The sequence below is a fragment of the Campylobacter sp. RM12642 genome, assembly GCF_020137635.1.
Classification (GTDB): domain Bacteria; phylum Campylobacterota; class Campylobacteria; order Campylobacterales; family Campylobacteraceae; genus Campylobacter_E.
On record NZ_JACGAT010000009.1, the window covers coordinates 1 to 57,671 of the forward strand.

The 57,671-nt window shown below is 27.5% G+C and carries 58 protein-coding genes (1 of these 58 running past the window's edge); 17 read left to right on the forward strand and 41 right to left on the reverse strand.

Going from position 1 to position 57,671, the window contains the following annotated elements; all coding sequences use genetic code 11:
* The first annotated feature begins 257 nt into the window (after window positions 1-257).
* The 4 genes from AVBRAN12642_RS04820 to AVBRAN12642_RS04835 are packed head-to-tail and all read left to right on the forward strand — an operon-like array spanning window position 258 to window position 3,626.
* A complete protein-coding gene (locus AVBRAN12642_RS04820) occupies window positions 258-635 on the forward strand; it encodes a winged helix-turn-helix transcriptional regulator (RefSeq protein WP_239803535.1) in 378 nt (125 codons plus the stop codon).
* Window positions 636-689: 54 nt separating this feature from the next.
* Window positions 690-1,472, forward strand: a complete 783-nt coding sequence (locus AVBRAN12642_RS04825; protein WP_336608029.1) for an MBL fold metallo-hydrolase — start codon at window positions 690-692, stop codon at window positions 1,470-1,472.
* A gap of 10 nt (window positions 1,473-1,482) precedes the next feature.
* Window positions 1,483-1,671, forward strand: coding sequence for a heavy metal transport/detoxification protein (locus AVBRAN12642_RS04830; RefSeq protein WP_214120494.1), 189 nt, complete (start codon window positions 1,483-1,485; stop codon window positions 1,669-1,671).
* Window positions 1,668-3,626 carry a heavy metal translocating P-type ATPase gene (locus AVBRAN12642_RS04835; RefSeq protein ID WP_336608030.1) on the forward strand — a complete coding sequence of 653 codons (1,959 nt, stop codon included), beginning with the start codon at window positions 1,668-1,670 and terminating at the stop codon, window positions 3,624-3,626. Before AVBRAN12642_RS04830 ends, AVBRAN12642_RS04835 begins: the two co-directional genes overlap by 4 nt.
* A 17-nt stretch (window positions 3,627-3,643) precedes the next feature.
* Here the strand turns inward: AVBRAN12642_RS04835 and AVBRAN12642_RS04840 are convergent, their stop codons facing one another.
* The 22 genes from AVBRAN12642_RS04840 to AVBRAN12642_RS04945 form a co-directional block, all read right to left on the reverse strand.
* Entirely contained in the window at window positions 3,644-4,111 is a 468-nt protein-coding gene (locus AVBRAN12642_RS04840; protein ID WP_214120496.1) for a tRNA (cytidine(34)-2'-O)-methyltransferase, read from the reverse strand.
* On the reverse strand, window positions 4,104-5,165 hold the full coding sequence (locus tag AVBRAN12642_RS04845; protein WP_336608031.1) for a CCA tRNA nucleotidyltransferase: 1,062 nt from the start codon (window positions 5,163-5,165) through the stop codon (window positions 4,104-4,106). Before AVBRAN12642_RS04845 ends, AVBRAN12642_RS04840 begins: the two co-directional genes overlap by 8 nt.
* Window positions 5,165-5,533: a CiaD-like domain-containing protein gene (locus AVBRAN12642_RS04850; RefSeq protein WP_336608032.1), complete on the reverse strand. Its 369-nt coding sequence runs from the start codon at window positions 5,531-5,533 to the stop codon at window positions 5,165-5,167. Before AVBRAN12642_RS04850 ends, AVBRAN12642_RS04845 begins: the two co-directional genes overlap by 1 nt.
* Complete coding sequence (locus AVBRAN12642_RS04855; RefSeq protein ID WP_336608033.1) at window positions 5,530-5,772, reverse strand: hypothetical protein; 243 nt, start codon at window positions 5,770-5,772, stop codon at window positions 5,530-5,532. The genes AVBRAN12642_RS04850 and AVBRAN12642_RS04855 overlap by 4 nt, the downstream gene beginning before the upstream one ends.
* Window positions 5,772-6,809, reverse strand: coding sequence for a 3-isopropylmalate dehydrogenase (gene leuB / locus AVBRAN12642_RS04860; protein ID WP_336607318.1), 1,038 nt, complete (start codon window positions 6,807-6,809; stop codon window positions 5,772-5,774). The genes AVBRAN12642_RS04855 and leuB overlap by 1 nt, the downstream gene beginning before the upstream one ends.
* Window positions 6,806-7,282, reverse strand: coding sequence for a 3-isopropylmalate dehydratase small subunit (locus tag AVBRAN12642_RS04865; RefSeq protein WP_214117845.1), 477 nt, complete (start codon window positions 7,280-7,282; stop codon window positions 6,806-6,808). Before AVBRAN12642_RS04865 ends, leuB begins: the two co-directional genes overlap by 4 nt.
* A 10-nt stretch (window positions 7,283-7,292) precedes the next feature.
* Entirely contained in the window at window positions 7,293-10,253 is a 2,961-nt protein-coding gene (locus AVBRAN12642_RS04870; protein WP_336608034.1) for a S8 family serine peptidase, read from the reverse strand.
* Window positions 10,243-12,999 (reverse strand): S8 family serine peptidase, encoded by a 2,757-nt coding sequence (locus tag AVBRAN12642_RS04875; protein WP_336608035.1) that lies wholly within the window; start codon window positions 12,997-12,999, stop codon window positions 10,243-10,245. The genes AVBRAN12642_RS04870 and AVBRAN12642_RS04875 overlap by 11 nt, the downstream gene beginning before the upstream one ends.
* A 9-nt stretch (window positions 13,000-13,008) precedes the next feature.
* The gene (locus tag AVBRAN12642_RS04880; protein WP_214117848.1) at window positions 13,009-13,326 is read right to left on the reverse strand and encodes an AzlD domain-containing protein; all 318 of its coding nucleotides are present in this window, start codon (window positions 13,324-13,326) and stop codon (window positions 13,009-13,011) included.
* Window positions 13,311-13,967 (reverse strand): AzlC family ABC transporter permease, encoded by a 657-nt coding sequence (locus AVBRAN12642_RS04885; RefSeq protein ID WP_214120295.1) that lies wholly within the window; start codon window positions 13,965-13,967, stop codon window positions 13,311-13,313. The genes AVBRAN12642_RS04880 and AVBRAN12642_RS04885 overlap by 16 nt, the downstream gene beginning before the upstream one ends.
* Window positions 13,964-14,122: a hypothetical protein gene (locus AVBRAN12642_RS04890; protein ID WP_214117850.1), complete on the reverse strand. Its 159-nt coding sequence runs from the start codon at window positions 14,120-14,122 to the stop codon at window positions 13,964-13,966. Before AVBRAN12642_RS04890 ends, AVBRAN12642_RS04885 begins: the two co-directional genes overlap by 4 nt.
* 154 nt (window positions 14,123-14,276) lie before the next feature.
* Complete coding sequence (gene rmuC / locus AVBRAN12642_RS04895; RefSeq protein ID WP_214117851.1) at window positions 14,277-15,836, reverse strand: DNA recombination protein RmuC; 1,560 nt, start codon at window positions 15,834-15,836, stop codon at window positions 14,277-14,279.
* Window positions 15,826-16,536, reverse strand: coding sequence for a 3-deoxy-manno-octulosonate cytidylyltransferase (kdsB, locus tag AVBRAN12642_RS04900; RefSeq protein ID WP_214120293.1), 711 nt, complete (start codon window positions 16,534-16,536; stop codon window positions 15,826-15,828). The genes rmuC and kdsB overlap by 11 nt, the downstream gene beginning before the upstream one ends.
* The gene (gene thrC / locus AVBRAN12642_RS04905; RefSeq protein WP_214117853.1) at window positions 16,533-17,909 is read right to left on the reverse strand and encodes a threonine synthase; all 1,377 of its coding nucleotides are present in this window, start codon (window positions 17,907-17,909) and stop codon (window positions 16,533-16,535) included. The genes kdsB and thrC overlap by 4 nt, the downstream gene beginning before the upstream one ends.
* Window positions 17,909-18,199 (reverse strand): divalent cation tolerance protein CutA, encoded by a 291-nt coding sequence (gene cutA, locus AVBRAN12642_RS04910; RefSeq protein ID WP_214120292.1) that lies wholly within the window; start codon window positions 18,197-18,199, stop codon window positions 17,909-17,911. The genes thrC and cutA overlap by 1 nt, the downstream gene beginning before the upstream one ends.
* Complete coding sequence (locus tag AVBRAN12642_RS04915) at window positions 18,177-19,112, reverse strand: tetraacyldisaccharide 4'-kinase (RefSeq protein WP_336608036.1); 936 nt, start codon at window positions 19,110-19,112, stop codon at window positions 18,177-18,179. Before AVBRAN12642_RS04915 ends, cutA begins: the two co-directional genes overlap by 23 nt.
* A complete protein-coding gene (locus tag AVBRAN12642_RS04920) occupies window positions 19,112-20,239 on the reverse strand; it encodes a DegT/DnrJ/EryC1/StrS family aminotransferase (protein WP_214117856.1) in 1,128 nt (375 codons plus the stop codon). The genes AVBRAN12642_RS04915 and AVBRAN12642_RS04920 overlap by 1 nt, the downstream gene beginning before the upstream one ends.
* Window positions 20,240-20,241: 2 nt before the next feature.
* Complete coding sequence (gene nadE / locus AVBRAN12642_RS04925) at window positions 20,242-20,949, reverse strand: NAD(+) synthase (protein ID WP_214117857.1); 708 nt, start codon at window positions 20,947-20,949, stop codon at window positions 20,242-20,244.
* 38 nt (window positions 20,950-20,987) lie between these two features.
* On the reverse strand, window positions 20,988-22,778 hold the full coding sequence (locus tag AVBRAN12642_RS04930; RefSeq protein WP_336608037.1) for a penicillin-binding transpeptidase domain-containing protein: 1,791 nt from the start codon (window positions 22,776-22,778) through the stop codon (window positions 20,988-20,990).
* Between the two features lie 3 nt (window positions 22,779-22,781).
* Complete coding sequence (fliE, locus tag AVBRAN12642_RS04935; RefSeq protein ID WP_214117859.1) at window positions 22,782-23,081, reverse strand: flagellar hook-basal body complex protein FliE; 300 nt, start codon at window positions 23,079-23,081, stop codon at window positions 22,782-22,784.
* A gap of 11 nt (window positions 23,082-23,092) precedes the next feature.
* Complete coding sequence (gene flgC / locus AVBRAN12642_RS04940) at window positions 23,093-23,584, reverse strand: flagellar basal body rod protein FlgC (RefSeq protein WP_214117860.1); 492 nt, start codon at window positions 23,582-23,584, stop codon at window positions 23,093-23,095.
* A 10-nt stretch (window positions 23,585-23,594) separates the two neighbouring features.
* Window positions 23,595-24,065 (reverse strand): flagellar basal body rod protein FlgB, encoded by a 471-nt coding sequence (locus tag AVBRAN12642_RS04945; RefSeq protein ID WP_214117861.1) that lies wholly within the window; start codon window positions 24,063-24,065, stop codon window positions 23,595-23,597.
* A 138-nt stretch (window positions 24,066-24,203) separates the two neighbouring features.
* Here AVBRAN12642_RS04945 and AVBRAN12642_RS04950 point away from each other — a divergent pair, with 138 nt between their 5' ends.
* From AVBRAN12642_RS04950 to AVBRAN12642_RS04975, 6 genes are all read left to right on the forward strand, one after another.
* Window positions 24,204-24,704 (forward strand): Rieske 2Fe-2S domain-containing protein, encoded by a 501-nt coding sequence (locus AVBRAN12642_RS04950; protein WP_214117862.1) that lies wholly within the window; start codon window positions 24,204-24,206, stop codon window positions 24,702-24,704.
* Window positions 24,705-24,706: 2 nt separating this feature from the next.
* Window positions 24,707-25,927, forward strand: a complete 1,221-nt coding sequence (locus tag AVBRAN12642_RS04955) for a cytochrome b (RefSeq protein WP_214142682.1) — start codon at window positions 24,707-24,709, stop codon at window positions 25,925-25,927.
* Complete coding sequence (locus tag AVBRAN12642_RS04960) at window positions 25,927-26,997, forward strand: c-type cytochrome (RefSeq protein ID WP_336608038.1); 1,071 nt, start codon at window positions 25,927-25,929, stop codon at window positions 26,995-26,997. The genes AVBRAN12642_RS04955 and AVBRAN12642_RS04960 overlap by 1 nt, the downstream gene beginning before the upstream one ends.
* A 196-nt stretch (window positions 26,998-27,193) precedes the next feature.
* Complete coding sequence (locus AVBRAN12642_RS04965) at window positions 27,194-28,204, forward strand: hypothetical protein (RefSeq protein ID WP_336608039.1); 1,011 nt, start codon at window positions 27,194-27,196, stop codon at window positions 28,202-28,204.
* 199 nt (window positions 28,205-28,403) lie between these two features.
* Window positions 28,404-28,979 (forward strand): hypothetical protein, encoded by a 576-nt coding sequence (locus AVBRAN12642_RS04970; protein ID WP_336608040.1) that lies wholly within the window; start codon window positions 28,404-28,406, stop codon window positions 28,977-28,979.
* Window positions 28,980-28,991: 12 nt separating this feature from the next.
* Window positions 28,992-29,654, forward strand: a complete 663-nt coding sequence (locus AVBRAN12642_RS04975; RefSeq protein WP_336607312.1) for a hypothetical protein — start codon at window positions 28,992-28,994, stop codon at window positions 29,652-29,654.
* A 31-nt stretch (window positions 29,655-29,685) separates the two neighbouring features.
* On the opposite strand, the gene AVBRAN12642_RS04980 is transcribed toward AVBRAN12642_RS04975, so the two are convergent.
* From AVBRAN12642_RS04980 to AVBRAN12642_RS04995, 4 genes are all read right to left on the reverse strand, one after another.
* The gene (locus AVBRAN12642_RS04980; RefSeq protein WP_214149766.1) at window positions 29,686-30,576 is read right to left on the reverse strand and encodes a radical SAM protein; all 891 of its coding nucleotides are present in this window, start codon (window positions 30,574-30,576) and stop codon (window positions 29,686-29,688) included.
* Between the two features lie 84 nt (window positions 30,577-30,660).
* Window positions 30,661-31,287 carry a helix-turn-helix transcriptional regulator gene (locus AVBRAN12642_RS04985; protein ID WP_214117868.1) on the reverse strand — a complete coding sequence of 209 codons (627 nt, stop codon included), beginning with the start codon at window positions 31,285-31,287 and terminating at the stop codon, window positions 30,661-30,663.
* Between the two features lie 71 nt (window positions 31,288-31,358).
* Window positions 31,359-32,630 (reverse strand): D-serine ammonia-lyase, encoded by a 1,272-nt coding sequence (locus tag AVBRAN12642_RS04990; protein ID WP_336608041.1) that lies wholly within the window; start codon window positions 32,628-32,630, stop codon window positions 31,359-31,361.
* Between the two features lie 9 nt (window positions 32,631-32,639).
* A complete protein-coding gene (locus tag AVBRAN12642_RS04995) occupies window positions 32,640-33,938 on the reverse strand; it encodes a GntT/GntP/DsdX family permease (RefSeq protein WP_336608042.1) in 1,299 nt (432 codons plus the stop codon).
* Window positions 33,939-34,171: 233 nt separating this feature from the next.
* Here AVBRAN12642_RS04995 and AVBRAN12642_RS05000 point away from each other — a divergent pair, with 233 nt between their 5' ends.
* From AVBRAN12642_RS05000 to AVBRAN12642_RS05010, 3 genes are read left to right on the forward strand one after another with little or no spacing between them, the layout of a single operon-like run.
* Window positions 34,172-35,410, forward strand: a complete 1,239-nt coding sequence (locus AVBRAN12642_RS05000) for an MFS transporter (protein WP_336608043.1) — start codon at window positions 34,172-34,174, stop codon at window positions 35,408-35,410.
* Between the two features lie 20 nt (window positions 35,411-35,430).
* The gene (locus tag AVBRAN12642_RS05005) at window positions 35,431-36,090 is read left to right on the forward strand and encodes an RraA family protein (protein WP_336608044.1); all 660 of its coding nucleotides are present in this window, start codon (window positions 35,431-35,433) and stop codon (window positions 36,088-36,090) included.
* On the forward strand, window positions 36,090-36,884 hold the full coding sequence (locus AVBRAN12642_RS05010; protein WP_336608045.1) for a nitrilase-related carbon-nitrogen hydrolase: 795 nt from the start codon (window positions 36,090-36,092) through the stop codon (window positions 36,882-36,884). The genes AVBRAN12642_RS05005 and AVBRAN12642_RS05010 overlap by 1 nt, the downstream gene beginning before the upstream one ends.
* 32 nt (window positions 36,885-36,916) lie before the next feature.
* Here AVBRAN12642_RS05010 and AVBRAN12642_RS05015 read toward each other — a convergent pair whose 3' ends face one another.
* From AVBRAN12642_RS05015 to dcuC, 5 genes are read right to left on the reverse strand one after another with little or no spacing between them, the layout of a single operon-like run.
* Complete coding sequence (locus AVBRAN12642_RS05015; RefSeq protein WP_336608046.1) at window positions 36,917-38,263, reverse strand: ATP-binding protein; 1,347 nt, start codon at window positions 38,261-38,263, stop codon at window positions 36,917-36,919.
* A gap of 54 nt (window positions 38,264-38,317) precedes the next feature.
* Window positions 38,318-39,640 (reverse strand): MmgE/PrpD family protein, encoded by a 1,323-nt coding sequence (locus AVBRAN12642_RS05020; RefSeq protein ID WP_336608047.1) that lies wholly within the window; start codon window positions 39,638-39,640, stop codon window positions 38,318-38,320.
* A gap of 2 nt (window positions 39,641-39,642) precedes the next feature.
* Window positions 39,643-41,013, reverse strand: coding sequence for an adenylosuccinate lyase (gene purB, locus AVBRAN12642_RS05025; RefSeq protein ID WP_214149773.1), 1,371 nt, complete (start codon window positions 41,011-41,013; stop codon window positions 39,643-39,645).
* 11 nt (window positions 41,014-41,024) lie between these two features.
* Window positions 41,025-42,182: a trans-sulfuration enzyme family protein gene (locus tag AVBRAN12642_RS05030; protein WP_336608048.1), complete on the reverse strand. Its 1,158-nt coding sequence runs from the start codon at window positions 42,180-42,182 to the stop codon at window positions 41,025-41,027.
* A gap of 14 nt (window positions 42,183-42,196) precedes the next feature.
* Entirely contained in the window at window positions 42,197-43,588 is a 1,392-nt protein-coding gene (gene dcuC, locus AVBRAN12642_RS05035) for a C4-dicarboxylate transporter DcuC (protein ID WP_336608049.1), read from the reverse strand.
* 175 nt (window positions 43,589-43,763) lie between these two features.
* Between dcuC and AVBRAN12642_RS05040 the strand changes: the two genes are divergently transcribed.
* The 4 genes from AVBRAN12642_RS05040 (at window position 43,764) to AVBRAN12642_RS05055 (ending at window position 48,725) form a co-directional block, all read left to right on the forward strand.
* Entirely contained in the window at window positions 43,764-44,120 is a 357-nt protein-coding gene (locus tag AVBRAN12642_RS05040; protein ID WP_336607309.1) for a RidA family protein, read from the forward strand.
* 109 nt (window positions 44,121-44,229) lie between these two features.
* Window positions 44,230-45,219 carry a GMP reductase gene (locus tag AVBRAN12642_RS05045; RefSeq protein WP_214117880.1) on the forward strand — a complete coding sequence of 330 codons (990 nt, stop codon included), beginning with the start codon at window positions 44,230-44,232 and terminating at the stop codon, window positions 45,217-45,219.
* Between the two features lie 346 nt (window positions 45,220-45,565).
* Window positions 45,566-46,156, forward strand: a complete 591-nt coding sequence (locus AVBRAN12642_RS05050; RefSeq protein ID WP_336608050.1) for a hypothetical protein — start codon at window positions 45,566-45,568, stop codon at window positions 46,154-46,156.
* A gap of 925 nt (window positions 46,157-47,081) precedes the next feature.
* The gene (locus tag AVBRAN12642_RS05055; RefSeq protein WP_214149777.1) at window positions 47,082-48,725 is read left to right on the forward strand and encodes a methyl-accepting chemotaxis protein; all 1,644 of its coding nucleotides are present in this window, start codon (window positions 47,082-47,084) and stop codon (window positions 48,723-48,725) included.
* A 42-nt stretch (window positions 48,726-48,767) separates the two neighbouring features.
* Here AVBRAN12642_RS05055 and AVBRAN12642_RS05060 read toward each other — a convergent pair whose 3' ends face one another.
* The 10 genes in view from AVBRAN12642_RS05060 to ilvN are tightly spaced (at most 2 nt apart) and all read right to left on the reverse strand, a layout consistent with a single transcriptional unit that may run on beyond the window.
* Window positions 48,768-49,526 (reverse strand): 5'-methylthioadenosine/S-adenosylhomocysteine nucleosidase, encoded by a 759-nt coding sequence (locus tag AVBRAN12642_RS05060; RefSeq protein ID WP_336607306.1) that lies wholly within the window; start codon window positions 49,524-49,526, stop codon window positions 48,768-48,770.
* Complete coding sequence (locus AVBRAN12642_RS05065; RefSeq protein ID WP_336608051.1) at window positions 49,523-50,887, reverse strand: uracil-xanthine permease family protein; 1,365 nt, start codon at window positions 50,885-50,887, stop codon at window positions 49,523-49,525. Before AVBRAN12642_RS05065 ends, AVBRAN12642_RS05060 begins: the two co-directional genes overlap by 4 nt.
* Window position 50,888: 1 nt before the next feature.
* On the reverse strand, window positions 50,889-52,007 hold the full coding sequence (locus AVBRAN12642_RS05070; RefSeq protein ID WP_336608052.1) for a GDSL-type esterase/lipase family protein: 1,119 nt from the start codon (window positions 52,005-52,007) through the stop codon (window positions 50,889-50,891).
* Window positions 52,004-52,924 (reverse strand): DUF459 domain-containing protein, encoded by a 921-nt coding sequence (locus AVBRAN12642_RS05075; protein ID WP_336608053.1) that lies wholly within the window; start codon window positions 52,922-52,924, stop codon window positions 52,004-52,006. Before AVBRAN12642_RS05075 ends, AVBRAN12642_RS05070 begins: the two co-directional genes overlap by 4 nt.
* Window positions 52,924-54,261 (reverse strand): MBOAT family O-acyltransferase, encoded by a 1,338-nt coding sequence (locus AVBRAN12642_RS05080; RefSeq protein ID WP_336607304.1) that lies wholly within the window; start codon window positions 54,259-54,261, stop codon window positions 52,924-52,926. The genes AVBRAN12642_RS05075 and AVBRAN12642_RS05080 overlap by 1 nt, the downstream gene beginning before the upstream one ends.
* 1 nt (window position 54,262) lies before the next feature.
* Window positions 54,263-55,243 (reverse strand): UDP-N-acetylglucosamine--N-acetylmuramyl-(pentapeptide) pyrophosphoryl-undecaprenol N-acetylglucosamine transferase, encoded by a 981-nt coding sequence (locus AVBRAN12642_RS05085; RefSeq protein WP_336608054.1) that lies wholly within the window; start codon window positions 55,241-55,243, stop codon window positions 54,263-54,265.
* Complete coding sequence (locus tag AVBRAN12642_RS05090) at window positions 55,240-56,421, reverse strand: FtsW/RodA/SpoVE family cell cycle protein (protein ID WP_214120001.1); 1,182 nt, start codon at window positions 56,419-56,421, stop codon at window positions 55,240-55,242. Before AVBRAN12642_RS05090 ends, AVBRAN12642_RS05085 begins: the two co-directional genes overlap by 4 nt.
* 2 nt (window positions 56,422-56,423) lie before the next feature.
* Window positions 56,424-56,645, reverse strand: a complete 222-nt coding sequence (locus AVBRAN12642_RS05095; RefSeq protein WP_214117890.1) for a hypothetical protein — start codon at window positions 56,643-56,645, stop codon at window positions 56,424-56,426.
* Window positions 56,642-57,577 (reverse strand): UDP-3-O-(3-hydroxymyristoyl)glucosamine N-acyltransferase, encoded by a 936-nt coding sequence (lpxD, locus tag AVBRAN12642_RS05100; protein WP_267524846.1) that lies wholly within the window; start codon window positions 57,575-57,577, stop codon window positions 56,642-56,644. The genes AVBRAN12642_RS05095 and lpxD overlap by 4 nt, the downstream gene beginning before the upstream one ends.
* Before the next feature lies 1 nt (window position 57,578).
* Window positions 57,579-57,671, reverse strand: partial view of an acetolactate synthase small subunit gene (gene ilvN, locus AVBRAN12642_RS05105; RefSeq protein WP_214117892.1) — the final stretch only. Its footprint extends 369 nt past the window's final position; 93 of the gene's 462 nt are visible here — the last part of the coding sequence; its start codon lies off the right edge, out of view; the stop codon is at window positions 57,579-57,581.

Below are 57,671 nucleotides of genomic sequence, written 5' to 3' on the forward strand. Positions count from 1 at the left end.
AAGAATGAGAATGGTTGTGGTCTTCGTGGGAATGATTAGAATTATGGTGTGAATGATTATGGTGTGAGTGATTGCAAGAATGATTGTTTGAATGTTGTTTTATTGGTTTATGAATTAAGTTTTGATAGGTGCAAGTCATTGTTTTTCCTTTAAATTGAGTTTTAGGATAACTTTAATCCTTTTTAATTTTTATGATTATAATTCATATTTAAATAAATGTAAATTACTTACGAATTTGTAAGTATAAAGGAGTTTTTATGCAAATAAATATGAATAATGTAACCTGTCCTTTGCAAATAGCTGCAAATATGATAAATGGAAAATGGAAAAGCATAATCATTTTTCAATTAAGTTTAGGTAATTCTTCTTTATCAAAATTACAAAAAGATATAATTGGAATTAGTCAAAAAATGCTTCTTGAACACCTAAATCAATTAAGAGAAAATGGCTTAGTAGATAAAATAACTTATGATGGCTATCCACTAAAAGTAGAATATTTTTTAACAAATCGTGGAAAGCAAATGTTAAAAGCTATTATTATTTTTCAAGAAATAGGCATTGAAGTTTTAAAAGAAAAGAAATTATTTAATGCTTTAAATGAAAAAAGCTTATCATACATACGAAAAAGTAAGTAATTTACAATTATTTTTAAAAAAGATAATATCTATCCTTTAATTTAAGGAGATTTTATGAATACAAAAGTTCAATTAATTAGAAGTGCTTGTGTAAAAATCACTATAAATAATGTGTGTTTTTTAATAGACCCTATGTTGGCACCAAAAGGCACTTATGAAGGTTTTGCAAATACTTATAATTCACATTTAAGAAATCCTTTAGTGGATTTGCCATTTAGTTTTGAAGAAATTATAAATGATGTAAATGCTGTAATAATTACTCATAATCATTTAGACCATATAGATGAATATACCTGTAAAAAATTAGATAAAAATATTAAAGTTTTCGTTCAAGATAATCAAGATTATAATTATTTTAAAGATTTAGGATTTAAAAATCTTGAGATTTTAAGCGATACTTTAGAATTTCAAGGAGTAAAACTAACAAAAACTAAAGCAAAACACGGAAGCGAAGAAATATATAAAAACGAAGAATTAGCAAGGCTTTTAGGTGATACTATGGGAGTTATTTTTAGTGCAAAAGATTGCAAAAGTGTTTATTTAATAGGAGATAGTGTTTTAACAAAAGATGTTGAAAATACTTTAAAACAAAATTATGATATTGTTATTGTAAATGCTGGAAATGCTATGGTTTTAGGATTTGATGATAGTATTATTATGAATGAAAACGATATTAAAAATATTGCTAAAATATCAACTAGCAAGATAATAGCCGTTCATTTAGAAGCTATTAATCATTGTATTTTAACTAGAAAAGCTTTAAAAGAATTTGTAAATAAGAATAATTTAAGCGATAGAGTTTTAATCCCAGATGATGGGGAAAGCTACATTTTTTAAAGGAGATAAAATGAAAAAATATGAGATTTTTAATGTAAATTGCAATCATTGTGTAAATAAGATAAAAAATGCTTTAGAAGAAGATTTTGGAACAATTAATTTTAGTGATGATTTAAAATATATTTTTATAAATGCGAATAAAGAAGAATTTGAAGATGAGCTTTTAGAATTAGGATTTAGATTAGGTAAATTAGTATGAAAAATATAAGGCTTTTTATTAATGGAATGCATTGTGTAAATTGTGCTAATTCAATCAAACAAGAAGCCTTAAAATTAGGCGTAATAGATGCAAGGGTTGATTTTATCAATAAATTTGGAGAATTTAGTGTAAATGATGATTTTGATAGTGAAAAGCTAATTTTTGCTATCAAAAAACTAGGCTTTGAAGTAAGCTTAGAAAAAATAAATGCAAAAAAAACTTACGAAGGCATTAGGCTAATTTTTTTAGCGATTTTTAGTGTTTTAACTTTTATTGATTTTAGCTTTTTATTCTCTTGTGTTTTTGCAAGTTTGGCTATTTTACTTTCGCTTGATTTTTATAAAAGAGTAATATTTCATAAAAGCTATGGAATGGATTTACTTGTAGTGCTTGGAATTAGCATTAATTATTTTTATTCATTTTTTAGTATTCATCATCATTTCTTTTTTGAAAGCACTTTTGTCTGCTTTGTGATTAGGCTTGGAAAATTTATTGAAAATAAAGCAAAAGCTAAAGCAAATTCTTTAATCACACCAAGTAAAATCCCTACAATAACCCTAGCAAACAATAAAATAATAAAAGCAAATCAAATAAATAAAGATGATGAGCTACTTATTAAAAACGGCGAAGAAATCTTAGTAGATGGAATATGTCTAAATGAAGCCTTAATTGATGAGAGCGTTATTAGTGGAGAAAGTTTTAGTCTAAGCAAAAAAATAGGAGAATTAGTCTATGCAGGTAGCATTAATAAGGGCGAATTATTAAAGATAAAAGCAACTAGCACTTATTATGAAAGCTCACTTGAAAAGCTTAAAGATGAAGCAATGAAAGCTAATAATAAGGATTTAAAAGCCTTTAAATTAGTTGATAAGATTAGCAAATATTTTGTATTAATAATTTGTATAATCGCTAGTATTACAGGACTTGCTTGGTATTTTATAGATTCTTCTAAAGTGTTTTTTTATGTTAGTAGTGTGTTGTTAATCTCGTGTCCATGTGCCTTAGGACTTGCAATTCCTATGGTAATAGTAATTTGCATTAATTTATGCTTTAAAGAAGGAATAATTTTAAAAAATCCAGAGCTAATTAACTCAATAAAAGATATAGAATGCTTTGTTTTTGATAAAACAGGCACACTTACAAATTCAGTGCAAAAAATATCGCACGATTTAAGTGAAGCTGATTTTAGGCTAATTGCAAGTATTGAAAATACTCAAAATCACCCAATAGCTAAGAGTATTACGAATAATTTTACTGATTTTTTAGATTTAAATGGAACTTGTGCTTTAAAGGATAATTCTTTAATTTATACTGATGAGAATTTAAAAGTAGAAATAAAACCTTGCGAAAATGAGTTTTTATGTTATAAAAATGATTTATATCTAGGCAAAATTACTCTAGAAAACGAAATTAATGAAAATGCAAAAGAATTAATTAGCTTTTTAAAATCACTCAATAAAAGAATAATAATAATTAGCGGAGATAGTAAAGAAAGAGTAGAAAATCTAGCAAACAAACTAGAAATTAGCGAATATTATTTTAGAGTTACACCTGAAAATAAAGCTGCGATAATAAAGAATTTAAACGCAAAAAGCGTATTTATTGGGGACGGGGCTAATGATATTAAGGCATTAAGAACGGCTAATTTTGGTATATCATTTAGCAATGCAAATGCAATTGCTAAAAATAAAGCCGATGCGATATTGCTAAAAAATGATTTGATTAAAATCATAAAACTTTTTGAGATTTTTGATAAAGCTTATAGTAAGATTAAGCAAAATTTATTCATATCGTTTTTTTATAATTTCATAGGAATTGCTCTAGCTTGTGGGGTTTTTAGCGAGATTAATTTGCATTTAAATCCTGCACTTTGTGCTATGCTTATGAGTATTTCATCGCTTGTTGTGGTATTTAATTCTTTGCTTTTGTTTAGAAAAAATAATTTATCTAGTTAGTAGTAACTAGATAAATACTAAATACTAAAATTTTTAAAATTCTGCCTTAAGGCTTCCGAGCTTAAAAACGCAACGCTTTGAGCTAGATTAAGCGACCTGCCATAACTTTTCATAGGTATTAAAAAGGTATTTTCATTACTTAAAATCTCTTTAATTTCAGGCTGTGGCAAACCAAAACTCTCGCTTCCAAACACTATGAAATCTCCTTCGCTAAAATTAGCGTTAAAATAAGGATTTTTTGATTTTGTGCTAGCGAATTTCATTTTAGTAATATCATTATTAGCTAAAAAATCCTTTGCATTATCCCAAAAAATCGGCTCAAGTTTATCCCAATAATCAAGACCTGCGTGCATAATCTTTTTACTTGAAAAGTCCAAAAAATGAGGTCCAACAAGATGCAATTTAAAACCTAAGTTATAGCACATTCTACCTATTGTCCCTACATTTCCTGCAATTCTTGGCTCAACTAAAACTATATTAAACATTTTTCATATACTCCTTAATGGCTTTTTCTTCACATATTAGCGCTTCTTCTTTTGAGCTAATATTCTCATATATGACTTTTATTTTGTCATTATAAATTCCTAATTCTTTAGCTCGTTTTACAATATCCTTATTTAGCCCAAGCCACTCTCTAAGCGGCATTTTAATAGCAATTTTGCATAAATTATAGTCATTTAAATCATTAAAATTTGGCTCTTTTGTTAAAAAGAAAAGCATTTTTTTATAAGGCATAAATTGATAATATATATTAAAATAATCAATAAAATAAAAAAACATTAAAGCAAATCTTTTTTCCTTACAAACCAAATTCTTATTATCTTTAATCTTTTTTAAAACAGCAAAAAATTCATATTTGCTAACACTAAAACCAAAACATTTTTCAAATAAATTTAGCTTATACAAATAATAAAGCCCAATTTCAGGGTATTTTGCTTCAAATAATTTTATTAATTCATTATAAATTCTATCCTTGCTAAGGTTTGAAATATCAATTTTTTTTAGATACCTTAAATCCTTTTTCTTAGTCTTTAGCTTAAATCTAGCAATAAATTGAATAAATCTTAAAAGCCTTAGCGAATCTTCTTTGAATGTAGAATAATTCACTATTCTAATTAGCTTTTTTTTACAATCTTGAATGCCTTTATGTAAGTCTATTATTTCTTGTGTAAAAATATTAATCATTATTGTATTCATACGAAAATCTCTTCTAAGCGAGCCTTTGTATATGCTTTTTTCAACTTTTACACGAAAATCCGTATGTAAATCGCCTGTTTTTTTCTCTATTCTTGCAAGTGCTAAATCGTAATTTGCTTTTTTATAGACAAAAAAACTTTTACCTACACCTAAAGCGTTTAATTCTTTAGCAATCTGCTCCATTTTACTAGGACTTACATCATAAATCTCTATATCATAATCATTTGTATTATTACTTAGATAAATATCTCTAACACAACCACCCACAAAATAAGCTCTTTTTGTGTATTTTGATAAAATTGATTGTATTGTTAAAAAAGTCTCATCATCCCAAGGAAGCATTAATTTTTTAAACGCTCTTCAATACTTGCTAGTAAAAATTCAATAAAAGATATTGTTATTTCTAATCTTTTTTGTAAATCTTCTTCATTTTGCTTGGTATTTAAAGCTTCAAAAAGAACCAAAATTCTTTCTTTAATTTTCAATAAATATTGCTTTTCATAAGTTGATAGCATAGCTGTGCTAGTAGTTTCTTTAGCTCTTTGAATATCTTCAATCTTAGCTATTATCTCTTCTTCGCTACTGATTTCATTTACTGCTTTTACTTCATTTATTTGCTCTTCTTCAGTTTTTTCATATTCTTTTTTAATCTCATCTGCTGCTACTTGAGATAATCTATCAATCATTTGTGATAATTCTTCATTATTCATATATTTATTAGCCACCTTTTAAACTCATTATATTCTTGTTCGCTTTTAGCATTCATAAAAAAATCATACATTAATAAATTAAGCTCAAGTTTATGAACCTTAGCACCACTTAATCTATAAATGCCTTCTTTAGCTGCTTGATTGTTTTTATCACGCTTTAAAATATTTTTATATATTTCAAGGGCTTCTTCTCTTAGCCCTTGTTCTTCATAAATCTTTGCTTCTGTTATAGTATGCATTAGCAATACTTCGCTACTAATTCGCCCATTTCTTGGGTATTAAGTTTAATTTTTGCATTAGCTAAATCAGCACATCCATAGCCTTCGCTTATTACTCTTTTTACTGCGTTTTCTATTTTTGATGCTGATACTTCATCGTTTAATGCAAATCTTAACATCATAGCAGCACTCAAAATTGTAGCAATTGGATTTGCTATGCCTTGACCAGCAATATCAGGAGCGCTTCCATGAATTGGCTCATAAAGTCCAACTTTTCCACCTATACTAGCACTTGCAAGTAGTCCGATTGAGCCAACTACCATACTAGCTTCATCGCTTAAAATATCTCCGAATAAATTCTCCGTTAAAATCACATCAAATTGCTTTGGATTTTTAATAAGTTGCATAGCAGCATTATCTACATACATATAGCTTAATTCAACTTCAGGATAATTTACAGCTAATTCATCACAAACTTCTCTCCATAAAGCTGAAGTTTCAAGCACATTAGCCTTATCTACCATACATAATTTTTTGCGGCGTTTCATTGCACTTTCAAAACCAATTTTTGCAATTCTAATTATCTCATCACGAGTATAAACCATTGTATTATAAGCTCTATCTTCTAATTTTTCTCTAGGTTGTCCAAAATAAATTCCACCCGTTAATTCTCTTACTACAAGTAAATCAACGCCTTTTACAACACTAGCTTTAATAGTGCTAAGCTCTTCAAGTCCATCATATACAAAAGCAGGACGAAGATTTGCAAATACTCCTAAAGCTTTTCTAAGTGCTAATAATCCACTCTCAGGCCTTAAATGGCGTTCTAGCTTATCCCATTTTTCTCCACCAATTGCACCAAATAAAACTGCATTAGAATTTAATGCTACATCAATAGTTTCTTGTGGTAAAGGAACTCCAACCTCATCAATCGCAGCCCCACCCATTAAACATTCAGTATATTCTAAATCAGGGCGAACTACTTTTAAAACTCTTATAGCTTCATTAATTATTTCAGGGCCTATTCCATCGCCTTTAATTACACAAATTTTATTCATTTTGCAACCTTACTAGCGTATTCAATCAAACCACCCGCATTTAATAATTCTTGCATAAATACAGGGATTGGATTTATTTTATAGCTTTCGTTTTTTGTGATATTTTTAATAATTCCGTTTGTAATATCTATATCTAATTCATCATTTTCTGCAATTTTATCAGTATCGTTGCACTCTAATATTAAAAGTCCAGTATTGTATGCGTTTCTATAAAAAATTCTCGCATAAGTTTTTGCGATTACACATTTAATATTTGCAGCTTTAATAGCAATTGGTGCGTGCTCACGACTAGAACCACAGCCAAAATTCTCTCCTGCAACTATGCAATCATTTTCTTTAATTTCTTTAAAAAATCCAGGCCTAGCATCTTCCATAACATAACTAGCCAATACTTTTTCATCACTTGTATTTAAATATCTTGCGGCTATGATTAAATCTGTATCTATATTATCGCCAAACTTAAAAACTCTCATTAAAGCTCCTTTAAAAATTATAATTAATACCCAACATAAACTTATTAGCAAAATAATCTTTAGCATAATTTAACTTATAATTTATCCCAAGATTAAGCCTATCGTTAAAAGAATAACCTAAACCTAAATTAATATTAGTTAATAGTTTTTTTGAAAAACCATTACTAATATCAATGCTATTTTGATAGCTTATATTTTTTGCCTTTAATAAATAATGTTTGTAAAAATTATATTCTAAATCAACACTAGCTAACAAGTTTAAATAATTTAAATTTTTCTTATACTCAAGTCCTATATTTGAATAAGTAAAAAACTTTTTAAAGTTATTAACACTTACGCTAAAATCATTGCCTAATTCATTAAAAGAATTTTGTTTATAAAAAATACCATTTAAAGCGACAAAAGGATAAAAATCATTCAATTTATAAGCAAATTTTAAAGTATATGCTAAAGAATTATCATAAAATTTCGCATAATTGCCAAATCTTTCTGTCTTATTTAAAGTATTAATATAACTTAATTTATTATTGATATAAAAATCATCTAAATTAAAATTCGCATTAGCAATTAAGCCAAGAGTTCTTGCATTGTTTTTAAAATCATCATTATAAATATTTGAATTATTATAAACAAAACCTAAAGCGAATTTAAAATCATCTTTTATTAAAGCATTGCTAATTAAAGTCTCATTCGAGCTTTCTTTTAAAGAATTAATTTTATTATATTTATAGCTTTGTTCTATATTAAAATCATCTTTTAAATCATTTGCTTGAATACTTTTAACCTTTGCAATATTCATTAAACTATTATCGTATAAATCATTAGCAAAAAGCTTATTTGTATTTTTTGCTAATTCGTCTTGAGTGGTATTTAAAATACTAGCATAAAACAAATCAGCTCTTCTTAAATTGTATTCAGCTTCACTTAAATACCCATCTAAATTAATATTATTATAAGCTAAATCATCGCTTGTTTTATCTCTTTTACCAACTTCGTATTCTAAATAATTATCAAGTTGATTAAACAATAATTGATAATTTTTGCTTGCAAAATCATTTAAATTATTAATTTTATTCAAATCAATTCTTTTAACCATAACGCTTACTTTATTATTAGTATAAGTTGGCTCATTAATTTCTAAAAAAGTTACTAATGATTGCACCGATTTAAATCTATTTTCAATGCTTCTTGCCGTTAGAATATCTACATTTTGACCTTGAGTTATATTTGCACCTGATTTAACACCTACTAAATTAAATTCCCCGTCTAATTTAGCATTACCTAAAACTCTAAAACTCTCGCCTAAATTAGAATAAATCTTGCTATTTGAACCTAATTCAAGGCTACCTAAAGTTAAACCTTCGTTTATTAAAACACTATTATTTGTAATACCACTTGCAGTTGTATTGCTTACTCTTAAAACACCATTTGTATTTGTAAAATGTGCTTGATTTTTCTTGCCAGTTAGCCACAATGTGCCGTTTTTAATCTCGCTATTACCTTTAAAAGTATTATCCCCACTTAATACTAAAGTCCCAATTCCATCTTTAATAAGACCAAAATCACCTTTAATATTATTTGAAAATACATATAAATTATCTAAATCCACATTAGCATAAAAGTCTTTTCTAAACTCAGCAACCCCATTCATAGCACGAGTAGGATTTAAAATCCCTACCCCAAAACGAGCCTTAATATCATCAGCATTATTTGTAGTGCTTGTAACCTTAAATGCGGTTGTAAATAAACTCTCTTTAATATTATCATTACTCATCCAAGGGTATTTTTCATAAATTAAAGCCGCCACACTAGCAGTTATTGGGGTGCTATAACTTGTGCCTTCAATTCCATTTATCTCAAAAGGAGCTGAAATACAATCATCCCAACCATTTTTCTTGCAAGTATTTCCGTGATGAAAAACTTCTTTAATTGCTCCATCATTATCTTGTATGTAAAAATGCTTACCATATTCATCTGCTCTTGCAGTATCTGTTTTATATCCTAAAACAATTACCCAACCTTTTCTTAAAGGACTATCAAGTGGGATTGCGTGGGTTGTAAAAGGCTTATTAATATTATCAGTAATATTACCTGCTGCATTAAAAACTAAAGCATTATTTTTCATAATTGCTGTATAAAATATGCCTGTATTTGGACTTGAATAATCTAAATTACTATATTCATAAGATTGATTAAAAAACCTAACTCCACTATTTGATAAAGCATCAATTGTAGCGGCTAAATTAATATTATCGCCCTTTTCATTGTCATTTATTGGATTTACTATATTTGCAAATTTAATCTCACTTGCAATTGTATTTGCAGTATTCATTACATTTTTGCCGTGTAAAATAGGGCTATTATTACTATCTTTTAAAATAGAATTTGAATAGTTTTTACTTATAAAATTATCATCATCTATCCTATTTGCCAATGAATTCCATTTAGTGTGATTTGTCTTTTTATAATCAAAATACTTATTTACTAAGACATTTTTTAAATCATCAGTCCCCGAATCATTTACCCCAATAATTATTCCTTTTCCTAAAAAGCCTTGATTCCAATTAGAACTAAATCCATAGCTAGTTTGATTGTTATTTGACCTTGAAACTTCTTTGTTTGAATAGTTTGATGGATTATTTGCACTCTGAAAAGTAGCTAAATTTGTATCATAAAGCTTAGCAAAAACACTAATAGTAGCAGTATCAGTTTTAGTGTTTAACTTAGTGGCTATATTGGTTTTTTTAGGTGTATTAATTACAGGCAAATTAGAATAATCCGAAGTTATTTTGGCATTTTCAACTATGTTTTGAAAATTCTCATTAGTTGATACTTTAGCTGTAGGTTTATGTGGTCTTGAAATAGAAGTATCTTGTGAAGATTTTATATTAGGAGTTTGAGTATTAGCTCCACCACCGCCACAAGCACTTAATAAAAATATAGAAGCAATTAATGATAGTTTAAAATTCATATAAAAATCCTAAATTAAATTTATTTGCAAAATAATTCTTAGCAAATGAATTATTATAATCAAAATTAAAATTAATTTTACTATTTAAACGATAAGATAAATTAATACCTAAATTAAATAAATATTGTTTATAAAAGCCATTTGATATTTTTAATTCATCAGAAAAATCATATTTAGCTAAAAAATAATAATCTTTATTGAAATTATATTCTAAATCAGCATAAGTTTTAAGATTTAGCTTTTTAAAAGCAAAATTAGAATTAATCCCTAAATTAGCATAATAAAAGTCTTTATTAAATTTATTAAACGACAAGGCTAACAAACCGCTATTTTCACTAAAACTATCTTGAAAATACTTTAAATAATTTAACCTAAAATAAGGACTAATATTATTATTTAATCCTAATTCACTTGAGATTAAAAAGGCTTTATTTTTAAATTTTGAGCTTAAATCAAATCTATTTGCATTATTTTTAATATCAAAATACGAAATCAAATTCTTAGAATAATAATCATCTAAATCTATTTTATAACCTGCTAAAAAGCCTAAAGTTCTTGAATTGTTTTTAAAATTATCATTATAAATCCTAGCGTCATTATAAACAAAAGCAAGACCTAAATTATCAAAATTATTAGCTATTTTATATTCACTTGAACTTTCTTTTAAATCACTAATTTTATTGTAATTATAACTTACTCCAAAATTATCAAAACTTATTTTATTTAGTGATTTTATCCTTGCGATATTTAAAATTGAGTTTGTATAAATATCTTCTGCAAATAATAATTTCGTAGTAGATGCTAATTCATCTTTTGTTGTATTTATTATCGCATTTGCAATCATATTGTATTTTAAAAACTCATTTTCACTTAAATTACCATTTAAATTCACTTCTTTATAATTTGCCTTATCCAATGGTAAATCAGGCTTTTTTGTTTCATAAAGTAATCTATCAAATTTTGAAAATAAACTTGTGTAATTTTTCTTAGCATAAGCATTTAATTCAGGTAAAGTATTTAAATCATCAATTTTATCTACCTTAATACTTAAATTATTTTTATCATATATAGGTTCGCTTAATTTCAAAAATGTAGAATTTGGTTTTATATTTTTAAACTCACCTTCAATACTTCCTGCTGTTAAGATATTTTCTCTTTCTTTATTTAAAGTATAGCCGTATTTAACCCCAACTACATTTAAATCCCCATTAAGTATAGCTTTATTAATTACATTAAATTTTTCGCCTATATTTGTATAAACTACGCTTGTATTAGCTAATTTTAGATTATTAACTTCCATTCCTTCATTAACTAAAATTCCATTATTGGTTAAATTTGCAGCACTAGCATTACTCATTCTTAATATAGAATTATTAGTGATACTAGCTTTATTTGAATTACTAAGCCACAAAACACCTTTTTTAATACTTATATCTCCTGTAAAAGTATTTTTTCCACTTAAAGCAAGAGTTCCAATCCCATCTTTAATAAGCCCTGCATTACCACTAATATCATTTGAGAATACATATAAATTATCTATATCTACATTAGCATTAAAATCATGCCTTAAACTTGCAACTCCATTCATTGCTTTTGCTGGATTTATAATGCCTTCTCCAAAATGAGCTTTAACTTCGCTTTCACTTGCTCCATAAACCTTATAAGCCGTTGTAAAAATACTCTCTTTAATATTATCATTACTCATCCAAGGATATTTTTCATAAATTAAAGCACCAAGAGTTAAAATAGCTGGGGCACTAAAGCTAGTTCCTGCATTATTATTTATTAAAAAAGGAGCTGCTATACAATCATCAATTCCGTATTTTTTGCAAGTATTTCCTGCAGAATATACATATTTTCTAACCCCATTATCCATAATATAATAAATATCTTTGTAATCTTTATTTGGTTTTTTATCATAATAACCAAGTGCAATTATCCAACCTTTTCTAAGTGGGCTATTAATAGGTAAAGCATGAGCTGAAAAATCTCCTGTTGTTTCCTCATTTCCCGCTGAACTAACTACAAGAGCATTATTTTGCATAATCGCTGGATAAAATACCCCGATATTATCTTCACTAGTATCTATTGTTTTTGTTCTTGCAAATGAGCGGTTAAAAAACCTTACCCCGCTATTTGATAAATAATCAATTGTAGCAGCAAGATTTACATCATCTCCTGAACTTAACTTATTTCCATCTGAATCAAGTAAAGGTAAAGGCACATTAGCAAACCTTATATCCTTTGCTAAATAACTTGCAGTACTCATTACTAGCATTCCATGAGTTGCATTTGCGTTTGTTTTTTCATTAATCAAAACAGAACTTTTGTAAGTGTTAGCAGTAAAATTAGTATTTTTTAATCTATAATCTAGTGATTTCCAATGCGCTCTATCTACTTCCTTATATTCATAATGATTATTAAAAGCTAATTTGCTTAAATCACTTGTCCCTGTATCTAGGATAGCTAAGATTATTCCTGTTCCTAAAAAACCTTGATTCCAATTAGAGCTAAAGCCTATATTTGTAACATAGATTGATGAAGAATTTTGCGGTGTGAATTTTAAATAACTACTATTGTATAAACTATCTTCTAAATTAAAATTAGCAGTAGGCAAATAATTTGTATAATCTTTATTAATTGTGCTTTGATTATTTGAATTATTTGGCTCTACACTAGCAGCACCACCGCCACCACCACAAGCACTCAAAAACAATAAACTAAGTAATAAAACACTATATCTCAATGTAAATTCCTAAAAAATAATTTCGTGTAAAACATAAAAAACACAAGTTGCTAAAATAATGCTAATAAAACCTTTTTTAAACATTATATGAGAGATTAAGGCAACAAGCCCAGCCACCAAATAATCACTTGCATAAGGTGGGTTTTCATAATCTAATCCTTTATATAAAAAGCAAACTAAGATAACCATAATCAAAAGTGGCATATGTTTTTCAAGATACATTAAAAGCTCATTTGGTTTTTTTGTCCCAAAAAATATATAAGCTAAAGCCTTTAAAACAACAGCACTAAAACCAGCAATTAATAAAGCACTCATCGTATAAGACATAATTTCTTTCCTAAAATCAATATAAAAATTCCTGAAAAAATACAACTTAACATCATATATTGTTTATCTATGAAAAATAAACCTATAAGCCCAAGAGTTAAAGCTATGAAAAATACTTTATTTTCTTTATGTTTTATGTAAAGTTCGTAAGCTAAAACTATAAATAAAGCATTTAAAGAAAATCCTAAAGCACTATAATCAGCCTTAGCAAAACTTGCTATAAAATACCCTACAATACAACCAAAAATCCAATAAAAATGATTAAAAGTTAGAATTAATACGGCAGTTTTTTTATCATAATCTTTTGCACTAAGTAAGGCAAAACTCTCATCAGTTAAAGTAAAAATCGCATAGTATTTTATAAAGCCTAAATCTCTAAAATATTTTAAAGCTCCTAAAACATAGAAAAAATGTCTAAGATTTAGCAAACTTGAAGCTATTAAAATCTCTACTAAACTAGCACCCGAGCTAAGTAAAGATAATAATAAAAATTGCAATGATGCAGAAAAAACAAAAACAGCAGCCACAAAAACTTCAAAAAAACTAAAAGAATTTGAATAAGCAAGAATGCCAAATGCAATACCAATTACTATATAAGCAACAGCAACGGCAAAAGTATCAATTAAAGCTTGTTTTATCATTTTGTATACTTTTTGATATATTCATCTACATTGCTTACTTCTTGTTTTTTTATAACTTTTTCTTGTTTTACATTATTATCATCATCTTGAAAATATATGTAATCAATCCCAAAAAGTATTCCTATAAATATAATTAATGGTATTAAAAAAATCATTTTCTCTCCTAAATGTATGCTTATAAATAATAACAAATTTTTTTAAAAAAACAATTCAAAAATTTTAAAAAAATCCCCTTAAAATAGAACTTTTAAAAGGATTTATAATTTATTATTTAATTCATAAAACTTTTAAAAATAATTAATACTTTAATTATTTTTCATCAATCAATCTAGTAATTTCACTATCTTTTAAATCTTTTGCTAATTCGCTTAATTCTTTTTTGTTTTTAATACCTAAGGCTTTTAGATTTTCTAAACGAGAACTAATACTACCTTTACCATATAAATGAGTATCAATTTTTAAAAAACCATTTTCACATTGTTTTTTTAATTTTTCATAATCTTCATAAAAACTAGCGTATTTATCATAAAATTTACCAAATTCATTAAAGACTTTTAAAGCATTTTGATTTACTTCATAGTTTTTCCAGCCAAAATAAATCATTTTAAGTCCCATAAAAAGCGTAGTAGGACTTACTAAAAATATCTTTTTAGCTTCGGCTTTTTTAAAAATCTGCGAATCACTTTCTAAGGCTAAATCTAAAATATTTTGATAAGGCACAAATAAAATCACATATTCATTTGCAAAATCAACTGCTAATTCATAATCTTTTTTCGCAAGTTCATTTATCCTAGCGTTTAAATTATTTGCAATTTCATCTTTATAAACTTCTAAATTATCACTACTTGGTAAAGAGAACTTAGAATCAATAATAACGCATTTGTTAGGTTCAAAATACACAATCGCATCTGGTCTTTTTGTATTATTGTCACTATCTTTAAAGCTTTCTTGCATAAAAAAATGCTCGTTCTCAATAAGCCCACTAGATAATAAACACTGCTTAAGCATAATCTCTCCAAAATCCCCACGAGCTTTTTTATCACCTTTTAAAATATTAGCAAATTCATCAGCCTTTTTGCCTAAATTCTGACTTGTTTCAAACATTGTTTTTATATTATTTTCTATGCTTGTATTTTGCTTTAATAAAGCTTTTTCATATTCGCTAATTTGCTCTTTTAAAGGGCTAAAAATCTTGTTTAAAAGCTCATTTGAATTATTTAATAATACTTTTGTGTTTTCTTCATAAATTAATTTTGAGCTTTTTTCATTTTGCTCTTTTAGGTTATTTTCTAAGGTTTTTAAAGTATTTTCATATTTTTCTTCTAAAGATTTTAAATTGTTTTCATACAATTTTACTTTTTCGTTTAAAGCTTCGTTTTTAGCATTTTCTAAATGGTATTTAGAAGATAAATTATCTAAAATATCTTTTGTATTTTTTAAGTTTTCGCACTCTTTTTCAAATTGCTCTTTAGTATTTTTAAGCTCTTCATTTAGCCTTGAAAGTTCTGTATTTAGAATTTCATTTTGATTACGCTTGTTTGCTATTTCAGCATTTATAAAATTATTCTCGTTTTTTAATTCTTTATAATCATTTTCAAGATTACTTATTTTTTCGCTTAAAGCCGAGTTTTGAATATTTAAATTATTTCTTTCATTTTCAATTTGCACTAAATTATTTTTATAATTATTTAATTCTTGTTTTAAATTCTCACTCAAAACACTCAAATATTCTTTATCTTTAGCAAGAGATAAAAACTCGTTTTTAAGCGAGCTTTCACTCTTAAAAATATTTATATAACGAATATAAAAAATAATGCAAACTATAAAAAATACAATACTAATAATGGCTAAAATTAGCTCATTTGTCATTTTCTAAAACCTGCAATAATCTTTCATAATCAGCCTTTGTATCAATACCAAAAGACTTTGTATTAATCTCGCACATTTTAATGATTTTGCCATTTTCAATAGCTCTTAATTGCTCTAATTTTTCAATATGTTCTAAGCTTGATTTAAGAGTTATAAATTCTTTTAAAGACTTAGCTGTATAAGCATATATGCCTAAATGATGATTGTATTTTACACCCTTTTTATCTCTATCATAAGGAATTGGTGCTCTTGAAAAATATATAGCATTTTGCTTAGTATCAAGGACTACTTTTACCATATTTTCATCACTTGGAGTATCTTTTATAGTATAGCAACTCGCCATAAAAAATTCATTCTTAAATTCATTGCAAAATTCTTTAAACTTAATTAAATTGCTAAGCTCAAATAAAGGCTCATCTGCTTGAAGATTTATAATTAATTCATCATCATTAAGACCTAAAATATCAACGCATTCAGCTAATCTTTCAGTCCCACTTTCGTGAGTTTGCTTTGTCAAAATAGCTGTTAAATTATATTCTTTTGCCAATTCTAATACCTTAGAACTATCAGTGGCAATCACAACCCTATCAGCCTTACTAGCATTTAAAGCTGTGTAAATACACATAGGAATGCCTTTGATTGGCACTAAAATCTTTTCACTAAAACGACTTGATTTAAGTCTAGCAGGAATTATAATCATTGTTTTATCCATTCTATTATTGTTTTTTTAATCTCATCTACTTTTATATCTTTTGCATAATAATTAGTTGAATTTAAAGCATTTAAAAGACTATCATTCAGCTTATAATTATACTTTTTAGCCAAATCTTTAATGCCACTTAATTCATCTTTAAATATACCTAAAGCTTTTTGAATACTAGGGGTAAATTTAGTCCATTCAGCAGTAGAACAAATCACATTAAAACTATCATCAAGAGCATTAATAGCTGTTGCTGTATGTGGGTCTAATAAATAATTTTTATAAGCTTTAATATTTTCTAAAGTTTCGGTATCACTGCATTTATAAGCTATAAAATGTTCTTTTAATCTAGCAAGTTCATCTTTAGTAATTTTAAAATATTTATCACTTTCAAGACTTAAATATAATTGTTTAGTTCTACTAGCTCCGAAAAAATAATACATTAAGCGTTCAAGATTTGATGATTTTAAAATATCCATAGCAGGAGAATAAGTGCATTTAAACTCACGATTTCTTAAATCATATTCACCTGTAGTAAAGAAATCATAAAGAATTGTATTTTCATTGCTTACGATTTTGATTTTATCTATATTTGCACCCATTTGCTTAGCATAAAAACAAGCAAGTGCATTACCGAAATTCCCACTAGGAATTATCACATTTATTGGGTTTTTGTATTGAAGACTAAGATAATAATGATATAGCAATTGATAAGTAATTCTTCCAAAATTAAGTGAATTTGCAGCACTTAGATTTAAGCCTTGATTTTTTACAATTTCTTTAAATTCCTTATCATTTAATAGATTTTTTAATGTGCTTTGAGCATCATCAAAATTACCATCAATTGCTAAAACTAAAGAATTACCATAATCTACATTAGCCATTTGACGCTCTTGAACAGCACTTGTTTTTCCTTTTGGGAAAATACAAACTACTTTTGAACTTTTGTTTTTACTAAATGCACTAAGAGTTGCTGGGCCTGTATCTCCGCTAGTAGCACAGATAATTAAATGCTTATCATTATCCATAAGTCTTGCAAGTGGTGCTAATGCTAAGTCCTTAAAAGCTCTAGTTTTTCCGTGAAATAATTCACATATATCAGTTTTACTATCAAGTTTTTTGATAACAAAAGGCTCTTTAGTATCAAAATCTAAATATTCATCTAAACTCTTTTCAAAATTACTCAAATCATCACTCAAACTTGAAAAAATCTTTTTAGCAAATTCTTTATAACCCAAACCTTTTAATTCATCTTTATTAAATACTTGCAATTTACTAGGGCAAAACAATCCCCCATCGCTTGAGAGTGGATTTTTAAGTGCATTTGCAAAATCACTTGTAATGTTTTCATCTCTACTTGAATAAAATATCATTATTTCTCCTTTAAAAATTCTAAATACTTATCTTTTGCTTTAAATTTATAATACACAAACTCAAAACATTCGTAATTATGGTGTTTTTTGATTATTTTATAAACCTTTTTTATATTTTTTGATTTTATTTCTAAACTAAACTCATCATCGTTAATAATTTTTCCGTCCCATTTATAAATACTTGTAATTTTAGCAATATGAATACACTTGCTAAGCTCTTTTTTGATTATTTTATTTGCAATTTTTTTAAGCAATTCTAAATCATTGCTAGTTGTCTTTATAAGATACATTAAATTCCTTTAAATAATTAAATATAGCTGTTTTTAACTCATCAAAAATTATTAATTCTTCATCAATTAATATAGTTTCTAAATTAAAATCTTTTATTTTTACATAATCTTTTTTAGTTAGCAAAATATATTTTGCATTGTGCTTTTGCATAAGATTTATTAGCTCTTCTTTATTAAAGCTTGAATGGTCGTTATAGAAATAATAAGCTTTTACTAAATCTTTATATTGCAATAATCTAAAAGGCTTTGCAATAGCTGATATTAAAATCATATCTTCTTTAATGTCTTGAATAAAAGAAGTCCTTTTAAAATGTAAATCTTGATAAGCATTAAAATCTGCAAATTTTTCATAACTTTTAGGAAGTCTATAAGCTCCACTTGGAAGGGTAAAATTATATTTATATTTTATATTTGAGTTTAATAAAATATCAAATTTTTTTATATTTGTCTTAGAAAAAGCATCATCTAAAATAACGCATTTTGCACCTAAATCTAGTGCTTTTTGAATACCTTTAATTCTATCTTCACTAACAATTACATTTGCTTTTGTAAATAAAGCGTGTTCTAATGCTTCATCACCTGCGTTTAAATAATCGCTTAGAATTTGATTATGCAATTTTACTACAAGCAAACCTTTGCTTTTGCGTTTATAACCACGAAGAATAATAAAAATATCATCGTTATAAATAGAATAAAGCATATCGCTTAAAGCCTTGCAAAATGGGGTTTTACCATTACCGCCTACACTGATATTTCCTACGCTAATTATTGGAATTTTAAAATCATTTTTCTTTGTAGATTTAAAGTTTTTACTAGCAATAAAAGAATATATATAAGAAAACGGCAAAAGAGTGAAAATTAAAATCTTTTGCCATAAATTAGGATTAAAAAAATATCTATCAATAAAACCCATTAAATCCAGCTTGAATCAAGAGTTTTTATAGCATCACAAACTCTTTTTACATCTTCATCGCTAAGATTTATGTGAATTGGTATTGATAAAATCTGAGCATAGTTTGCTAAAGCATTTGGAAAATCATTGATTTTTAGATTATATTTTTGTTTATAGTAGCTTAAGAAATTTAAAGGTATGAAATGAATTCCTGTATTTATCCCCATTTCTTTTAGTTTTTTAGCAAAATTATCTCTATTTTTATCAACCTTTATGATATATCTTAAAAATGTGTGTTCTGGGGTTGTTGTAGGCAATTTAATATGTTTTAAACCTTTTAGCTCTTCATTATAAATATTTGCTATTTCTCTTCTTCTTTTTAAGTAATATTTATAATTTTTTACTTTAGATAAAGCTAAAGACGCACATACTTTAGTGATTTCATACTCATGTCCAATATCTGTTACATCATAAAAATATCCAAGATTGCCATCATCTCCCCAAGCATTTGATGAAATTCCATTTGAGTTTAATAATTTTGCTCTTTCATAAACTTTTTCATCATTAATTACTAAAAATCCGCCTGCAAACACAGGGTCTTTTCTCATAGCATTAAACCCAAAAGAAGATATTAAATCCTTAGTTCCTACTAATTCGCCTTTATACTCCATACCAAGTGCAAAACCACAATCATTTATTACAGATACATTGTATTTTTCACATAAAGCTCTAATTTCATCAAGTTTTGCTGCAAGTCCTGCGGTATGATTTACAAAAACTGCTCTTAATTTCTTGTGATTATGTTTAATTAGTGCTTCTTCTAAACTCTTTATATCAATATTAAAACTATCAAGCTCAACATCTACAAAAATAGGTTCAGCATCAAAATATCTAATACTTTGAGCAATTGTTGGAAATGAATTTACAGAGCAAATTACCTTATCTCCACGCTTTAAATCAATCGCACTTAAAGCCAAATGGTGTGCTGCTGTGTGATTATTGGTTAAAACTATACGAGAACCTTTATAAATTTCACTTAAACTATCTTCTAATAATTTAATACTATTTATATCATTATCTAATGATTTAATTAAAAACTCTTTATCATCTTCTGTAATTACATTTAAAAAACAAGAAATTTCTTTCATATTTATGACCTTTTAAATATTTTTATATTTTCTCTTTTGAACTTATTTTTATTTATTCTATCTAATAGTTTTATATAATTATTATCAATTATATTTTTTTCATAATTTTTTAAAAACTTATCAATTTCTGTATAAGTAAAACCAATATCGCTCTCATCATCTTGACCTTCATAAAGGTCTGCGCTTGGTTTTTTACTAATTATATTATTAGGTAGTTCTAAAAATTTAGCAAACTCAAATAATTCACTCTTGTAAAAATCACCTAAAATATTAAAAGCACAGGCTAAATCTCCCCAAATAGTGCCATATCCTAACATTAATTCACTTTTATTGCTTGTCCCTGCTACTAATAAATTATGCTTAGCTGAATAATCATATAATAAAGTCATTCTAATCCTAGCTGCAAAATTTCCTATTAATACCTTGTCATTAGAACCACTTGCTTTAATAAATTCATCTAAAATGTTTTGAATATTTATAATTTCATATTTTAAAGCATATTTATTTGCTAAATTAATAGCGTCATCAAGATTTGTTTTATTTGAAATATTAGTAGGCATTATAAGACAATGTGGCTTTTTTTCGCACTCGCTTAATATTCTTAATACAATAGCACTATCAAGCCCACCACTAAGCCCTAAAACAGCACCATTAAAATTTTTTAATATTTCATTAGCAAATGAAATCATTTGATTTTTAATATTTTGCATTATTTATCCGTTTTTAGGGGCATTTTATAAAATAAATATTAATCAATTCTATTATAACTTGGCTTTAAAAAACCATCTTCTATTAATTGATTAATAGCAAGTGCTGCAACAGGTAAAGCTGTTTGAGCTGCATAATATCCTTCTTTATCTTTATCAGGACTCATTACTAAAACACCAATTGTGTATCTATTGTTTTCATCATTTGCAAAACCGAAGAAATTTGCATTATATTCTCTTTCATATTTTCCACTAACGCTAATTCTTGCTGTTCCTGTTTTACCACCTACGCTAATTCCTAAAGGCCAATATTTTGCTAAAGATTTTTGATTTGCAGTTTTTATTAATATCCTATTCATCTGCTTTGCAATTTCAAGTGGCAAGACTTCTTTTTCTGTTTTAGTATATATTTCTTTTAATTCCTTATCTTCATTATAATATTTAGCAATTTTAGGACTAATCCAAATTCCACGATTGTTAAATACATTATAAGCTGCTAAAAGTTGTATAAAGGTGGTTCTAAAACCATATCCATAAGCCATAGTATTTTTTTCTACTTCATAAGTTTTTTTAGCATCTTTTATAAAACCTGCTTTTTCATAAGGCAAGTCAATACCAGTTAAATTTCCTAAATTAAATTCCAAATAACCATTAATTAATTCTTTTACATTTTCTTTATTAGAAATTTGAACCATTCCTATATTTGATGAATGAACTATAATATCTTCAGCAATCATAGTATCCATAGGATGTGTATCTGTTATGTAAAACTTATCAAGCTTCATTCTTCCGCCATAAGTCTTTACCCATTCAAAAGGGGTTATGCGATTTAGTTTTAATAAATTAGCAAAAGCAATTGGCTTAATTACCGAGCCTGGTTCGTATTCAAATTCTACAGCGTCAGTATTTAGATACGATAAATCACTTTTTCTATGATATGGGTCATACCTTTTGCTAGTTGCTAGTGCAATTACACTTGCATCTTTGCTATCTAAAATGCCTATTATTACTTGCTTAGCACCAAAATTTTTTCTAGCAACACTTGCTATATTTTCTAACCCTTTTTGAAGCTTTAAATTTACATTTAAATATACATTACTACCATTAATTCTATCACTTAAAAAGCTATCAGAATTTATAATTATATTTCCACCAATATCCTTACTACCTGTTATTTTATAATCACTTTTAGGGCTTAAATACTGCTCATAATATTTTTCCAAACCTTTTTTTGGAATATTTGAATATATCCCATCTTCTAAACTTAATTGAGAATAACCAAGAATTGGGGTTAAAATATCTCCTTTAGAAAAAACTCTTTCTTCTTTATGTTCAATTATCTCAAGTCTTCTTGTGCTTACTTTTCCATTTGCATTTTTAAAGGATTTAAAAAATCCTGAAACATAAAGTTTTTTAGATAATTCTTGTAAATAACTTGCAGCTTTTGAATCAATTTCTTTTGATAAAACAAAATTATAAACCTTTTTTTGCTTTAAAGCTTTTAATAATCTTGCTTTAATATCTTTCATTTCTTTATCATCAATAAAGGCATAAATCTGAAATAATTTTAAAAAATAATCTAATTTATCTAAATTAATACTTCTAATATCAATTTCAGCTCTATAAATTCTTCTACTAGTTACTAATGTATATCCATCAGCACTAATAATATCTCCATTTAAAGCACCTACTCGCTCACCTCTTTCAATACTACCTACATTCCTTTCATTAGTTTTGCTTCTAACAAAAGAAAAAATAATAAAAAAAGAAGCGAGCAACAAAAAAAACAATACTATAAAAGTCTTTTTACTAGGCTCGTAAGGTGTTTGCATTTTTTATATTTGAGTTCTACTTATCTCTTTGTATGCGTTAATAGCTTTATTTCTAACTTCTAACATAAATTTCATACTTGTTTCAGCCTTGTTAATAGCAATAGCTGCTTGATGTAAATCTTTCACATTTCCAGTAGCTACATCAGCCATAGCTTTATCTGATACAATTTGTTCTTTATTTAGCTCTTCTAATTCTTGTTTTAAAGCATCTGCAAATGAAAAACCATTATCAACTTTATTAGAATTTGATTTGGTATTTTCAATACTTTGAATCAAACTTGGATTGATTTTAATATTATTCATATTTTAAATTCCTATCTTAATAAATCAATAGCACTTTGAGCTATTGTTTTAGCACTTGTAAATGCTGCCACATTTGCTTGATAAGCCCTTGTTGCCTCAATTAAATTACTCATTTCTACAACAGGATTTATATTAGGATATGCTACATATCCTTTAGCATTTGCATCGGGATGATTTGGCTCGTATTTTAATATAAAATCCTTATCATCTCTTACTACTTTATCTACTACTACACCCATAACAGCAGGCTTTGCTTCAGGAAAATTTACAGGGTCATTTAAAGGATTTTCATACTCAAAAAAACTATTTTTAGAATTAATTTCTTCATTTAAAACATCATCAAAATTAACGGCTTTAAATACTACATCTTGCCTTCTATAAGGGCCACCTTCATTTGTTCTAGTAGTATTTGCATTAGCTATATTTGAGCTAATTAAATTCATTCTAAATCTTTGAGCGCTTAGTCCATATCCACTAATATCAAAATCGCTTAAAAATGCCATAAATTATCCCTTAACTTAATTTAGAACTACTCTCAATTATAGTTCTTACAACTTCACTTTGTTTTTTTAGCACAGAATCAAGCGCACTAATCATAATTGCGTTTTTGCTTAATTCACTTGTTTCTACATCTAAATCAACGGTATTTGCATCATTTCTTTGCAAATGTCCATCTCTAGCAAAAATAGTTCCATTTTCGCTGTTTTCAAATTCTAATGGTTGTAAATGCCTTTCATTAGTAACTGCTAGTTTATTACTCATACCTTTTCCAAAATGCATAAAATTTGTAGCTGCAATTTGTGCATTTTGTGTAGTTTTGTAAAGTTTATTTGCATTTTCGTTTAAGGCTGTTTCAAAATCAATATCTCTTGATTTATAAAAAGGAGTATCAATATTAGCTATGTTTGAGCTAATTAATTTATTTCTTAAATCTCTACCGGCTAAGGCACTTACAATCAATGGTTTAGATTTATAAAATTCCATTTTCTCTCCTTAAATTAAAATGCAAAAATCCCATAGCAAATAATATTCCAAAACTATTAATAATAATATACTCTTGTAATATTTACCCAATTTTCACTAAACTAGCTATTTATTTTCAAATTTTATGAAAGGATAAGTATGGCTAGTAGAAGAAGCTTTATGGGCTTTACATTAGGCGCTGCTGCGGCTGTTGGTGGTGTTTTTACACTAGTGGGTATGAAAAAAACTTGGGATCCACTTCCTAGTGTAAAAGCAGCAGGTTTTACAACCGTTGATTTATCGCCTTTAGCTGATGGAGAGCTAAGAACTGTTGAATGGAGAAAAAAACCAATATTCATTCTAAAAAAATCAAGTGATATGGAACAAAGCAATACAGATATAATAGCAGGAGATGCAAGATATACGGTAGTAATTGGACTATGCACTCATTTAGGTTGTATTCCAGCATATCATTCAGCTGATAAAGAATTTGTTTGTGCCTGTCATGGTGGAAAATTTAATGTAAGCGGAAAAAATATGTCAGGACCACCTCCTAAACCACTTGAAATTCCACCTTTTTCAATTGATGGAACTAAATTAGTTTTAGGAGAAGTTGGCAAAGAGTATGAAGAAATTATGAAAAATGTAGGAAAGGCTTAATCATGGCACATTTTGAAAAATCAAATGGAATTGTTGATTGGCTAGATCAAAGACTTGCTATCAAAAAATTTATGCAAGTTATGATGACACAATACTGGATTCCTAAGAAAATTAACTTTTTATGGGCAATGGGAGTAATTTTACTTACTATGTTTGCAATACTATTTATTACAGGACTTTTACTTGTAATGTATTATAAACCTGATGTTGCACTTGCTTTTGATAGTGTAAATAAAACTATTATGCAAGAAGTTGAATATGGTTGGCTATGGAGACATATGCACGGGGTTGCTGCGTCGGTAGTATTTTTAGTAATGTATATACACTTATTAACAGGTATTTATTATGGCTCTTATAAAAAAGGTCGTGAAATCATTTGGATAAGCGGTATGGTATTATTCGTATTATTCTCTGCTGAAGCATTTAGTGGTTATATGCTACCTTGGGGACAAATGAGCTATTGGGCTGCTATGGTTATTACTAATCTTTTTGGTGGTATTCCTTTCATAGGACCTGAATTAGTTGAATGGATTAGAGGTGATTACGCTGTTGGAGATGCTACATTAAATAGATTTTTTATGCTACATGTTTGCTTATTACCAATAGTTGTTATTGCATTTGTTGCAATTCACTTTTATGCTTTAAGATTTCCACATGTAAATAACGAAATTGCTGAAGAAATTGATTTTGATTTAGAAGCTGAAAAATATTTAGCTGGCAAGAAAAAAGAAGCGAAAGTTATATCATTTTGGCCTGATTTCTTATGTAAAGATATTTTTTATGTTTGCTTATTTATGATTTTCTATTTTTATCTAGTATGCTTTCACTATGATTTTGCTATGGATCCAATTAACTTTGAACCAGCAAATGCACTTAAAACTCCACCACATATTTATCCTGAATGGTATTTCTTATGGAGTTATGAAATCTTAAGAGGATTTTCTTATGAAGTTGGTCTTGCTTGCTTTGGTATAGCTCAAGTAATTTTCTTTGTATTACCATTCCTAGACCGCTCAAATGTAGTAGCGCCTGCACATAAGCGTGGAGCATTTTTTGTATGGTTTTGGCTATTAGTAATTGATATGATTGTTCTTACTATTTATGGTAAATTACCTCCTGTTGGAATTAATAATACAATAGCAACTATTGCTTCTGTTACATTTTTAGCATTATTAATAGTAGTTTTACCAGTAATTACTCTTATGGAAAGAAAGGCTAAGTAATGAAAGAGTTAAAAATATTTGCAATATTAGTTGTATTCACAGGTATTGTTTATTGGGGAGTTGAGCCTTACGCTCATTCACAAATGCACGAACATACTAGCGAAGTTAATTTTGATTTTAAAGCAGGCGATATAGCTCAAGCTGAAGTTGAATTAAAAAAAGCTAATGAAAGTGGTAAAAAAGATGATATTGATTTTGCTACAAAAAAATTAGAAGATACTAAAAAACTTTGGGCTAATGTTGATAAAATAGCTAGTTTAAAAACTGATGTTGAAGCTGGAAAGGCTGATTTTGAAGCTAATTGTGCTAGCTGTCATAGAGTTGAATTTGATGAATTAGTAGCTGCTGATGATGGAATTAGCGCTCAAGGTATTATTTATCCTGATTTAAGCACATCAGGAGCTATTTATGATAGTAAATTCTTAATGGCAATTTCTCTTAATCCTGCACTTGCTATGAAAAATAACAAAAAATATAATGATGAAAATCCACATCCTATGATGACAGCATTTTTAGAAGATGATGGCAGTATAAGTGATGAAAATGCTCAATCAGTTGCTAATATAGTAGGATATTTAAATAGTATCGGAAAAGCTGCTCTTGAAGCAAAAAAAGCAAAAATTGCTAATGAAATAAATGCAGGTAAATTAAGCGATAACGAAAAAGTTGCAAAAATTAATTTTGAGAACAAAAAAGTTATCTTTGAAGAAGCTTGCGGAAGATGTCATGATGTTAAATATGATGGTTTTATTGCTAAAGTAAATGGCGGAGATTTAAAAGATTATATGGGTTCAACGCCACCTGATTTATCAATAATAATTCGTGCCAAAGGAGATGAGTATTTACATAAATTTATAAACGATACTCAAAAACAACTTCCAGGAACTGCAATGCCTAGAGTTGGACTTAACGAACAAGCTCAAAATGATGTTGTTGCTTATTTAACTAGCGTTGGAGATAGTAAAAAAGCTGAACGCGAAGATTTAGGATACAAAATAATGGCTTATTTTGCATTATTAGCAATATTAGCTTATGCTTGGAAAAACGCAATCTGGAAAGAACTACATTAAAAAATTAAGCTAGGTTTTCCTAGCTTAATTTCACTATAACTACTCATATTCATAAAAACGCATTAAAAGTATTAAAAATATTTAATTATCCATTTTAAATTCTAAGAATTTAAAATCATATTTTAACTTTTAAATACATTTACAAACCAAGAAATATTCTTAAATAATGCTATGATATGAAAAATAAAGGAGAGTTATGTTTAAAATATTAATGATTTTACTAATTACAAATATTTATTCATATCAAATAAATAAGTTAAAAATAGAGCTAGATAGTATTTATAAAAACTTTCCTTATATTACAAAAGAAATAAAGCAAGACCAAGATGAATTTCTAAAAAGCATTAGTGATTGCAAAGATGATAATAATTGCATTATAAATTCTTATAAAGCTAGAATAAAAGAGCTTAGCATTAGTCTTGAAAACTCAAAAACCTATCCTAAAGAATTAATAGAACATATAAAAGTAATTCAAGAAAACTCAACTGATTGTTATAAGCGTAAATGCACAGTAGATTGCGAAGAGATATCAATAAATAATTTTTGGCAAAATTTTTTTAGATACAAAGATATAAAAATAAAGCCAAAAATTGTAGATACTAAGCCATACTCTAGCCAAGAAGTAAAAGATACTCTTAAATACTGCTGGGATTTAGGGCTTGATAGAAAAGTTTATAAAGATATAGGGCGTGATAATATCTATGGTGTTGATAATGATGTGAGTTATTCTTTTTATGAAGTTGATAAAAATGGAGAGCTCTATTTTGCAAGTAAAATTAAGGGTAAAAAATACATAAAAAAACACAAAAATATAACTATAAGTGATGTGGTTTTAGATGATAAAAATTATTTAGCTTTATTAGGTGAAATTGGAAATATTTTGTTTATAGAAAAAGATTTTTGCAATCATCCTATTAAAAATAAAAATCTGTTAGATGTCATAAAAAAATCTAATAGAATAAAAATATCAACAGATTTTCATGAGCTTACACAAAGAATTTTTACGATAAATTACAAAGAAAGAGATTATTTTTTGGTTTATAAGATTTACTATTATAATACATATCCAACATATGAAATTTATATACATAGTATTGCAAATATTGTATCTAACGCATATTATCTTTACACAAGGGCATACCCTTATACATTTACTGAATTAAAATCTTTACATTGTGAAATAAATCTAAAAAAGGAGAAAAAATGAGCTTAAATAATTTGTATTCAAATTTTACAAATATTAAACTTATAAACTCCTAATAAAGGCAAATGTTAAACAATAAAAAATATTTAATTATCCATTGTAAATTCTAAGAATTTAAAAATCATATTTTAACTTTTAAACACATTTACAAACCAAGAAATATTCTTAAATAATGCTATGATATGAAAAATAAAGGAGAGTTATGTTTAAAAAAAATTGTTTATTACTTATGCTAGTTTTTAGTTTAAATGCTTTTGAATTTGTTCATAAAGATAAAACACCAAAAACTCCCATATATACTTTATTTGATTTAAGCAAAAAAGGCACTAAATTTGAAATAATCTTTAAGCCACAAAGAAAAGATATAGGAGAGCATTTAGGACTTTATGCTTTTTATCCTATGTATTTTTGCTATGGTAAAATAGGTAAGGATTTTTATTCAGTTTATTTATACGATGAAAAACTAGAAAATGATATACGAAATAATCCTTATTATCCACTTGCTCTCGATATTAAAATATATGAGCTTACTAAAGATGGTGATGAGATATTAGTATTTGATAAAGTCGCTACACCAAATGAAAATACAAGAGTAAGTGGTAGAATAAGTATAAATATTAAAAATGAAAAGGTTCATGTAGCAATAAGATATCTTGGATTTTATTTTATACCTGAAAATAAAACATATAAAGCAGTCATTACAAATCTAATAGATGATGATAATATAAGGGGTGATTTTACAAAAATCGCAATTAAAGTTGATAGAAGCAAACATTAATAAGGAGAAAATTTGAGCGAATATTTAACTTCTAGTAATTTTACGCCTTTATTTTCTTTAAAAGATAAAAACGCTTATATTACTAGCTTGGTTCATTGTAGTGCTTTGTTTATTTGCTTTTGTGTTTTTATGTATATTGGTAATTTTTCTATGAAGGTTTCTAGTATTAATTTATTTATTATTGCTGCATATTTTGATGAGAGATATTTGCATTATAAGTTTAAAAAACCTAATATTATATATTTTCATAAGGATTTTATTCATTTTGTTAATCATAGTTGTAGGCAAAGAGATGAGCTTAATGAAGAAGAAAAAACAATATATTTAAAAAATGCTAAAATCTATAAAACCTGTCTTAATATTCAAAGCAAACAACAATTATATAAATTAAATAATTTTTTAAGTATATTTTATATTTTTATAAGTGTTTGTAATTTTATACTTTTAGTATTTTTTAAAAATATTTATAAAATTTTTACTTTAAATTATCAAAGATTTTATGATACTTTACTAATAGAAGATAATGAGAATATTATTTGTATTTATATGAATAAATATAATTATTCGCTTTTGTATGAATATTTTTTAAATAATTTTAATATTGATATAACAAAGCTTGATGTTAAAATCAAGCCCTTTTTCTTTCATACGCACTTAGTTTATAAATACACTTAAAATAAGCAAATTAATCACAATAGCTTTTATATTAATTAGAATTTGATTTGTTTAATTTATAAAAATTAATATCATTTATTTTCACACATTTTATTATATTTTTATCTACTAATTCATCTAACATTTTTATATCTTTTTCATCAATTTCTTGTGAGCTTAATGGTCTTAAACTAATAGTTTTAAGCAAATCATCATATTTATTTATATTAGTATTTCTACTCATAATATTAACTTTTATATTAGTTATCAAACTAGCCAATTTACTTAACTTCTCAAAACTTGCAGCCTTTACATTATAATCACTCGGTCTATCAATAGTTCCTAAATCAAGTCTAGTTGCTTTAATATCCTTTAAAATATCATTTAAAGCAATAAAATCCTTTTCATCATCATTAATACCATCTAAAACCAAGCATTCTAAAATCAACTCACCTTTATAAATTTGACTAAATTCTTTTATACCTTGAACTATTTTATTTATATCTATATTTGTCCTATCAATTTTGCGAAATACCTTAGGATTTACACTATCAATGCTTAATTTAACGCTATCAAGATTTAATAATGCCTTTTGAATATTTTTATCAAAAATTGTGCTTGCATTACTCAAAATTAATGATTTTGCATTCTTTTTAACTTCATTTATTTTTATAATCAATTCATCTAAATATGGATATAAAGTAGGTTCGCCATTTGCACTAATGCTTATATAATCGCAATCTTTATGTATTTTCAAAGCTTCTTTTAGCTCATTTATTATATATTCAACACTTAAATTTGATTTATTTTCATATTTTAATTTAGCTTTTCCAAGCTCACAATATAAACAATCAAAATTACAACATTTCTCATTAGGACTTAAATCTATACCCAAAGATTTTTTAAATCTTCTTGAATTAACTGGGCCAAAAATTACTTTCATAAAAATACCTTTAATATTAATTACTATTGAGATTTTAGCACTAAATACTAATGGAATTTAACTTAATCAAGCGTTTATGCTTGATTAAAATTTTTGTTTAGATTTGTTTATACAACGATATATGCTTGATTCTGAAAGATTTAAAAGATTAGCTATTTCTGTAATTGAGCCTTTTATATTAAAAATACCTTTTTCATAGATTTTATCTACTATTATTTGCCTTTGTTTTGGTTTTAGATTAGTATTTTTTAGCTCATTTACGCTAAGCCCTGTTAATTCTTGAATTAGCTCATTTAAATCAAGGCTCAAAACTTCTTCATAAGCAGCTTCTTCTACAGGTATATCACTACCTAATAATTGTGCTGCTATATTTTCCATTCTACTTTTATCGTAGTTTATACATAACATTCCACTTAATTTATTGCCTTCTTTGATAAAAAATGTGCTACCTCTTATATTTTTTCCACCTGCACTTGCTTTATAATTGCTTAAAAAATCTCTTTCTTCATAAATCTTTTTATTAACAAGCTCAAGTGCAAATCCTGTAATAGGAGAATTAATACTTCTTCCGCTTATGTGATTATTAGCAATTTCTGCAATGCTCATTCCATCATCATTTATATCGTGCAAAACTATTTCATAATCCTTGCCTAAAGCTTGTGCTAAAAAATGCACTAATTTTATATATTCTGTTCTTGTTTGTTGATTCATAAAGCCCTCGGTAAATGTTTTGTAAATTATAGTTGCGTAAAGTAATTATAAGCCCTATTTTAGGGCTTATTTTATAATAATTCATCTCCTGTTTTAATAAATTCAGCCATTTCAGCGTCTGGCACCATACTTCCACCTGTTGCCCATATTAGATGAATTGCGTTTTTGTGTTCAGTTTTAAGCTCATTAGAAATCATTAAGCCTTTAACTCCAGCTAAAGCCGAAGGCTCAAGCTTAATACCTTCGCTAGATGCAAGTAAGCTTAAATATCTATACATATTCTCATCACTTACCGTAAAACTTCCATCAATTACACGCTCAAGCACTTTACCTACAAGACCACTCGCACGACCAACAGCAAGTCCATCAGCAGCCGTAATATTATCAAGCCCAATATCAGCTACACTTATTTCATTATGTTTTCCGGTAGCAAGTCCAAGTATCATACAAGGACTATGCGTTGGCTCAGCAAAAAAGCATTTTACACAATCGCCAAATTCAGCCTTAAGCCCATAAGCAACCCCACCAGGACCACCACCAACACCGCAAGGAAGATAAACGTAAAGCGGTCTATCTTTGCTGATATTAATATCTAATGCTTGCAATTGTCCTTTTAATCTCTTTGCAGCAACGCTATATCCTAAAAATAAATTATGCGAGTTTTCATCATCTATAAAATAACAATACGGATTATTTTCAGAACTTTTTCTTCCCTGCTCTACTGCGACGCCGTAATCATCTTCATAAGTAATCACGCTGCATCCGTGCTCTCTTAGCATTTTTTTCTTCCATTCTTTAGCACAATCACTCATATGAACTTCTACTTTAAAGCCAAGTTTTGCACTCATAATTCCTATTGAAAGACCAAGATTACCGGTTGAGCCAACTGCTATTTTATATTTACTTAAAAATTCTTTATATTTTGGCTCGGCAAGTTTTGAATAATCATCTTGAATGCTTAGCATATTATTTTCTATTAGCAAATCTTCTGCGTGTTTTAATACTTCATATATTCCACCACGAGCCTTAATAGAGCCTGATATTGGTAAATGCGAATCAAGTTTTACATATACATCGCCTTGAATACTAGCACCGCTTAATTTTTCTAACTCTTTTTTATAATTATTCACACAAGCTAATGGGCTTTCTATAATACCATTAGTAATATTTGTAGCAGGGAAAATTATCTTAAGTAAAGGTGCAAAACGATTAAGTCTAGCCCTTGCATCATCAATTCTATCAAGCTTAATAGCACCTTTATTTAATTCGCCCAAAACATCATTGCTTAGATTTGTATTAATCCAACTTGTTTCTTTCATTGCTTTTAGATTTTCAATTAACATTGTTACTCCTTATAAAATTATTGATAAAACATAGCTTAAGATTAAACCACTTATACTTGCTACTAAAGTCGCACTTGTGAAATATTTAAACATAGCTTTTACGCTCATTCCTAAGCTTTCTTTTACTAGCCAAAATAAGCTATCAGTTACGATAGTAAAACCTATAGCACCACTTCCTATTGCAAGGCATAAAACTTCTTTACTAACATTACTATCCATTTGCAAGACAATTCCTGCTGCACTAATCATAGCAACCGTTGCACTTCCAACACTAGCATGTAAAATAATAGCAATTAACCAAGCTAAAAATACAGGATTTAAACTCAAACTTCCTAAAGTCTGCTTTAATGCTTCGCCAATGCCTGAAGCAATTAATATCTCATTAAAAGCTCCACCTGCTCCTATAATTAATAAAATTGAAGCAATTTGCGTAAATGAATTAGAACTAAATTCCATTAAATTTTGCATAGAATAGCCTTGCTTTAAGCCTAAAGTATAGTATGCTACAAAAACACTTATTAATAGTGCGATAATAGGATTTCCAATGAATGCAAATACTGCATTATCTTTAAATACTAAAGTCTTAAGCAACATTAAAACTAAAGGTAAAAGTATTGTAAAATAAGTAATTGCTGTGCTTGGCATAGAGTTGTAAGTAGAACTTGTATTATCAAAAACACTCATCTCATTATCTTTTGAAAAATCAAAGAATTTCAAAAACAAAACCCCACCTATAAAAGCACATATCATACCCACAACTATACTCATCCAAATTACTTGACCTATATCAGCACCTAAAGTAGCTACTATGCTAGTAGCTGCTGGGTGTGGTGGCACCATACAATGAACGGTCATTAGTGAAGTTGCTAATGCTATGCCTATTTTTATTCTACTAACACCTATTTCTTTAGCTACAACTAAAACTAAAGGCACTAATAAGACAAATCCAACCTCAACAAATACAGGAATACCAGCAATAAATCCAACCAACATCATAACAATATCAGCTCTTTTTTTACCAAGTAGATTTAGTAATGATAGGGCTATTTTTTGCGCCCCGCCACTAACTTCTAGCATTTTTCCTAAGATACTTCCACAACCAATAATAACAGCTAAAAATCCTAGCGTCCCACCTACTCCATTTTCAATAATAGAGCCGATTTTTGTTAAATCAACACCAGTTATAAGTGCGACAAAAATACTTGCTAAGCTTAATGATAAAAAAGCGTGGATTTTAAGTTTTGTAATACAAAACACAACTAAGGCAATAGAAGCTATTAAGACCGAAATTAAAGCAAAATTGCTCATCTTTTCTCCTTTATTTAAAAATCATTATTTGATTATACCCCCCCCCCATCTTTAAAATTTTCTTAAAATAATAATTTTTTTGATTTTTTTTAATAAATTTTCTTAATTTTTCTTACTTTTTCATAAAATATTACAAAAAGTAACAAATTTTTATTAATTTTAGAAAAAATAATAATAAAATTTTATTATTTTTATATAATGAAAATAAGTTAATTTTAAAAAAAGGAGAAATTATGAGATTTAGGTGGCTTATAGCCTTTGTATTTTTCCTAATAGGCTTAATCGCTTATATGGATAGGGCAAATATTTCTGTCGTTGCTAGTTTTATGATGCAAGAATTTAATATAGATAAAACTCAATTTGGCTTATTAAATTCTGCATTTTTTATAGCTTATGCCGCAGCTCAAATTCCAAGTGGTATTTTAATTCAAAAATTTGGCAATAAATTTATGACTATTTTTGCATTAATTTTATGGTCAATTTTTACTATTTTAACGCCACTTGCAGGAACATTTATGCTACTTTTAGTAGTTAGATTTTTATTTGGTTTAGGAGAAGCTCCTATATATCCTAGCAATGCAGCATTTAATAATAACTGGTTTGGTAAAAAAGAAAAAGCAAGAGCAGCTTCATTTTTACTAGCAGGTTCATACTTTGGGCCAGTAATTGCTCCATTTATATCTGTTTGGCTTGTCAATAATTATGGTTGGCATAGTGTATTTTATGTATTTGGTGCGATTGGAATTTTAATCGCCTTGATTTATTATTTTATAAGTTCATCAAGACCTGAAGATAATAAATTTATTAGTAAAGACGAACTTTTATATATTCAAAGTGAAAGATTTGTAGATGGTATTAAAAAAACTCCTTGGAAAGCATTCTTAAAAAATAAAGAATTTTATGCACTTGGAATTGCATACTTTTTTTGTGTTTATATGACAGGTATGTTTATGACTTGGCTTCCTACATTCTTACTAGAAGCTAAAGGACTTGATTTAAAAGCTATGGGATTTTACGCTGGAGCTCCTTGGCTTGCTATTTGTATATTTGTTGCACTTGGTGGTGGATTAAGCGATAAGATTTTAAAAATTACAAATAGTTTTAAAAAAGCTAGAACTTATTTAGCAGTTGCTGGATTTTTAATATTTGATATATGCTTATTTTTAGTTGTATATGTTGAAAATACAATGCTTAGTATTTTATTTTTAAGTCTTGGTTTTGGGTTTTTAGGACTTCCTGTTGTTGTATCTTGGGCTGTTGCAGCTGATAAAGGTAGAAGTCAAGCAGCAGCGGTTAGCTCTTGGATGAATTTATGGGGAAATGTAGGTTCAGCGTTTTCGCCTATTTTAGTTGGCTGGATGGCACAAAAATATGGATGGAATATAGCTATATTATTTAATATAATTCCTGTAACACTTGCTATGATAGCTTATTTATTTGTCAAACCTGACAATGCTTTAGAAAGTAATTAATTTTAATAAAAGGAGAAAAAATGTTTATTTTAAACAAAAGAGTTAGTAAAGTTTCAGATGAAATTCTTAATCTTTATAAAGAGGTTTGCCCTTCAACTATAGGACATATGCAAGATTGTGGTTTTATTAGAAATTTAAAGCCACTTCATAGTGGAAAAAAATTAGTAGGAACTGCTATAACCGTTAGAATACCACACCTTGATTCTACTGCTGTTCATAAAGTATTTGATATCGTAAATGAAGGTGATATTGTAATAATTGATACTAATAAAGATTATGAAAGAGCACCTTTTGGAGAATTAGTTTGCTATATGGCAAGACACAAAAAAGTTGGTGGAGTAATAATTGATGGTTGTGTAACTGATTTGAATGCTATTAAAAATCTTGGCGTTAATGTTTGGTATAGAAATGTTAGTGCTTTAACAACTAGAATTAAAGGAATTGAAGGCTCAATTAATGTTCCTATTGCTATTGATAATGTTGTTATAAATCCAGGAGATTTGATAGTAGCTGATGATGATGGAATACTGGTTTTAAATCCAGATATTGATAATGTTGAAGAACTTGGCAAAAGAGCAATAAATGTTCAAATCGGAGAAATTGAAACAAAAGCAAAAATAGATAAAGGCATTCCACTTGGCGAAATTTTAGGTGCAAACAAATATTTTGAGGGTTTATGATGAATAAATTAAAAATTGCTTTAGCTCAAATAAAAACCGATAGAAATTATAAAATTAACCTTGAAAAAATTATTGATTTTATGCAAAAGGCAAAATCTTTTGGTGCTGAGCTTGTGGTGTTTCCAGAAACTTCACAGGCTTTTGTGCCTAGTAATGAAGGGATTAATTTTAATACCATTGCTCAAAATATTGATGAAGAATTTGCAACAAGCATTATTAATAAAAGTAAAGAGTTAAATATCGCAGTTGTTTTTGGCTTTTATGAAAAAGATAATGAAAAAACTAAAAATAGTGTAATTTTTGCTGATTGTGGCAAAATAATCCATAAATATTCAAAAACTCACCTTTACGATGCTTTTAGCTATGATGAAAGTAAAGATATAAATGCAAGTAATGAAAAAATAAAAGCCTTTGATACAAAATGGGGCAAAATGGGGATAATGGTGTGTTATGAACTTCGTTTCCCTGAAATTGCTAGAACTTTAGCACTTGATGGTGCAAGGCTTGTATTAGTTCCTACTGCTTGGGTAGATGGCAAATATAAAGATGAACATTTTATGCTACTTACTAAAACAAGAGCTTTAGAAAACACAATATATTTATGTGCTAGTAATCAAACAGGTAATATCTACACAGGTCGCTCGTGTCTAATAAATCCACTTGGACTTGAAGAAATAAAACTTGGCGTTGATGAAGGTATTCAAATATTTGAAATTGATTTTAATAAAATTGATGAAGTTAGAAAAGCCTTGCCTTGTATATCTCAAAGAAAGCCTAATTTATATAGCCTATAAACTAAATTTCGTATGCCTTAAACATACGAAATTTATAATAATTCAATTAATTGTATTTCATCACTAGCAAGTGCTTTTAAATCATTTGTAAAACCGCTTTTGCTAAATAAAATATATTTTTTAATAGGTAAATTACTATCTATTTTAGTAGCTTTTGCTTTTAAATCTTCTAAAACATTAGTTCCTACTGCTTTATTTTTATATTTACATTCAGCAACTATTAAATAATCTTTAGCGACCCCAACCGCATCAATTTCTGTATTTTTATCCCACCATCTACCGCATTTTAAAAGGTCTTTATGTGTATTTAAAAGATAATTAATCGCTAAATCTTCATACACCCTACTTATAAATTCCATAAAACTTGTCTTAATTATATTAATTACATAATCTGTATTATCAAGTTCAAGTTGAGATTTATAAGGAAATATATATGCAAAATAAAATCTTAAAAAATTATCTTTTATAAAATATAAACTTTTTTTTGATTTTTCTGGATTTTGTTCGGTTATAGGAATAATTTTATAAATAATATCAAGCTCAATTAATTTATCTATAAAAGATGTTATATTATTTGGACTTTTACCTAATTTACTAGCAATATTTCCAATCTTATGTTCTCCACTAGCAATAATTTTTAAAATTGAAAAATAAGTTATAGGTTCATTAATTTCATTTTGTAATACAAAACTAGCTTCATTATATAAATATGAATTTGGATTTAAAATATTTGCTTTAATATTTTCATAAATATCCCCTTTATCATTTATAAGCTCAAGATATTTTGGAATACTATAAAAAACGCTATATATTTCTATAAGCTCATTTTTAGTTTTATTAGGAAAAAAATCTTTTAAATACTTAAACTCAAGTGCTTCAAGCTTAATAGCACTAGTTCTTCTACCATATAAAGGAGAATTGTATGATAATGTATATTCATACATCATAGAAATAATTGAGCCACATAAAATCAAATGAATATTTTTATTCTTAAATATCTCATCACAAATATACTGAAATTGCGATGGAATAGAATTATCAAGCTTTGCAAGATATTGAAACTCATCAATTACTATTATTATTTTTTCATCTATTTTATTTGCTACATATAAAAATAAAGTTTTAATATCATTTATTTGAATTTGTTTTAACAAATCATCATTATAAAAATTAGCTAATTCATCTTTCATTCTATTAATTGTAATGTTAATATTTTCAAGGCTTGATAAAAAATAAAAAGCTTTTTTATCTTTTATATATTCTTTAATAAGTCTAGTTTTTCCAACCCTACGCCTACCATAAAGAATAGTGAAAGTAAAACCAATTTTATTAAATTCATCGTTTAAAGTTTTTAAATGTTTTTCTCTATTAACAAACATATTTAACCTTTATCGTTTTTAAATTATTATAATCTAAAAACGATAAATTTTAATTTATTCAAAACTTTTTATGTTTTCTAAATCTAAGACTTGTTTTTTAATTTTTTCTGAAAGATTTTTATCATTTACATTTGCATTAAATTTCTCAAGTAATTCATCTAAACTTAAAGCATTATCTGGATTACCTTTATTAATTTTTACTTCTTTAATAATAGTGCTTCCATTATTAAGCGTTGCTTTAAATTTACCACAAAAATACTTTGGAAATCCACCTGAAATATATTTTTCATATTTAATTTTTTTAGCAAAATTAACAATCTCTTCACGATTTAATTCATTATAAGAATTTAAATTCACTTTACCATCTATAAACATATAACTTATTAAATACGCAAATGAAAATTTTGCTTCATAATCTGTTTTTGGATTGTGTTTTTTATCTATAGGGTCGCATATAAAAGAAATAGGAACGCTATCTACATAACACAAAATCTCCTTTATATCATCAGGCTTTAAACCATCATTTTTAAGTTCTTTAGCACAATCAATAAGCCCGTGTGCGAAATGACAACTTGGATATGGCTTAATTGATACTTCTTTTACCATATAATCTTTTCCTAAATTTTTATCAAGCCTTGTCTTATCGCATTCATCTTCTATACCAAATGCTCTAAAGATATTATCACGACCTTCAAAAATACTAACAGGAGCAAAAAGACCAGCTTTTGCATATTCACAAGCTCTAATTCCATTTAAAACCGCACTTGCTATATGAAGTATTTTAGAATTGCTTCCATTACTTAAAAACTCATTTATCCCACCTGCAAAACTAGCAGCAAAACCTAAAGCATTGATTGTTTGCGAAACATTTAAATCATTGATAACACAAGCTGCAGCACTTGCTCCAAAAACTCCAGCTATGGCACTTGTATGAAAACCATTTTTATGAAATGTCCCATTACTAGCAACCCCAATTCTTCCTGCAACTTCCCAACCCATAATAAAAGCTTTTAATATTTTTTTACCATCGTTTGTTTTAGAAAATCCATAACTAAGACAAAGCGGGGTTAAAATAGCACTTGCGTGAAGTATAGCTTCTGTTAGAGTATCATCAAAATCAAGTATATGAGAACTCATAGCATTTATCATAGCAGCATTAAGTGGGGTAGCCTTAAATTCACTACCCCAAATGCTTGTATTAGCATTCTCTTCTTTAAATGCCTTAATGGTTTTTAAAATAGCATCATTTTTGCTACCCGCAAGAGCAACTCCAATGGTATCTAACATCAATTCTTTTGCTCTAGTTTTTACATCAGCTGGTATATCTTCATAACTTTTATTTACTACAAATTCAGCTAATTTTTCACTATAAAGCATAATTAATCCTTTAAAATCTCTGCATTTTTAATTTTTTCTAAAAACTCATCAACTAATTTTGGTGCATATCCAACATAAGTAGTAGCATCAAGTAAAGCATCTATTGATTTTTCATCTAAAACTTCTCTTACTCTGCTATCTGCTAATAAAACTTCTTTGAATGTTTTATTATTTTCAATTCCAATCATAGCATTTTCATATACAATCTCATGAGCGTGTTGTTTTCCAAAATGCTCACTTAATGCAAACATAACCCTTTCGGCTAAAACAAAACCTTTTAAAGTATTAAGGTTATTTAACATTGAATCTTTTTTAACTTCTAATCCGCCTAAAGCTGTTTTCATATTATCAAGAACACAAGAAAGCATTAAAAAGATTTCAGGAAGTAGTTTCCATTCCATTTTCCATACTTGTCCATCTCTTTCGTGTTCGTGTCTTTCAATATCACTTAAAATTGCAATATTTGCTTTTAAAGTATTGCTAACTGTTACAGCATTTTCGCTTATTGCTGGATTTCTTTTATGTGGCATTGTAGAGCTTCCTACTTGACCTTTGCCAAATGGTTCAGCCACTTCATTTACTTCATTATGAGATAAAATCAAAATCTGATGAGCTATTTTATTAAATGTAGCATTTATATTAGCTAATACATATCCAAGCTCAATAAATCTATCTCTTGCTGGTTGCCAAGAAATATAAGGAACTTTTAATCCTAAACTCTCTATTGTTAGTTTTTCAACTTCATTATGTTTATCACTTAAACTAGCTTTAGTGCCAACCGCACCAACTATAAGACCTACATAAAGTCTTTCTTCGCATTCAAGTATTCTTTCATAATGTCTATTAAGCTCATCAAGCCAAATAGCAACTTTATGTCCAAAAGTAATAGGAAGAGCTTGAAGCGCTAAAGTTCTTCCCATCATAGCTGTATTTTTATGCTCTACTGCTAGTTTTTTTAAAGATTTTGCTATGATTTTTAAATCATCTTTTATAAGCTTTAAAGCTTCTTTAAATTGTAAAACAAACCCAGTATCCATAATATCTTGAGTAGTTACCCCAAAATGAACAAATTCTCCATATCCATTCTCGCAAGCTTTTTCTAAGCCCCTAACGGTTGGAACTAATGGATGTTTTGTCTTTTTATATTCATTAAATATAAAATCCATATCCATATATTTATAAAATGATTTTTTAGCTATTTCTGTAGCTGCAGCTTCTGGGATAATGCCAAGCTTTGCTTGAGCTTTTGCAAGTGCAGCTTCAACATCAAGCCATTTTTGAATTCTATTTTCTTCACAAAAAATATCACGCATAGCTTTTGTGCTCCAAGAATCACCTAATAATCTCATATCAAATACACTAATACCTGTCATAATTTCTCCTTTTATTTAATTTTGTTAAATGCTTGTTCTAAATCAGCTATTAAATCACTAGCGTCTTCTAAACCTATATGAAATCTCACAAAAACCCTATTACTATCAACTTTAGTAGCAGTTCTTGGTGGCATAGTAACCGTTGCAAGACTTTCATATCCACCCCAACTAGCACCTATTGAAAAATATTCTAAATCATCTACAAATTTAATAGCTTGTTCTTTGCTAATTCCTGAATTAAATTCTATAGTTACCATACCATTAGTTCCTATGAAATCTCTTTTAAATATTTCATTGTTTGGATGGGTTGGTAATTTTGGATAAAAAATATTTTTAATTTCTTTTCTTGTTTGTAAAAACTCAACAACCTTATCTGCATTTTCTTCGTGATTTTTAAGTCTAATTCCAAGAGTTCTCATACCTCTAAGAACCAAATAACAATCATCAGGACTTGTAGTTAAACCTAAAGCTTCTGGTAATTCATTAAAATTTTTGTATTCTTTTTCATTAACAATCACACAACCCATAACAACATCAGAATGTCCACTAAGGTATTTTGTAGCTGCAATTACGCAAATATCAACCCCAAGTTTTATAGGATTTGATAAATATGCACTTGAATATGTGCTATCAATTGCTACAGGTATATTGTGTTTGTGTGCTATTTCGCATAATTTAGGAACATCAATTATTTCATACATAATAGAACCAGGACTTTCACATAAAATAAGTTTTGTATTTAGCTTTATTTTACTTTCAACATCACTAGCATCTGCTTTTAAAAACTCAACTTCTACTCCAACTTTATTTAAAAACAAATCACATATAGTTCTAACAGGTCCATAAATTCCATCAGTTATTAAAAAATGTGCGTCCTTACTTGCATAATTTAATAAAACCATAGCAAGTGCTGCAAGTCCTGTTGGATAAAGCGAAGCTCTAAATCCACCTTCTAGCTCACATAATAATTTTTCAAGTTCAAAAGTAGTTTCAGTTCCCCTTGCACCATAACTTAAAACTCTTTGCGTTTTTCTAAGCTCACGATATTCTTGCCAAGTTTTATGGTCTTTAAATAATATAGTTGAAGCTCTCATAACACTAGGATTTACTGCTTTTACAGGTAAATCCTGACCACGACCTAAATGAATTAATTTTGTTTTAGTTTTCATATTCTCTCCTTTTTTTAAATATAAATACAAGTGCAAACAATATTTACAATACCAGCTACTATCATAGGTATTGCTGTTCTTTTTACAACCGCAAATGGGCTAACTTTAGCAATTCCTGCTACTGCTAAAATAGCAGGTGCAATTGGACTTACGCATCTTCCAAATCCTGTCATTATTTGAATAGGTGCTATCATCATAATTGTTTCAACATTAAAAGATTTTGCAATATTTGGAATTAATGGTGCAAAACTAAAAAATGCTGCATTTCCTGAACCCATCAAAAATGCTGATAAAGAAAGTAAAATTGATACAAATATAATTATTGCTAATACACCAAATCCAGCGTCTTTTGCAAAATTAATTAAAGTATCCACAAAACCTATTGATAAAAGCCCAGCAGCAAATACTTGACCGCATACAATAAGGCTTACGGTTATTACAAATAAATGTCCCATACCTTTAAAAAATACCATAATAGAATTTAAAGTTTCAATTACGCTTTTATATCTAATCATTTCAAAAATAATTGCTGCAAATGTAGAAATCATCATAGCTACAGGAACATTCATTTTTATGCTACTTCCAACAACTTTTGAAAATCCTAATATTAAAATTAGTGGAATTATTGGCAATATCGCATAAATTTTTGGCGGATATTTTGTTTTATTTTCGCCATTTTCACTAAGTTCTTTTTCAATTTCATCTTTATTAAACACAAAATTATCTTTTTTATCAAAATATTTAGATGTAAAATAAATAGCAATCGCAACAGCTAATATAATAGGTATAGTAGTTGGTAATTGATACTGAACAAAATAAGTAGCTGGATCAACTCCTGCTGTTTTAGCAGCTAATATAACATTACCACTTCCAGGGCCATGGTCAATATATTGACAAGTCCCAATAACTGTTAATGCTGATAATTTTGAAACACCAGTCCTAACCAAAATAGGATACATAGTAACCATAAGTAAAAGTCCAAGTCCAGCGTGAGATGGTATAAAAATTACCAAAAATTGTGTAACAAAATAAGAAACTATTAAAAGCATATAAGGAGATTTTACCATACTAAGTGGCTTTTCAAAAACCTTAAATAAAGCATAACTAGCCCCAACATGCTCCATATACGCACTAAAACCTGCTATACACATAAGAGTAAGCCCAAGACCACTAAGTGTAGAAGAAAGGTTTTTATTAAAAACTTCAAAAAGATTAAAAAACCAAAAATTTAAATCCCCTTTAGCGTCTAAAACTTTGCTAGTAAAAATAGCATTACTATCGTGCATAGTCGCAACTAATAATAAAAACAAACCACTAAGCAACAACGCCATATGAGCATTTATCTTTTTTGCAAGCATAAAAACTAATATGGCAATTGCTACTAGTGAAAACAAAATGCTAAACATCTCAACTCTCCTTTAAAAATAAAATTATTATTTTGAAGTAAATTTAATAAAATTTTCTTAAAATTAGATAAATTTAATAAAATTTTAGTAAAAAAAGTAATATTTTTTATTATTTTTTATCAATTAATATTTTTTTGCTAATATTTTTGCAAAATTTTTCAAAAAAGGAGAAAAAATGAATTATCCAAAGGCTATTGGACCTTATAGTGTGTGTGGTAAATCAGATGATTTAGTATTTGTTAGTGGTCAGCTACCAATTGACCCTAGTACAGGAGAGTTTGTAAAAGGCGATATTAAAGAGCTTACAAGACAAAGTTTAAGAAATATAAAAGCTATCTTAAACGAGCAAGGTTTAGATATGAATAATGTTATAAAAACAACGGTTTTATTAGCTGATATAAATGATTTTGCAGCAGTTAATGAAGCTTATGCTGAGTTTTTTAAAGAGCCTTTCCCTGCTAGAAGTGCATTTGCAGTAGCAGCATTACCAAAAGCATCAAGAATAGAAATAGAAGCGATAGCTAAAAAATAATTCCGGTGAAAATCCGGATTTAAATTCCGTAAAGTATTTTTACTTTTAAAATCAAGTTTTTATTAATTGTTTATAAGATAAAATCAGTTCTTTAATTTAAGGAGATGAGATGTTAAATAATTTATTAGTATTTGATTATGAAGACGTGCAATTAATCCCTGCAAAATGTATAATCAATTCAAGAAGCGAATGCGATACTAGCGTAAGGCTTGGTAATAGAACTTTTAAACTACCTGTAGTTCCTGCAAATATGCAAACAATCATTGATGAAGAATTAGCGATTTCATTTGCTAGAAGTGATTATTTTTATATTATGCATAGATTTGAGCCTGAAAAAAGATTAGACTTTGTAAAAAAAATGCAAGAATTAGGGCTTTTTGCATCAATTTCTGTTGGCATTACTCAAAAAGAATACGAATTTATTGATGAATTAAAAGCAAATGAGCTATATCCTGAATATATTACAATTGATATTGCTCACGGACATAGCGACAATGTAATTAAGATGATTAAATACATTAAAAGCACATTAAAAACTAGCTTTGTAATAGCAGGAAATGTCGGAACTCCTGAAGCTGTTAGGGATTTAGAAAATGCTGGAGCTGATGCAACTAAGGTTGGTATTGGACCTGGTAAGGTGTGTATTACTAAGCTTAAAACCGGTTTTGGAACTGGTGGTTGGCAGCTTGCAGCACTTCGCTGGTGTGCTAAAAGTGCTAAAAAGCCAATAATTGCTGATGGTGGTATTAGAAATCACGGAGATATAGCAAAATCAATTCGTTTTGGAGCTACTTTTGTAATGATAGGCTCATTATTTAGCGGACACGAGCAAAGTCCTGGAAAAACCATAGAAATTGATGGCAAAAAAATGAAAGAATATTATGGCTCAGCAAGTGAATTTCAAAAAGGTGAGCGTAAAAATGTAGAAGGTAAAAAAATGTATGTTCCATTTAGGGGAAATATTTTTGATACCTTAAATGAAATGAGAGAAGATTTGCAAAGCTCAATTTCTTATGCAGGTGGAAAAGAACTTCGTGATATTAGAAAAGTTGATTATGTAGTGGTTAAAAACTCAATCTTTAACGGAGATACTATCTAATTAATAAATTTTCCTAATTTAGCTATAAATTAGGAAAATCCATACTCTATTAAATAATTTTTTTTAATTTAAATTCTAAGCTAGTAATTATTTTGATTAAGCACAAAATATAATATTTTGCCTTATAACGACATTTAATATTTAATTCACATAAAAAAACTTATTTTTAAACTATCTAATTAATCTTATTAACTTTTATTAATGGGGGGGGGTATTACAATAAATTTTATTTCATTAAAGGAGTTAATATGGATAAAAATTACGATGCTATCTAACTAATTTATTTTAAAACTAAAAAATATAAAAAATCTAAAAATTAAAAAACTATTTTGAAAGGAAAAAAACAATGAAAAAATTATTTAATATTAAAGGTATAGCAATATTATTAGTTATAATAGCTATTGTAGGTTCTTTTGGAGTATTTAAAGGAATAAATAGCGATTCTTTTAGTGCTGATAATGAGGATAATAAACGCATGTCAGAATGTGTTATACGAAAAGCAGATATATTGCATGATGTAAAAGCTTCTACTGCAAATTTTAAAAATTATGATAATGCAAGACTTCATCATCACATATTTGTTATAACTTCACAATATAGAGATGCTAAAATAAAGATGCATGAAAGTATTTCAAAAATTTATGGTATAAAAGCACGACATAATGAAGAAAATGGTCCTGTATATGATCGTAAGCCAACTACTAAAGAACAACAAGAGGAATTAGATAAAGCAAAAGAACAAGCTAAAGAAGCTTACCAAGAACTGCTTGAACTATATATAAACATTAAACCTCAGGTTTTAACTTTAGTAAAAGAAGCACAAAAACGTAATGGAACAAACGAACAAGGAATACTCTATAATTATACAAAATATGAAAATTATGGTTTAGAGGATACAAATTGTACTGATAAAATTGAAGACTTCTATAACTTATAATAAGTTTCAAATGTTAAGATGTTGTAAAAAACAATGTCTTAACATATATTTTTATGTCATTGTAGCTCAGCAGTAGAGTACTTGGCGTTTCAAACCATGTTGTGGTAGAATTAGGTTTGCAATTAAAAATATTCCTATTGATTGGATTAGCAAAACGTTGTTTCAAACCATGTTGTGGTAGAATTAGGTTTGCAATAAATGCGAGAGAACGGGTTGTATGTTTTGTTTGTTGTTTCAAACCATGTTGTGGTAGAATTAGGTTTGCAATTAATCAGCACTCACACGATTTTTTGTTAAGTTATGAGTTTCAAACCATGTTGTGGTAGAATTAGGTTTGCAATTGCAAGGAAAACTTGCTTATATGTTAAGTATTTGAGAGTTTTTAAAAAGTAGTGATTTTTCCACTTTTAAAATTCTTTCAAATTTTAGCACTTTAGTGGAAAAACTAATCATAGACTTACAACACATTAGCGTTTGAAATCACTTTAAGTTTAGAAAAATACGAAGCTCTGTCTTAGACACCTTCGTAAGATTATTAAAGATTAAAAAGGACTTATAATGGGATTAGGTCAATTTTGGTATAAAACAAAAACCTAATCCATAAGCTATCTTGCTAAATTAATTAAAATTATTAAACTAAAATTGAAATTATCAAAAAACCTTTAAAAAAATAAATTTAAGCACCTTAACGCACAAAAGCTATTAATTAAAAGGCTTATGCAATTAATTCCTAATTTAAATTCTTTTAATTTTAAAATATAAAATCATCACAAGATTGAATTTCAACTAAAATTCCTAGTTTATATGCTTAAATAAAACTTAATTAATTCATATATTAAATTATCATTATAATTTTTCTAATTTTTATTTTGCTAATTAATAATTTTTATTATAATAAAATAAATTTAATTTAAAAGGAAATAAAATGTTAGGGAAAAATCTTTCTTTAAAAGCTCAATTATTCATTGGTTTTGCTAGTATTCTTGCATTTATTTTAATCATATTTTTTAGCGGATATATTAAAATTAATAGCGTAAATAATGATTTAAATGAAATTAGCGATGTAAATGCTGTAAAACAAAGGTATGCAGTTGATTTTAGAGGTAGTGTGCATGATAGAGCAATAGCTATTAGAGATGTTGTTTTATTAAGTGATAAAAACGAGATAAATAATGCTATATCTTTAATTGATAAATTAGAAAACAATTACAATGTAGCAGCTAATAATATGGCAAAAATATTCGCAAATGCTGATTTAGTAGATGATAAAGATAGATTGATTTTAGAAAAAATTAAAGGCGTAGAAGCAAAAACTCTTCCTTTAATAAAAGAAATAATTCAATATAAAAACAATAATGATACAAATAAAGCTCACGAAATATTATTATCTCAAGCAAGAGATAGTTTTGTTACTTGGCTAAATGTTATTAATGAATTTATTGACTATCAAGAAGCAAAAAATCAAGCATTAACAAAACAAGCAAGAGGGACAATTAGCAGCTTTTTAAGTAGTAGTATAGCAATTAGCATAGTTGCATTTTTAGTAGCGATTTTCTTAGCACTTTATATAACAAGATTGATTATTAGCTCACTTGGTGGAGAAGTAAAAGACGCAGTTAAAGCAGTAATTAGCATATCACACGGGAATTTAGATACTAAAATTGATACTAAGTATAAAGATAGTATGCTATATGCTTTAAAAGAAATGGAAAATAAATTAAAAGATATTGTAGGAGAAGTAATTCATTCTTCAAAAGAATTAGAAAATAGTGCAAAAGAAGTAACAAATGCTTCAAATAATGCTAGCAAATTATCAAACGAACAACAAAACAAATCAAGAGAATCTTTAGAAAATATAAACAATGCTAGAATAGCTATGCAAGATGTATTAAATATAGCAAATCAAACTAAAGAAAATTCTCAAAAAACGGTTGAATTATCAAATAATGGAATTAATTCTATGAGAACTACAATTAAAGAAATAGAAAAAATCACAGAAACCGTGCATTATTCTTCAGAGCAAATCAAAATGCTAGATAAACACTCAACCGAAATTAGCAATAGTGCAGAATTGATTAAAGAAATCACAGAGCAAACAAATCTTCTTGCATTAAATGCTGCAATTGAAGCAGCTCGTGCAGGAGAGCATGGGCGTGGATTTGCAGTTGTAGCTGATGAGATTAGAAAATTAGCAGAAAAAACTGACACAGCAACAAATGAAATATCAAATATGATTTCAATAATACAAAGCGAAACTCAAGCAACGGTTGATGCTATTCAAACAGCAGTTCCACAAGTAGAAAGCGGAATGAGACTAGCTAATGAAGCTAATTTGATTTTAGAGCAAATCAGCCATCAAGCAAATGATTCATTATTAAAAGCTAATGAAGTAAGTAACGCTGCTAACGCACAAGTAGAAAAACTTCAAAGCCTAAATAACGATATGATAAGTATCACAAAAAGCTCTGAAAATACCAATAAATCTATGCAAGAAAACACACACGCAGCAAATAGCTTAAAAGAAATTGCAAATACCTTAACACAACATATAAAATATTTTAAAATATAAAAAGATTTTTATCCTAGTTTTTGCTAGGATAAAAATTAAATATCAAAACTTATCAATAATCTTTATTAATAATTCTTGTAATTTAATAGCAATACTAGGAGTATAATCAATATCTTCAATCAAATTATCAGACACAATTCTAATAGCTAAAAACGGCACATTAAAAGCTTTAGCAACTTGAGCAGCAGCTACACTTTCCATCTCTTCAACACTTGCATTATAGGTTTTATTCCAAAGATGAAGCATTAAGATTTCTTTATTAAACGCATCAGCACTAGCTATATTTACCTTTAAAACCCCTTTAGGAGCTAGGCTTATAAATTTATTTACTAAAGTTTCATCACTTGTAAAATACTCATTTTTTAAATCTTCATTATTTGTATCTAGCAAAGTTAGTGGAGCTATCATTGGCTCTTTTGCTAAAGGATTGATAGTATATAAACTCTTAGGAGTTTTATAAGAATTTGCATTATAAATTCTATCTCCTACAACTATATCTCCTAATTTAAGACCTTCTACAATAGCACCTGCTGTGCCTTGATTTATAATAATATCAGGCTTAAAATAAGTTATGCCTAAAGTTGTGGCTGCTGAAGCATTTACAAGACCTATTAAAGTCCTTGATACTACAATATCTTTTCCTTTAATTTTGCCTTCATAAAATATATAGCTACCTATTTTAACTACCTTTTTATCACTCATAGCATTTACTAAAGTATCAATCTCAATAGGCATTGCACCTTGAATTAAAATCCTAGCAAAAATAAAGCTAGGAATTAATAATATTAGTAGTTTTCTCATTTATTATCCTTAGGTAATAAAATCTCAAGCAATATAGCACTAAATCCTGCAGTCGCAACTGCTGAGCCAAATAGATTTTTAAACACATCAGGTAAATGCTCTAAAATAAGTGGTTGAGTGCTTACTCCTAAACCTAGAGCAAGTGAAATTGAAAGTATCATAACAGAACGCTTATTTAATTCTTCTCTTGAAATTATTTTAATTCCAGTTGCAGCAATTGTTCCAAACATTACTAAAATAGCACCGCCAATTACAGGTTCAGGTATTCTTAAAGCAAACTCCGCAACAATAGGAAAAATCCCACAAATCATAAGCATAATACAAACAATATATCCAACATAACGACTTGCAACCCCACTTAGTGCAATTACTGCGTTGTTTTGACCAAAACAAGAATTTGGAAAGGTATTAAAAAATGCTGATACTAAAGAGTTAAACCCATTAGCAAATACCCCACCCCTTAATCTTCTTTCGTATATTTCGCCTTTCATTGGCTGATGACTTAGCTCACTTGTAGCACTAATATCGCCAATGGTTTCTAGTGAAGTAACTAAAAATATTATCGCAAATGGCAAAATTAGGCTAGTTTCTATGCTAAGACCATAAAACAATGGTTCAGGAACTATAAATAAATTAGCTGAATGCACATTACTTAAATCAAATCTACCTAAAAATGTAGCAAAAATTAGACCAATGATAATTGAGAAAAATAAAGCTCCAACTCTAAAAATAGGCTTTTTAAAAGAGTTAAATACTACAATTGATAATAATACTACCCCACTTAAAGCTAAGTTTTCTAAACTTGCAAATTGTAAATTCGCAGGAATATCCTTGCTCATACTAGCAAATCCACCGCCTGCACTAATAAGTCCTGCACTAATTAAAGTAAGACCTATTATCATTACAACAATTCCACAAACTAGATTTGAAATAATTCTTTTCACATATTTTAAACTGATAGATACTAGCATTTCAGTGATACTACATAACATAAGAGTTCCAAAAATTGCTGCTAAAATCTCTGCATCACTTAGGTTTTGATTTCTTAATACTAAGCCACCTGTAATGATTGCTGAAACGAAATTAAAGCTTGTTCCTTGAACACTTAATAATCCTGAACCAATTTGAAATTTTCCAACCTTTAAAGTCATCATTTGAATAAATCCAGCTACCCCACTAGCAAATAATGACATAGAAATAATCCTAGTAGCATTTTCAGGGCTAAGTCCTAATTCTTTTCCTATTAATAATGAAGGAGTTATTACTGCTACAAACATAGCTAATAAATGAACAAGTGCAGCTAAAACAGCACGCACAAACGGAGGCCTATCTTCTAATTTATATATTAATTCATCTTTCATTTTATTCCTTTGTAATCTTTAAAAACTCTAATAACCTAAATGCTACATACTCATAGCCCGACTTAGTAAGATGTGTATTTTTTAATGATTTTTTATCATTTATCCAAGCAATTTTTCCCCCTTCTTTTTGCATTAAATTATCTATATCAAAAATATAAACACCACTTGTCTTTGCCACTTGTTTGATTAAAGTTTTTACTAAAGCATTATTCTCTCCTTTAACATAGTTTTTATTCACAAATAATGTTGGTTCTGGCGGGATTAATAATATTATTTTTGATTTTTTTGTTTTGAAAAGTTCTATAATATTTAAATAGTTATTAATGAAATTCTCTTGATTAATCTTATTTGACACACTCTCATTTGTACCAAAAGAAAATATTATTAAATCATAATCTAATTTCTTAGCAACACTTTTAGCTAAGTTATAATCTATTCTTGAATAATTAAAAATACTAGCTCCATTAATACCTAAATTATCAATATAACTAGAATTATTAGTAATAAAACCACCGATTTTATTTGCCGTTGTAGAAAAATTAATCTGATTTGTATTTTTTTGATAATTTTTTATATTCCAAATTCCTGATTTAAATTCTAAATACTCAACATTATTAGCCTTGAATTTAAGATGGATATTAATCTCGCATTTTGCATTGCAATTTGCATTAATTCCACCAAAACTTAAATTAGTTTTTGTATTTATCAAATACTCTACATTAAATCCTAAATTATTATAATCTGCTAAATACTGATTGTGCCATTTAGGTAAAATCGCAGGAACAAATCCTAAAGAGTGAATATTTAAAGCCTTTCTAAAATATTCGGGAATATAATCACTTGCTAAATGAGAATCTCCTATAAATGCTATTTTTTTATAAGGAATTAAAAGATTGCTTTTAGGTTTTACTTGGATTTCTTTTGGTTTATCAGGCTGAAAATTAACTAAATTTGTTTTAACTTTTGCTTCTTTGCTTACGAGAATTTCATTTTGGTTTTTTTGAGATATTTTAGGGGATTTATAAATCTTATCTGTTTTTATCTCTTTTATAAATAAACTATCCACATAACTACAAGATGAAAAAAATATAACTATACTAAGATAAATAATAATTCTCATTGTATTTCAACTGTTTTAAAAAAATCTTGTGAAATCAACTCATACCCAAGTGGAGTAAAGTGTATGCCATCATTTGACCTAATCCTTTTGCTTTTGCCATCTATCTTGATATAAAAATCAAAATGCTCGGTTAATACAGAATCTAATTTTATGAATTGATAATTATTTTTTTTAGCCAATTCATAAAATACTTCATTTAATATTTTTATTTTTTCATTTTGCTCATCGTTTTTAACTACAGGTAATTCATACCAAAAAATATTAGCGTTATAATCTCTTGTAATTTTTACAAGTTCATCAATTCTTTTTGTATAAAAACTCTTCCATTCACTATCGCCAAATTTTAATACCTTGTTGTTTTCATTAGCATTCCATAAATCATTTACACCTACTAAAATTACTACATTTTTAATTGCACTTTCTTGTAAAGAAGATTTTAAAACCTTTGCATAATCATAGTATTTTTTTCTAAGCAATCCTGTGCTTTGCTTTGCTAAATTCTCACATTTAATATTTTGTTTTTTTAAAGAATTGCATATACTTAGCCCAACACCTTGCATTAAACTATCGCCTAATAAAATTACTCCATTATCTTTACTTAAAACTAATTTTTGATTATTGTGAATTTCTTGCTTAGCAATTAGCTTAATCATATATAAAGTATCAAGATAGCATTTATGAAATACCTTTATTTTATTATTGTTTTCATTGCCTATTTGTGGTTTTATTTCTTTTACCTTTGTAAAAAATACATTGTATTCTAGGTATTCTTTAAATTCATTGCTTTTTTTAAAAAATGCAAAATCTAAATCTATATTTTTATGATAATTTACTTCATAATATTCTTTTAAAGAGTCGTTAAATAAGCTAATAAAAATAATGCTTGAACTAATAATTATTAAAACAAATTCTCTCATTAAAACCCTGCATATATAAAGTTAGGAATTCCACTTGGCATATAAATAAACACAATTAATAAAACTAGATTAATTACAATAATTTTTATAAAAATATTTAAATGTCTTAAAATATTTACAACCAATGCTAAGTGGTTTTTAGAATAAAAATTAATTATAAATAAAACAAATACTACTAAAAATATATAAATTTCTCTTTTATCAATGAAATTAAATTTCAAGAAAAATGAAAAATATTCTCTAACCTCATCAAAACTCACAAAATAAAAAAAGCTCCAAACAATGCTTATATAAGTAAAAGTTATAAATGAAGCTACAAATTTATTAAACCTATATGAAAATAAAGAAATAAAAATCAGCCCTAAAGCGTGAGCTAAACCCCATAAAGCAAAATTATACGAATTTCCGTGCCAAATACCCGAAATAACAAAGGCAATAATAATATTTAAACTTGTTCTATTTACCCTATTTCCACCAAGTGGAATATAAATATAATCACGAATAAAACTTGATAAACTAATATGCCATCTTTTCCAAAAATCTTGAATGTTTCTAGCTTTAAATGGATTATTAAAATTCTTAGGCAATTTAAAGCCAATCATTAAAGCAAATGCGGAAACTAAATTAATATAAGCACTAAAATCTAAATATAGTTTGATTGAATACAAGTAAAAACAATTTAATAAACCTAAAAAACTTAAATTATTTAAATCATTTAAAAATGCGTAAAAATACTTATCCACAATAGGTAAAATCAAAAATACTTTTACTAAAGCAAATAATAAATTAGCTAGTATTAAATCCTTGTGTTTAAAGCGTTTTAAAGTATTAAATTGCTTAATAAAATCAACATATCTAAATATAGGACCACTAACAAAAGTAGCAAAAAAACTAAGATAAGTAAAAAGCGTTAAATAACCAACTGGCTCTTGTTTTTCTTTATAAACCCAAACAATATAAGTAATTGCATTAAAAGTATAAAAACTAAGCCCTAAAGGAAAAATTATATCAGCAATCATAATATCAAAATAGCTTAGAACATAATCAACACTATCTTTAATACTTGAATAATATTTGAATATACATAGATTTAACACTATAAAAAATATAGCAGTATAAAAGATATTTTTAGTATTTCTAACATAAACGCTCAAAGCAAAAAAATGAATAAAAAAGCTAAAAACAAGCACTACTAATAAGCAATAAGGATTAAATAAATATAGTATTAGTATATTAAACCCTAATAATAAAGCATTTTGCTTATTTTTGCCTAGTAAATTAAATACAATGAAAAATATAAATATTAATATTAAAAACTCAACAGAAAAAAAGCTCAAATCAATATTCCTTTAAAACATTTGCTAAGAATTTAGCACCATTTACATTTTCATATTCATATAAATTATTAGCGTATTCTAAGGCATTTGTTTTAAGCAAATTCAATACAAATTCTTTATTTAAATTCTTTTCTTCACAAATAAATGCTAGTTTGTTTTCTACTAAATGCAAGGCATTAAAATATTGATGATTTTTATAAGCATATTTATACGGCACAAAAAGTGTTGGCAAAGCTATATTTATTAGCTCAAAACTAGCACTAGCACCTGCTCTACTAATAGCAAAATCAGCTTCTTGCATATACTTATCAATCTCTTGTGAAAAACCTATTAGTGTTGGTTTAATTTCATATTTCTCATACGCTTTTTCGTATTTATCATACTCTTTAGCACCACATTGATGAATTAATTTAATATTTAATTTTAATAATTCAGGATAAAGCTCTAATGCAAAATCATTCAAAAATCTAGCTCCTTGAGAGCCACCTATTATTAAAATCGTTTTAATTTCGGTTCTTTTTCTTTTATTGAGTGCAAATTTTTCTTGCACAGGGTAAGGGCAAAACTCTTTTTCATAAGCTGAAAAAAACCTTTTAGCAAATGGTTTTGTAAGGCGATTTGCAAGACCCATTTTTGAGTTTTGTTCGTGAATTATTAGTGCTTTAAAACTAATAATTGCAGCTATACTAGCAGGCACACTTGAATATCCACCAACGCTTAAAACACAAGTAATTTTATGCTTTTTAAATATTTTAAGGCATTCAAATACTAAAGCTATTAAAGAAAATAAAACTTTAATCTTGCCTAAAATTCCTTGATTTACAAAACCACTACTTTTTAAAAAATAGCAATTGCTACCTTCAAACCATAAACTATCTTGTCCTTTAGTGCTACCTATATAAACAAACTCATCTAATTCTTTTGACACAGCTTTAGCTACTGCTAAATGCCCGCCTGTTCCACCACCAGTAATTGCTATCATTCTTTATTTTCCAAATTAATATTTTCTCCTGTATTTTTAAAAATACTTAATAATATTCCAATAGCTATAGAATTAGCCAACATAGAACTACCCCCATAGCTTAAAAATGGCACTGCAATTCCTTTTAAAGGAATTAAAGAAATAATTCCACCAATATTCATTAAAAAAGTAGCCATAATACAAACACCATAGCCTATACAAAACAAATAATTTTGCTTATTTTTCATATAAGTTGATAGTTTTAATACCGAAGCTATTAAAAAACCAAACAATAAAGAAACAAACAAAAATCCTAAAAATCCTATTTCTTCGGCAATGCCTGATAGGATAAAGTCAGTATGAACCTCACTTAAAAATCCTAATTTAAAAACCCCTAATCCAAATCCTTGCCCTAATAAATCTCCATTTGTAATAGCATTTAAACTATGTGATATTTGATAAGGCTCACTTGAATGGGCTATTTTAAGACTTTCTTGAATGCTTTCAGGGAAAATTGGTAAAACAAAATCTTGAATACTACCCCACCACTCAAGCCCTCTTTCAAGTCTTCTAGGATTATAAGCTATTAATGAAATTCCAGCAGCAATTGCAGCTAAGAATAAATATAAAATATTTTTAAACCTAACCCCAGCAGATAATGCCATAATAAACAATGTAACAGCAGTTACAACACATTGTCCTAAATCATTTTGAGTAATATAAGCATAGCCAAAAATAAAACAATATATAGCTATAGTTGGAGCTAATAATCGCAAATCTTGTATAAATGTTCTTTTGCTTTTATCAATCTTTCTTGAATATGTAAAAGCCAAAAAAGCTATAAAAGAAATTTTTACAAATTCTAATGGTGCAATGGAAAAGCCAAAAAGCCTAATCCATCTTCTAGCTCCTTTAGTTTCAACAACTAACGAAGCAGGTAAAAATGGTAAGACAAAACAAGCTAAAACACTGCAACCTAAAATAACATATAAAATTCTATAACAAGCCTTTTCGCTAATTAATTGAAAGGTAAAAATAATAAGCACTCCAACAATTGCAAAAAGGGTTTGAGAAAATAAAAACCCATAAGGAGATTTTTGTCCCCCATAGTTAAAAAAACCCATAGAAAAAACAAAAACTATGCTAAACATCATAAGTATTAGCACTATTTCAAAAATTCTTAAATGGGTTTTAATCAATTTTATTGCCTTTTGCCACTAATTGATTGTAAAGCTATTATTAATTCATCTAAATTTTCATAAGGAATATGAACTTTCCATTCTGGAATATTTTCTTTTAAACACACTGCTATGCTTAAAACATCATTGCTACCATCTCCATAAGGGTTTTTAATATTAGCTAATGATATTTTGCCACTTTGAGTGCCTTTGAGTAAAATTGAACTAATTAGTTCAGCTTTCATTTATTAATCCTTTTTAATTTTGCTTGCATTTTTAGCCACTCACTTTGCTCCATTATAGGAAATCCACCATAAACCTTGCCACCAGCTAAATCTTTACTAACTCCGCCCCTAGCAGCAATAATAGCACCATCGCCAATTTTTAAATGCCCACTCGTTGCACTCTGACCGCCCATTACAACAGCATTTCCAAGCTCGCTTGAACCCGCAAGTCCTGTTTGAGATACTACTAAGCAACCTTGACCTAAAACACAATTATGTCCTATTTGAACTAAATTATCAATTTTAGTGCCTGTTTTTATAAGTGTTTTTGAAAACACTGCTCTATCAATACAAACGCACGAACCAATCTCAACAAAATCTTGTAATTCTACATAACCATTATGATAGATTTTAAAATGTCCTTTGCTATTACTTGCATAGCCAAAACCATCGCTTCCAATAACACTTCCAGCGTGAATTATACAATGATTTCCTATTACACTATCATTGTAAATTGTAACATTTGGGTATATTATTACATTATCTTTAATACAAACTCCATCGCCAATATAAGCACCTGCTAAAATAGTGCAATTACTTCCTATGCTAACATCTTTACCTATATAAACATTTGGCATTATTGTTGTATTTTCGCCTATAATTGCGTCTTTACCAACTCTAATTAAATCCTTAGAAAATACCTTACTAAACAATGCAAAAATATATTTTGGGTCTTCGCAAATAACTGCTTTTACATTTGTTGGTAAAAGATTTGCTAATTTTTCACTAATTAATACTGCACCTGCTTTAGTAGTTTTTAAAGCATCACATTCTTTTATACAAAAACTAAGCTCATTTTCATTTGCATCTTCTAAGGAATTTAGATTTGAAATTTGCATTTCAAATTCTATTTTAATTCCTATATTTTCACATAATTCTTTTAAACTTTTCATATTAATTTTCCATCAAAACAACGCCACTTCTAGCACAATCTTTAGGATTGTATTTTTTAATCGTCTTTAAAAAATTATCCACTCTATCGCTAGT

Coding starts and splice junctions, on each gene's coding strand:
- AVBRAN12642_RS04820 (WP_239803535.1), top strand. CDS start 258: ATGCAAATAAATATGAATAATGTAACCTGTCCTTTGCAAATAGCTGCA.
- AVBRAN12642_RS04825 (WP_336608029.1), top strand. CDS start 690: ATGAATACAAAAGTTCAATTAATTAGAAGTGCTTGTGTAAAAATCACT.
- AVBRAN12642_RS04830 (WP_214120494.1), top strand. CDS start 1,483: ATGAAAAAATATGAGATTTTTAATGTAAATTGCAATCATTGTGTAAAT.
- AVBRAN12642_RS04835 (WP_336608030.1), top strand. CDS start 1,668: ATGAAAAATATAAGGCTTTTTATTAATGGAATGCATTGTGTAAATTGT.
- AVBRAN12642_RS04840 (WP_214120496.1), bottom strand. CDS start 4,111: ATGTTTAATATAGTTTTAGTTGAGCCAAGAATTGCAGGAAATGTAGGG.
- AVBRAN12642_RS04845 (WP_336608031.1), bottom strand. CDS start 5,165: ATGCTTCCTTGGGATGATGAGACTTTTTTAACAATACAATCAATTTTA.
- AVBRAN12642_RS04850 (WP_336608032.1), bottom strand. CDS start 5,533: ATGAATAATGAAGAATTATCACAAATGATTGATAGATTATCTCAAGTA.
- AVBRAN12642_RS04855 (WP_336608033.1), bottom strand. CDS start 5,772: ATGCATACTATAACAGAAGCAAAGATTTATGAAGAACAAGGGCTAAGA.
- leuB (WP_336607318.1), bottom strand. CDS start 6,809: ATGAATAAAATTTGTGTAATTAAAGGCGATGGAATAGGCCCTGAAATA.
- AVBRAN12642_RS04865 (WP_214117845.1), bottom strand. CDS start 7,282: ATGAGAGTTTTTAAGTTTGGCGATAATATAGATACAGATTTAATCATA.
- AVBRAN12642_RS04870 (WP_336608034.1), bottom strand. CDS start 10,253: ATGAATTTTAAACTATCATTAATTGCTTCTATATTTTTATTAAGTGCT.
- AVBRAN12642_RS04880 (WP_214117848.1), bottom strand. CDS start 13,326: ATGTCTTATACGATGAGTGCTTTATTAATTGCTGGTTTTAGTGCTGTT.
- AVBRAN12642_RS04885 (WP_214120295.1), bottom strand. CDS start 13,967: ATGATAAAACAAGCTTTAATTGATACTTTTGCCGTTGCTGTTGCTTAT.
- AVBRAN12642_RS04890 (WP_214117850.1), bottom strand. CDS start 14,122: ATGATTTTTTTAATACCATTAATTATATTTATAGGAATACTTTTTGGG.
- rmuC (WP_214117851.1), bottom strand. CDS start 15,836: ATGACAAATGAGCTAATTTTAGCCATTATTAGTATTGTATTTTTTATA.
- kdsB (WP_214120293.1), bottom strand. CDS start 16,536: ATGATTATAATTCCTGCTAGACTTAAATCAAGTCGTTTTAGTGAAAAG.
- thrC (WP_214117853.1), bottom strand. CDS start 17,909: ATGATATTTTATTCAAGTAGAGATGAAAACATTACAAGTGATTTTGCA.
- cutA (WP_214120292.1), bottom strand. CDS start 18,199: ATGTATCTTATAAAGACAACTAGCAATGATTTAGAATTGCTTAAAAAA.
- AVBRAN12642_RS04915 (WP_336608036.1), bottom strand. CDS start 19,112: ATGGGTTTTATTGATAGATATTTTTTTAATCCTAATTTATGGCAAAAG.
- AVBRAN12642_RS04920 (WP_214117856.1), bottom strand. CDS start 20,239: ATGAAAGAAATTTCTTGTTTTTTAAATGTAATTACAGAAGATGATAAA.
- nadE (WP_214117857.1), bottom strand. CDS start 20,949: ATGCAAAATATTAAAAATCAAATGATTTCATTTGCTAATGAAATATTA.
- AVBRAN12642_RS04930 (WP_336608037.1), bottom strand. CDS start 22,778: ATGCAAACACCTTACGAGCCTAGTAAAAAGACTTTTATAGTATTGTTT.
- fliE (WP_214117859.1), bottom strand. CDS start 23,081: ATGAATAATATTAAAATCAATCCAAGTTTGATTCAAAGTATTGAAAAT.
- flgC (WP_214117860.1), bottom strand. CDS start 23,584: ATGGCATTTTTAAGCGATTTTGATATTAGTGGATATGGACTAAGCGCT.
- AVBRAN12642_RS04945 (WP_214117861.1), bottom strand. CDS start 24,065: ATGGAATTTTATAAATCTAAACCATTGATTGTAAGTGCCTTAGCCGGT.
- AVBRAN12642_RS04950 (WP_214117862.1), top strand. CDS start 24,204: ATGGCTAGTAGAAGAAGCTTTATGGGCTTTACATTAGGCGCTGCTGCG.
- AVBRAN12642_RS04955 (WP_214142682.1), top strand. CDS start 24,707: ATGGCACATTTTGAAAAATCAAATGGAATTGTTGATTGGCTAGATCAA.
- AVBRAN12642_RS04960 (WP_336608038.1), top strand. CDS start 25,927: ATGAAAGAGTTAAAAATATTTGCAATATTAGTTGTATTCACAGGTATT.
- AVBRAN12642_RS04965 (WP_336608039.1), top strand. CDS start 27,194: ATGTTTAAAATATTAATGATTTTACTAATTACAAATATTTATTCATAT.
- AVBRAN12642_RS04970 (WP_336608040.1), top strand. CDS start 28,404: ATGTTTAAAAAAAATTGTTTATTACTTATGCTAGTTTTTAGTTTAAAT.
- AVBRAN12642_RS04980 (WP_214149766.1), bottom strand. CDS start 30,576: ATGAAAGTAATTTTTGGCCCAGTTAATTCAAGAAGATTTAAAAAATCT.
- AVBRAN12642_RS04985 (WP_214117868.1), bottom strand. CDS start 31,287: ATGAATCAACAAACAAGAACAGAATATATAAAATTAGTGCATTTTTTA.
- AVBRAN12642_RS04990 (WP_336608041.1), bottom strand. CDS start 32,630: ATGTTAATTGAAAATCTAAAAGCAATGAAAGAAACAAGTTGGATTAAT.
- AVBRAN12642_RS04995 (WP_336608042.1), bottom strand. CDS start 33,938: ATGAGCAATTTTGCTTTAATTTCGGTCTTAATAGCTTCTATTGCCTTA.
- AVBRAN12642_RS05000 (WP_336608043.1), top strand. CDS start 34,172: ATGAGATTTAGGTGGCTTATAGCCTTTGTATTTTTCCTAATAGGCTTA.
- AVBRAN12642_RS05005 (WP_336608044.1), top strand. CDS start 35,431: ATGTTTATTTTAAACAAAAGAGTTAGTAAAGTTTCAGATGAAATTCTT.
- AVBRAN12642_RS05010 (WP_336608045.1), top strand. CDS start 36,090: ATGAATAAATTAAAAATTGCTTTAGCTCAAATAAAAACCGATAGAAAT.
- AVBRAN12642_RS05015 (WP_336608046.1), bottom strand. CDS start 38,263: ATGTTTGTTAATAGAGAAAAACATTTAAAAACTTTAAACGATGAATTT.
- AVBRAN12642_RS05020 (WP_336608047.1), bottom strand. CDS start 39,640: ATGCTTTATAGTGAAAAATTAGCTGAATTTGTAGTAAATAAAAGTTAT.
- purB (WP_214149773.1), bottom strand. CDS start 41,013: ATGACAGGTATTAGTGTATTTGATATGAGATTATTAGGTGATTCTTGG.
- AVBRAN12642_RS05030 (WP_336608048.1), bottom strand. CDS start 42,182: ATGAAAACTAAAACAAAATTAATTCATTTAGGTCGTGGTCAGGATTTA.
- dcuC (WP_336608049.1), bottom strand. CDS start 43,588: ATGTTTAGCATTTTGTTTTCACTAGTAGCAATTGCCATATTAGTTTTT.
- AVBRAN12642_RS05040 (WP_336607309.1), top strand. CDS start 43,764: ATGAATTATCCAAAGGCTATTGGACCTTATAGTGTGTGTGGTAAATCA.
- AVBRAN12642_RS05045 (WP_214117880.1), top strand. CDS start 44,230: ATGTTAAATAATTTATTAGTATTTGATTATGAAGACGTGCAATTAATC.
- AVBRAN12642_RS05050 (WP_336608050.1), top strand. CDS start 45,566: ATGAAAAAATTATTTAATATTAAAGGTATAGCAATATTATTAGTTATA.
- AVBRAN12642_RS05055 (WP_214149777.1), top strand. CDS start 47,082: ATGTTAGGGAAAAATCTTTCTTTAAAAGCTCAATTATTCATTGGTTTT.
- AVBRAN12642_RS05060 (WP_336607306.1), bottom strand. CDS start 49,526: ATGAGAAAACTACTAATATTATTAATTCCTAGCTTTATTTTTGCTAGG.
- AVBRAN12642_RS05065 (WP_336608051.1), bottom strand. CDS start 50,887: ATGAAAGATGAATTAATATATAAATTAGAAGATAGGCCTCCGTTTGTG.
- AVBRAN12642_RS05070 (WP_336608052.1), bottom strand. CDS start 52,007: ATGAGAATTATTATTTATCTTAGTATAGTTATATTTTTTTCATCTTGT.
- AVBRAN12642_RS05075 (WP_336608053.1), bottom strand. CDS start 52,924: ATGAGAGAATTTGTTTTAATAATTATTAGTTCAAGCATTATTTTTATT.
- AVBRAN12642_RS05085 (WP_336608054.1), bottom strand. CDS start 55,243: ATGATAGCAATTACTGGTGGTGGAACAGGCGGGCATTTAGCAGTAGCT.
- AVBRAN12642_RS05095 (WP_214117890.1), bottom strand. CDS start 56,645: ATGAAAGCTGAACTAATTAGTTCAATTTTACTCAAAGGCACTCAAAGT.
- lpxD (WP_267524846.1), bottom strand. CDS start 57,577: ATGAAAAGTTTAAAAGAATTATGTGAAAATATAGGAATTAAAATAGAA.